General features: G+C 55.7%; 46 protein-coding genes, 1 tRNA gene and 2 pseudogenes (1 of these 49 running past the window's edge). 26 read left to right on the top strand and 23 right to left on the bottom strand.

The genetic code is table 11. The features are described 5' to 3' along the window. Window positions 1–358: the 3' portion of a hypothetical protein gene (locus TRM7615_RS08760; protein ID WP_108786565.1), read on the top strand. The gene continues 170 nt to the left of window position 1, outside the view; the window shows 358 of its 528 coding nt (coding positions 171–528); its start codon lies beyond the left edge, outside the window; the stop codon is at window positions 356–358. Here the strand turns inward: TRM7615_RS08760 and TRM7615_RS08755 are convergent. The 5 genes from TRM7615_RS08755 to ggt form a co-directional block, all read right to left on the bottom strand. Continuing rightward, window positions 355–1521 carry an adenylate/guanylate cyclase domain-containing protein gene (locus tag TRM7615_RS08755; RefSeq protein WP_108786563.1) on the bottom strand — a complete coding sequence of 389 codons (1167 nt, stop codon included), beginning with the start codon at window positions 1519–1521 and terminating at the stop codon, window positions 355–357. The genes TRM7615_RS08760 and TRM7615_RS08755 overlap by 4 nt on opposite strands. Window positions 1522–1627: 106 nt before the next feature. Beyond that, the gene (locus tag TRM7615_RS08750; RefSeq protein WP_108786561.1) at window positions 1628–4138 is read right to left on the bottom strand and encodes a GcvT family protein; all 2511 of its coding nucleotides are present in this window, start codon (window positions 4136–4138) and stop codon (window positions 1628–1630) included. 135 nt (window positions 4139–4273) lie between these two features. Further along, window positions 4274–5551: a hypothetical protein gene (locus tag TRM7615_RS08745; protein WP_108786559.1), complete on the bottom strand. Its 1278-nt coding sequence runs from the start codon at window positions 5549–5551 to the stop codon at window positions 4274–4276. A 94-nt stretch (window positions 5552–5645) separates the two neighbouring features. Continuing rightward, the gene (locus TRM7615_RS08740) at window positions 5646–7049 is read right to left on the bottom strand and encodes an FAD-binding oxidoreductase (protein WP_108786557.1); all 1404 of its coding nucleotides are present in this window, start codon (window positions 7047–7049) and stop codon (window positions 5646–5648) included. Between the two features lie 69 nt (window positions 7050–7118). After that, window positions 7119–8903: a gamma-glutamyltransferase gene (gene ggt, locus TRM7615_RS08735; protein ID WP_370739796.1), complete on the bottom strand. Its 1785-nt coding sequence runs from the start codon at window positions 8901–8903 to the stop codon at window positions 7119–7121. Window positions 8904–9040: 137 nt separating this feature from the next. Between ggt and TRM7615_RS08730 the strand changes: the two genes are divergently transcribed. After that, window positions 9041–9664 carry a M23 family metallopeptidase gene (locus tag TRM7615_RS08730; protein ID WP_108786553.1) on the top strand — a complete coding sequence of 208 codons (624 nt, stop codon included), beginning with the start codon at window positions 9041–9043 and terminating at the stop codon, window positions 9662–9664. Between the two features lie 12 nt (window positions 9665–9676). Here the strand turns inward: TRM7615_RS08730 and TRM7615_RS08725 are convergent, their stop codons facing one another. Continuing rightward, the gene (locus TRM7615_RS08725; protein WP_108786551.1) at window positions 9677–10663 is read right to left on the bottom strand and encodes a 2-hydroxyacid dehydrogenase; all 987 of its coding nucleotides are present in this window, start codon (window positions 10661–10663) and stop codon (window positions 9677–9679) included. 135 nt (window positions 10664–10798) lie between these two features. Between TRM7615_RS08725 and TRM7615_RS08720 the strand changes: the two genes are divergently transcribed. Then, window positions 10799–11320, top strand: a complete 522-nt coding sequence (locus TRM7615_RS08720; RefSeq protein ID WP_108786549.1) for an SH3 domain-containing protein — start codon at window positions 10799–10801, stop codon at window positions 11318–11320. A 22-nt stretch (window positions 11321–11342) separates the two neighbouring features. Here TRM7615_RS08720 and TRM7615_RS08715 read toward each other — a convergent pair whose 3' ends face one another. Next, window positions 11343–12251, bottom strand: a complete 909-nt coding sequence (locus TRM7615_RS08715) for a haloalkane dehalogenase (RefSeq protein WP_108786547.1) — start codon at window positions 12249–12251, stop codon at window positions 11343–11345. Window positions 12252–12342: 91 nt separating this feature from the next. On the opposite strand from TRM7615_RS08715, the gene TRM7615_RS08710 reads away from it, so the two are divergent. Next, window positions 12343–13332, top strand: coding sequence for an NADPH:quinone reductase (locus tag TRM7615_RS08710; RefSeq protein ID WP_108787257.1), 990 nt, complete (start codon window positions 12343–12345; stop codon window positions 13330–13332). A gap of 92 nt (window positions 13333–13424) precedes the next feature. Next, window positions 13425–13499, top strand: a tRNA-Gln gene (locus TRM7615_RS08705). A gap of 685 nt (window positions 13500–14184) precedes the next feature. Here the strand turns inward: TRM7615_RS08705 and TRM7615_RS08695 are convergent. Next, window positions 14185–15456 (bottom strand): arginase family protein, encoded by a 1272-nt coding sequence (locus TRM7615_RS08695; protein WP_108786543.1) that lies wholly within the window; start codon window positions 15454–15456, stop codon window positions 14185–14187. Window positions 15457–15607: 151 nt separating this feature from the next. Here TRM7615_RS08695 and TRM7615_RS08690 point away from each other — a divergent pair, with 151 nt between their 5' ends. The 3 genes from TRM7615_RS08690 (at window position 15608) to TRM7615_RS08675 (ending at window position 18747) form a co-directional block, all read left to right on the top strand. After that, window positions 15608–16537, top strand: coding sequence for a helix-turn-helix domain-containing protein (locus tag TRM7615_RS08690; RefSeq protein ID WP_165821399.1), 930 nt, complete (start codon window positions 15608–15610; stop codon window positions 16535–16537). A gap of 331 nt (window positions 16538–16868) precedes the next feature. Further along, on the top strand, window positions 16869–17741 hold the full coding sequence (locus tag TRM7615_RS08680; RefSeq protein ID WP_108786539.1) for a peptidylprolyl isomerase: 873 nt from the start codon (window positions 16869–16871) through the stop codon (window positions 17739–17741). Continuing rightward, on the top strand, window positions 17734–18747 hold the full coding sequence (locus tag TRM7615_RS08675) for a HupE/UreJ family protein (RefSeq protein WP_207775225.1): 1014 nt from the start codon (window positions 17734–17736) through the stop codon (window positions 18745–18747). The genes TRM7615_RS08680 and TRM7615_RS08675 overlap by 8 nt, the downstream gene beginning before the upstream one ends. Window positions 18748–19035: 288 nt before the next feature. Here TRM7615_RS08675 and TRM7615_RS08670 read toward each other — a convergent pair whose 3' ends face one another. From TRM7615_RS08670 to TRM7615_RS08630, 8 genes are all read right to left on the bottom strand, one after another. Further along, window positions 19036–20556: a hypothetical protein gene (locus TRM7615_RS08670; protein ID WP_108786537.1), complete on the bottom strand. Its 1521-nt coding sequence runs from the start codon at window positions 20554–20556 to the stop codon at window positions 19036–19038. Between the two features lie 783 nt (window positions 20557–21339). Then, entirely contained in the window at window positions 21340–22197 is an 858-nt protein-coding gene (locus TRM7615_RS08665) for a C-terminal helicase domain-containing protein (RefSeq protein ID WP_125133661.1), read from the bottom strand. 18 nt (window positions 22198–22215) lie between these two features. Next, the gene (locus TRM7615_RS08660; protein ID WP_108786533.1) at window positions 22216–22662 is read right to left on the bottom strand and encodes an AAA family ATPase; all 447 of its coding nucleotides are present in this window, start codon (window positions 22660–22662) and stop codon (window positions 22216–22218) included. A gap of 461 nt (window positions 22663–23123) precedes the next feature. Continuing rightward, window positions 23124–23303, bottom strand: a complete 180-nt coding sequence (locus tag TRM7615_RS08655) for a hypothetical protein (RefSeq protein WP_108786531.1) — start codon at window positions 23301–23303, stop codon at window positions 23124–23126. After that, window positions 23300–24607: a DUF6538 domain-containing protein gene (locus TRM7615_RS08650; protein ID WP_108786529.1), complete on the bottom strand. Its 1308-nt coding sequence runs from the start codon at window positions 24605–24607 to the stop codon at window positions 23300–23302. Before TRM7615_RS08650 ends, TRM7615_RS08655 begins: the two co-directional genes overlap by 4 nt. 36 nt (window positions 24608–24643) lie before the next feature. After that, a complete protein-coding gene (locus tag TRM7615_RS08645; RefSeq protein WP_108786526.1) occupies window positions 24644–24841 on the bottom strand; it encodes a hypothetical protein in 198 nt (65 codons plus the stop codon). Window positions 24842–25145: 304 nt separating this feature from the next. Next, on the bottom strand, window positions 25146–26003 hold the full coding sequence (locus TRM7615_RS08635) for a TerB family tellurite resistance protein (protein ID WP_108786524.1): 858 nt from the start codon (window positions 26001–26003) through the stop codon (window positions 25146–25148). 3 nt (window positions 26004–26006) lie between these two features. Next, a complete protein-coding gene (locus TRM7615_RS08630; protein WP_108786523.1) occupies window positions 26007–26471 on the bottom strand; it encodes a hypothetical protein in 465 nt (154 codons plus the stop codon). Between the two features lie 891 nt (window positions 26472–27362). On the opposite strand from TRM7615_RS08630, the gene TRM7615_RS08625 reads away from it, so the two are divergent. The 7 genes and pseudogenes from TRM7615_RS08625 to TRM7615_RS08590 all read left to right on the top strand — a co-directional run bounded on the left by TRM7615_RS08625 (window position 27363) and on the right by TRM7615_RS08590 (window position 33971). Next, window positions 27363–28811, top strand: a complete 1449-nt coding sequence (locus tag TRM7615_RS08625) for a DUF1254 domain-containing protein (RefSeq protein WP_108787251.1) — start codon at window positions 27363–27365, stop codon at window positions 28809–28811. A 26-nt stretch (window positions 28812–28837) separates the two neighbouring features. Further along, window positions 28838–30289 (top strand): annotated as a pseudogene (locus tag TRM7615_RS08620) (DUF1254 domain-containing protein). A gap of 45 nt (window positions 30290–30334) precedes the next feature. Next, window positions 30335–31165, top strand: coding sequence for a neuromedin U (locus tag TRM7615_RS08610; RefSeq protein WP_108786520.1), 831 nt, complete (start codon window positions 30335–30337; stop codon window positions 31163–31165). 562 nt (window positions 31166–31727) lie between these two features. After that, complete coding sequence (locus TRM7615_RS08605) at window positions 31728–32243, top strand: DUF805 domain-containing protein (protein WP_108786519.1); 516 nt, start codon at window positions 31728–31730, stop codon at window positions 32241–32243. 75 nt (window positions 32244–32318) lie between these two features. Further along, window positions 32319–33089 carry a hypothetical protein gene (locus tag TRM7615_RS08600; RefSeq protein WP_108786518.1) on the top strand — a complete coding sequence of 257 codons (771 nt, stop codon included), beginning with the start codon at window positions 32319–32321 and terminating at the stop codon, window positions 33087–33089. Window positions 33090–33117: 28 nt separating this feature from the next. Next, window positions 33118–33639: a hypothetical protein gene (locus TRM7615_RS08595; protein ID WP_181893004.1), complete on the top strand. Its 522-nt coding sequence runs from the start codon at window positions 33118–33120 to the stop codon at window positions 33637–33639. Continuing rightward, window positions 33630–33971 carry a hypothetical protein gene (locus TRM7615_RS08590; RefSeq protein WP_108786517.1) on the top strand — a complete coding sequence of 114 codons (342 nt, stop codon included), beginning with the start codon at window positions 33630–33632 and terminating at the stop codon, window positions 33969–33971. The genes TRM7615_RS08595 and TRM7615_RS08590 overlap by 10 nt, the downstream gene beginning before the upstream one ends. Window positions 33972–34035: 64 nt before the next feature. Here TRM7615_RS08590 and TRM7615_RS08585 read toward each other — a convergent pair whose 3' ends face one another. Beyond that, a complete protein-coding gene (locus TRM7615_RS08585; protein WP_108786516.1) occupies window positions 34036–34497 on the bottom strand; it encodes a hypothetical protein in 462 nt (153 codons plus the stop codon). A gap of 262 nt (window positions 34498–34759) precedes the next feature. Here TRM7615_RS08585 and TRM7615_RS08580 point away from each other — a divergent pair, with 262 nt between their 5' ends. Beyond that, entirely contained in the window at window positions 34760–35392 is a 633-nt protein-coding gene (locus TRM7615_RS08580) for a tyrosine-type recombinase/integrase (protein ID WP_108786515.1), read from the top strand. Window positions 35393–36063: 671 nt separating this feature from the next. Here TRM7615_RS08580 and TRM7615_RS08575 read toward each other — a convergent pair. The 4 genes from TRM7615_RS08575 to TRM7615_RS08560 form a co-directional block, all read right to left on the bottom strand. Next, complete coding sequence (locus tag TRM7615_RS08575; protein WP_108786514.1) at window positions 36064–38295, bottom strand: SulP family inorganic anion transporter; 2232 nt, start codon at window positions 38293–38295, stop codon at window positions 36064–36066. Between the two features lie 122 nt (window positions 38296–38417). Further along, window positions 38418–38999 (bottom strand): MASE1 domain-containing protein, encoded by a 582-nt coding sequence (locus TRM7615_RS08570; protein ID WP_165821397.1) that lies wholly within the window; start codon window positions 38997–38999, stop codon window positions 38418–38420. A 149-nt stretch (window positions 39000–39148) separates the two neighbouring features. Continuing rightward, window positions 39149–40180: a glutamine synthetase beta-grasp domain-containing protein gene (locus tag TRM7615_RS08565; protein WP_108786512.1), complete on the bottom strand. Its 1032-nt coding sequence runs from the start codon at window positions 40178–40180 to the stop codon at window positions 39149–39151. 86 nt (window positions 40181–40266) lie between these two features. Next, window positions 40267–40491, bottom strand: a complete 225-nt coding sequence (locus TRM7615_RS08560; protein WP_093975868.1) for a hypothetical protein — start codon at window positions 40489–40491, stop codon at window positions 40267–40269. A gap of 136 nt (window positions 40492–40627) precedes the next feature. Between TRM7615_RS08560 and TRM7615_RS08555 the strand changes: the two genes are divergently transcribed. The 9 genes from TRM7615_RS08555 (at window position 40628) to TRM7615_RS08515 (ending at window position 54796) form a co-directional block, all read left to right on the top strand. Next, complete coding sequence (locus TRM7615_RS08555) at window positions 40628–42619, top strand: mechanosensitive ion channel domain-containing protein (RefSeq protein ID WP_108786511.1); 1992 nt, start codon at window positions 40628–40630, stop codon at window positions 42617–42619. Continuing rightward, on the top strand, window positions 42612–44348 hold the full coding sequence (locus tag TRM7615_RS08550) for a hypothetical protein (protein ID WP_108786510.1): 1737 nt from the start codon (window positions 42612–42614) through the stop codon (window positions 44346–44348). Before TRM7615_RS08555 ends, TRM7615_RS08550 begins: the two co-directional genes overlap by 8 nt. An 8-nt stretch (window positions 44349–44356) precedes the next feature. Beyond that, the gene (locus TRM7615_RS08545) at window positions 44357–45841 is read left to right on the top strand and encodes a response regulator (protein ID WP_165821396.1); all 1485 of its coding nucleotides are present in this window, start codon (window positions 44357–44359) and stop codon (window positions 45839–45841) included. Between the two features lie 48 nt (window positions 45842–45889). Then, window positions 45890–46255: a response regulator gene (locus TRM7615_RS08540; RefSeq protein WP_108786508.1), complete on the top strand. Its 366-nt coding sequence runs from the start codon at window positions 45890–45892 to the stop codon at window positions 46253–46255. A 43-nt stretch (window positions 46256–46298) separates the two neighbouring features. After that, on the top strand, window positions 46299–47549 hold the full coding sequence (locus tag TRM7615_RS08535) for an ammonium transporter (protein ID WP_108786507.1): 1251 nt from the start codon (window positions 46299–46301) through the stop codon (window positions 47547–47549). Window positions 47550–47625: 76 nt separating this feature from the next. After that, window positions 47626–48873: an ammonium transporter gene (locus TRM7615_RS08530; RefSeq protein WP_108786506.1), complete on the top strand. Its 1248-nt coding sequence runs from the start codon at window positions 47626–47628 to the stop codon at window positions 48871–48873. Next, complete coding sequence (locus TRM7615_RS08525; RefSeq protein WP_108786505.1) at window positions 48870–49811, top strand: type IV pili methyl-accepting chemotaxis transducer N-terminal domain-containing protein; 942 nt, start codon at window positions 48870–48872, stop codon at window positions 49809–49811. The genes TRM7615_RS08530 and TRM7615_RS08525 overlap by 4 nt, the downstream gene beginning before the upstream one ends. Window positions 49812–49824: 13 nt before the next feature. Next, a complete protein-coding gene (locus tag TRM7615_RS08520) occupies window positions 49825–53742 on the top strand; it encodes a response regulator (RefSeq protein ID WP_165821395.1) in 3918 nt (1305 codons plus the stop codon). Between the two features lie 28 nt (window positions 53743–53770). Continuing rightward, the gene (locus TRM7615_RS08515; RefSeq protein ID WP_108786503.1) at window positions 53771–54796 is read left to right on the top strand and encodes a pentapeptide repeat-containing protein; all 1026 of its coding nucleotides are present in this window, start codon (window positions 53771–53773) and stop codon (window positions 54794–54796) included. A 122-nt stretch (window positions 54797–54918) separates the two neighbouring features. On the opposite strand, the gene TRM7615_RS08510 is transcribed toward TRM7615_RS08515, so the two are convergent. After that, a complete protein-coding gene (locus tag TRM7615_RS08510; RefSeq protein WP_108786502.1) occupies window positions 54919–55587 on the bottom strand; it encodes a hypothetical protein in 669 nt (222 codons plus the stop codon). A 652-nt stretch (window positions 55588–56239) separates the two neighbouring features. On the opposite strand from TRM7615_RS08510, the pseudogene TRM7615_RS08505 reads away from it, so the two are divergent. Next, window positions 56240–57365, top strand: a pseudogene (locus tag TRM7615_RS08505) (IS256 family transposase). A 76-nt stretch (window positions 57366–57441) separates the two neighbouring features. Here the strand turns inward: TRM7615_RS08505 and TRM7615_RS25740 are convergent. After that, window positions 57442–57671 (bottom strand): hypothetical protein (locus TRM7615_RS25740; RefSeq protein WP_207775224.1); only part of this gene is annotated, 230 nt, incomplete at its 5' end.

The following is a 57671-nucleotide window of genomic DNA, read 5'->3' as shown; positions in this document are numbered from 1 at the left end:
TGATGACCTGTCGATCTGGCATTGCCGTTTTCAACCTGATGTGATGCTGCCGCCCCACGAACACCTGCTGCCTGTCCTGATCGCCTGTTACAGCGGCGAAGAGCTGAGCCTGCTTTATCAAAGCGGCGAGGCCGGGCTGGATCAGGTCGGTGAGATATCCGCCGCCGAAGGCGAAGTCATCGCGCTGGACCGTGACGCCATCCACGCCGTCACCGCCAAAGGGGACCGTCCCAGCGAAGCGATCCATGTCTACCTGGGGCCGTTGATGAAGTTGAAACGGGATTTTTATGACTGGGATACCGGAAAAGCCGTCGATTTCACGATGGAGGCGTTCGAGGGCATGAAACGGCCGGTCTAAGTCTCTGACAGAGAATAGAGAGGGACTGGTTCACTGATCCCCCGGACGGCGTGAGTTCCGCAGGAATCGAACAGATCAGAGGCGTTTTCGGCCACGTTTGACGTTGCCAGAACACGTGTTCCAACAGACTTGGTTAGCCCCTCTACGCGGCTTGCCAGATTGACTGCGCCGCCAAGTACAGTAAAGTCCAATCGGCCTGGGCTGCCGATGTTGCCATAGCTGACTTTTCCTGCGTTGATACCTATCCCCAGGTCGAGCGGAGCTTGCTGATTTGCCATTCGCGCAAGGTTCAGTTCTGCGAGGCCGACCAGAACACGCCGAGCCGACAAAGCCGCCTTGCGACATATCTTTTCCCTGTCCGCATCGGACCGGATAGGAAAAATCGACAAGATGCCATCACCCATAAATTTCAACACATCGCCGTCGTTTTCCTCAACCGCCTGAACAACAAAATCAAAGTACCCATTCAGAGCATCGAACAATTCGTTCTCGTCCGCCTGTTCGGACAATGCCGTGAACCCCCGAAGGTCCGAGAACATAACCACGGCATCGACAGTCGTACGCTCGCCTCGTTTGATCGTCCCATTCCAGACAGCGTCGGATGCCCCATCACCCAGATAGGTGCGCAGCAAACTCTTCGACGATTTGCGCATCGTGACCGGCTCTAGCGCGCATGACAAAGCAGGAAGTGCAGCTTCGATCATTTCCAGATGCTCAGCCTTAAACCCCAACGGATCTTGCGTCACGAAGGTGCAGCCATGCATAGAACCGTCACCGTAGAACAGCAGTGTTGCGTAGTAATCGGTCCCACCCTGCTCTGCAAACTCCAGATACGAGATGTGATCCGACCCCGGATCCAGACCAAGTAAGCTTTTGTGCAGGGGGCGTCTGTGTTTGAGGATATATTCAAACGAACTGCCAACATAACCGTCCGTCAGCATCCGCTCATGCGTGACGTCATAAACCTCGGTGTCTTCAGGCGTCCAGACCACCCCCCATGCGATCAACAAGGGATTGGCAAACCGCTGCCCGATATTGACCCGCCACAAAGGCACGCCCGCCTCGATCAGTGAACTGCAGAAATGCGAAACAACTTTGACCGGATCGTTGGAGCACCGCCCTTCGGTCATCATCCAGTGAGAGAGCTGATGAAGTGTGTCCATTCTCTCAACCTAGCCTTGTCAGCGCATGGTGCATAGAGCGCTCAGCGGATAGGAAAAGGGCCCCAGCATTTCGCTGAGGCCCTTTTCTGAATTTATGCAGGTTTCCTTAACCGTCCTTTCGGATGGTTTCGTTCTTGGGATCGTAGGGGCTGTCACAGGTCACGACACCATCCCACAGCTTGTCCTGCATCTTGACCTTCACCTTTGTACCCTCGACCGCCAGTTCAGGCGGCAAATAGCCCATGCCGATCGATTTCTCGAACGCGACCGAGTAGCCACCCGAGGTCAGACGGCCAAGACGGGTCACGCCATCCTCGGCATAGATCACTTCGCGGCCCCAAGGATCAGCATCGGCGGGGCCGTCGATCAGCACGGTGCAGCATTTGAAGCGCACACCGGTTTCAACCATCTTGTCCTTGCCGTGGAACTCCTTGGACAGGTCGATGAAGCGCGGCAAGTCAGCCTCGGCCGGGGTCGAGTCGCGGCCCAGTTCGGTGCCGAACGCGCGATAGGATTTCTCCTGACGCAGCCAGTTTTGGGCGCGCGCGCCAACCAGTTTCATACCGTGCTTCTCGCCCGCCTTTTCCAGCAGGTCGAACAGGTAGTTCTGCATTTCCATCGGGTGATGCAGTTCCCAGCCCAGCTCGCCGGTATACGCCACGCGGATCGCATTCACGGGACACATGCCCAGTTCGATCTGACGGGCCGACAGCCACGGGAAGCGCTTGTTCGACAGTGCGGTTTCCGGATCGGCGTCGTTGATGACCTCTTTCAGAACGTCACGCGACTTGGGTCCGGCGATGGCAAAGACGCCCCATTGCGTGGTGACATCTTGAATCTCGATGTAGCCGAACTCTTCCATCTTGTCTTCGGCCGCCTTACGCAGGAAGTCGGCATCATACTCGGTCCAGGCACCGGCAGAAACAAGGTAGTAGTTGTTCTCGCCGTTGCGCACGATGGTGTATTCGGTGCGGGTCGTGCCATGGCTGGTCAGCGCATAGGTCAGGTTGATACGGCCGACCTTGGGCAGTTTGTTGCAGGTGAACCAATCCAGGAACTGGGTTGCACCGGGGCCTTTGACAACGTGCTTGGTGAACGCGGTTGCGTCGATCAGGCCAACGCCTTCGCGGATCGCCTTGGCCTCATCCACAGCATGCTGCCACCAGCCGCCACGGCGGAACGAGCGCGCATCGTGATCGTAGGTCTGCGGTGCATCCAGCGGGCCGAAATAGTTCGGACGCTCCCAGCCGTTGACCCAGCCGAACTGTGCGCCGCGCGCCTTTTGGCGGTCGTAGGCCGGTGCGGTGCGCAGCGGACGGCAAGCGGCGCGCTCTTCATCCGGGTGGTGCAGGATGTAGACGTGCTCATAGCACTCTTCGTTCTTGCGCGCTGCAAACTCGGTGGTCATCCAGTTGCTGCTGTAGCGTTTGGGGTCGAGCGAGGCCATGTCGATCTCGGCCTCACCATCGACCATCATCTGCGCTAGATAATAGCCGGTGCCGCCCGCAGCAGTGATTCCGAACGAGAAACCTTCGGCCAGCCACATGTTGCGCAGACCCGGCGCCGGACCAACCAGCGGGTTGCCGTCAGGGGTGTAGCAGATCGGGCCGTTAAAATCGTCCTTCAAGCCGCTTTCGGCACAGGACGGCACACGCTCGGCCATCGCCATGTACTGATCCGCGATCCGGTCCAGATCCAGCGGGAACAGGTCGGCACGGAAGCTGTCGGGCACACCGTGCTCGAACTGCGCGGGCGCGCCGTGCTCATAGATACCCAGAATCCAGCCGCCGCGCTCTTCGCGCGCATAGCTCTCGTTGTCGGCATCGCGCACAACGGGGTGCTCGGGGTTGCCGGCTTCACGCCATTTGACCAGCTCGGGGTCTTTATCCATGACGATGAACGTGTGCTCGACCGGGATAGCGGGCATCTTGATGCCCAGCATCTTGGCGGTCCGCTGTGCATGGTTGCCAGATGCGGTCACGACGTGCTCGGCGGTGATCACCACCTGCTCGTCACTTGCCACCAGATTGCCGCCCTTTTCCACCATCTTGGTGCAGGTGACTTCCCAATGCGTGCCAGTCCAGTGGAAGGCATCGGCCTGCATCTTGCGGACGATGTCGACGCCGCGCTGACGGGCACCCTTGGCCATCGCCTGGGTCACGTCGGCGGGGTTAATATAGCCATCTTCGGTGTGATAGATCGCACCTTTCAGGTCGCTGGTCTCGATCAGCGGCCAGCGCTCCTTGATCTGCTCAGGTGTCAGCCACTCATAAGCCACATCACAGGTTTCTGCGGTCGAGGCATAGAGCATGTATTCATCCATGCGCTCTTGCGTCTGCGCCATGCGCAAGTTGCCGACCACGGCGAAGCCTGCGTTCAGGCCGGTCTCTTCTTCCAACTGCTTGTAGAAATCGACCGAGTACTTGTGGATGTGCGTGGTGGCATAACTCATGTTGAACAATGGCAGCAGGCCAGCCGCGTGCCAGGTCGAGCCGGACGTCAGTTCGTCCCGCTCGATCAACATGACGTCATCCCAGCCTGCCTTGGCCAGGTGATAGGCAATCGACGTACCGACGGCACCACCGCCGACGACCAGTGCTTTGACTTGGGTTTTCATATCCGGGCGACTCCCCTTGAAATTTGCTGTCTCCATATGAAGGAAAGCGAGCCCCAAGCGCGACAATCATCCGACCTGTGATAAGGGAAAAACGACGCCGCGCCGGGGCTGGCTGTCGGTTTCCCGCTTTCGGCGTCAGTTTTGTACGATTTTGCAGCGCTTGACCGCGCCTTGCATGACGCAGTTCGATCCGCTGAATCCACCCTTGTTGACACGCACTTCGACCGGTTTCCCGGCAGCTTGATCGGCTGCGACCTGTGTCCCACCCAGAGACGGCAGGCTGTCCAACAGACCCGAAAGAAATCCGGGTTCGTCCTCGGTGGGTGCGACAGCTGCGTGTTGGGTGTCGGATGTTTCGGACAAAGGTGCCGCGTCGGCCTTGCGCCGATCCGCTTCAAACAGGCTTGAAACCGCCTGGCCGTAGCCAATTTGCAGAAGATCCTGATTTTCGAACACCGCCCCACCCGTAATGTCGACTACCCCATCCTGGTTGAAGCCGGACACGAAGGTGTTCACCATCAATGCGCCCATGTCCATGTTCTCGATCTTCTCCATCGAGATCTTGGTCTGCATGTTTGACGCTTTGCGATACAGGTCATTCATCTGCTCGGCCCGCTGAGCCTGCTCGTCCGCCGCCAGAACATAGCCAGCCCCAACTGCTGGTACGGGATGTTTAAGCACAGCGTTCAAGGCCGCATAGTCCAGGTTACCCAGGAATCGGCGGATCGTTTCGTCACTGGCGTCTGTACGCAGGCGGATCACCACTTCTTCGTCAAATCCGATGCGCCCGGCCAGATTGCGATACCCCAGCGGTTCGTCCGTCGGGTTCAACATGCTGCGGGACACCTCGACATAGCCCACGCCGTCGAAAACGGCATAGCCTTCGGTCTGCTCCATGCCGTTGGAGAAGGCCATCATGTTGCCCATGGCAAGGCCCGCCACGGTGTTGCGTTGCGCTTTGGGCTTGAAGGTAATGTCGAGCCACAGGGTCTCTGCCCCGTTGCTGTAGACACGCCCCGAGCGATCCAGGATACGCGCTTTTGCGGCATTCCCGCTACGTTCTGCCGCGTAGAGGTCCGTCGTCGAAAGCGTGTTTGCAACCGGCGTGGGCTTGAAGCTCAATGCCTTGATGACTGGAGCCTCGTCGTACTGGGTGAAACTGTAGCTGGCCCACCCCTCGGGTGGGGCGGGCATGAAGCCTTGCCCGCCTGCGGCCCAACGATCCTGTCGATCGGATTCCGCCTTGGCGGTTTGGCGGTCAGCCAGAAAACCTGCGTATCGGTCGTTCAGAGTTTGAAAATACTCGGAGGCCCCAAATGGGCCGTCGGCAGCTTTGGATTGGGTATAGACGTCGACGCCAACGGCCACCGCGCCACAAACGACAACAAATCCAATGGTGTTTGCAATGCTCATCAATGAATACTCGCACAAGGTGATCGGATAAGATCAACCTGCGTTAGAATTCTGGCAGGGCTTTGGCAAAACCGGATGGAAATGTGGCATTTCCCTAGTCGGGCAGGATTTTTCCAGGGTTCATGATGTTGTCAGGGTCCAGAGCCCTTTTGATCGCCGCCATATAGGTGGTCGCTGCCCCCAGTTCCTTGACCAGATAGGGGCGTTTGCCCTGACCGATTCCATGCTCGCCGGTGCAGGTACCATCCATCGAGATGGCCATATCGTTCAGCCAGCTCACGAACTCTTCGGCTTTGACCACCTCGCCTTCGTTTTCCATGTCGATCAGCAGCAAGGTGTGGAAGTTGCCGTCGCCCACATGGCCCACCGTTGGAGCCACCAGACCCAGGTCAGCCGCCTTGTCCTGCGCCGCGGTCACGCATTCCGCCAAACGCGAGATGGGCACGCAAACATCCGTGGAAATCCCGCTGGCACCGGGGCGCAGCTGCAGCGACGCCCAATACATGTCGTGTCGGGCCTGCCACAGCTTGCTGCGTTCTTCGGTCGACGTGGTCGAGGCAAAATCGCTGCCGCCGAACTCTTCGGCAATCTGACCAAAGGTTTCGGCCTGTTCGACAACACCCGCGTCGGACCCGTGAAACTCGAGCAGCAAAAGCGGTGTTTCCGGCAGGGTCAGCTTGGAATAATCATTGGCCGCCTTGACCGACAGCGCATCCAGTAGCTCGATCCGGGCCACGGGGATACCGTACTGGATGGTCATCATCACCGCCTGACAGGCTGCATCGACCGAGGGGAAGGAGCAGCGGGCCGAGCTGATCGCCTCGGGGATGCCTTGCAAGCGCAAGGTAATCTCGGTGATCAAACCGAGCGTGCCCTCGGATCCCACCAACAGACGGGTCAGGTCGTAACCCGCTGACGACTTCTTGGCGCGTTGCGCGGTGCGGATCACCTGTCCGTCGGGCATCACCGCCTCGAGCGCCATGACGTTGTCCTTCATCGTGCCATAGCGCACGGCGTTGGTGCCGGAGGCCCGGGTCGAGGCCATACCGCCAAGCGAGGCATTGGCGCCGGGGTCGATGGGAAAGAACAGACCCTGATCGCGCAAATGGGTGTTCAGGTCTTCGCGGGTCACCCCCGGCTGCACGACACAATCCAGATCGCCTGCATTGACGGCCAGGATCTTGTTCATCTGGCTGACATCGACCGAGATACCGCCTGCAGGCGCGTTCACATGCCCTTCCAAAGAGGTGCCGGTGCCAAAGGGAATAACCGGCACCTTGTGTAGGGCGCAGGTCTTGACGATCTGCGCCACCTCTTCGGCGGTTTGAGGAAAGACCACAGCGTCAGGCGACTGATTCTCGATCCAGGTGGTGGTGTGACCATGCTGCTCGCGAACCGAAGCGCCAGTTTGCAGCCGGTCGCCAAATTGTTGCTTTAAGATACCAACAACCGTTTCGATACCGGTTTCATTCCGCGGCAGTGTTGTAGCTTGGACCATGTGTCACTCCATCCCCTCGTATTGTCGTGACAATACGCATGGTAGTTGTCATGTCAACTAACTTGCAAGTCACTCTCCCAAAGCGATCCCTTCACGCCGTGGATCAGCCCCGCCTTTGAGCGTTTCGCCAATCTCGATGGCATGCAAGCCGGAAGTCAGGTCGCGCAGGTTCACCTTGTAACCCATTTCTTCGAGCGGGGTTTGCAACGCTTCGGCGTCAGTGCCCTGCTCAATGTCATAGGTGCCAAAACGATTGACCAGATGCGGTGCCGACAAAGCCTGTTGCACATCCATTCCCCAATCGGCCCAGCCCACGATCGCCGTTGCGACATAGCCGATGATCCGGCTGCCACCGGGTGAGCCGATGGCCAACACCGGGGCGCCGTCCTGCATGACAATCGTCGGGCTCATGGAGGAGCGCGGGCGCTTGCCCGGCTCCAGCCGGTTGGCAATCGGCACACCATCTCGATGGGTCCGGAACGAGAAATCAGTGAGTTCATTATTGAGCAGGAACCCATTGGTCATCAGGCGCGAGCCAAACGCGTTTTCGATGGTGGTCGTCATCGACAACACGTTTCCATATTGATCCACGATCGAGATATGCGAGGTCGAGGGAAGCTCGATCGCCTCATCATTGGCCCAGTTCAGTGCATGGTCGAATTCTGGATTGCCCGGGGCCACCTCGGGCAAGGCATCATCGCCTGCCAACAACTTTGCCCGCTCGGCCAGATAGTCCTTATCCACCAAACCGGCGGTCGGCATGGGAACATAATCGCTATCAGCCATGTAGCGACCCCGATCTGCAAACGCCAAGCGCGAGGCGTCGCCGATCAACCGCCAGCTTTCGGGGTTTTCAGCCCCCAGAGCCGCCAGATCATAACTGTACAGCATGCCAAGGATCTGCCCCACCGTCAGCGCACCAGACGAGGGTGGGCCCATGCCACAGACATCATACGCACGATAGGCCGCGCAGACCGCGTCGCGTTCCTTGACTTGATACAGTGCCAAATCTGTTTGCGACAACACGCCGGGGTTGCCCTCGGCCCCGCGCACAGTGGCCACGATGTCAGCCGCAATCGATCCAGTATAAAACCCATCGGCTCCCTTGGCCGCTAAAACATTCAACGTCTGCGCATAAGCAGAGTTGGTCAGAACGTCACCGACCTGTAACGGAGCCCCACCGGGCAGGAAATACTCGGCCGTTGTCGGGAACCGCGCCAATCGTTCGGCGTCCCGTTCAACCAGACCCGCAAGGCGAGGCGACACTTCGAACCCCTGCTCTGCCAATTCGATCCCGGCGTCAAACAAGCTGGGCCAGGATGCACGACCCCACCGGCGATGCGCCTCTTCCAACAGCGCAGGCGTCCCGGGCGTACCAACCGAACGGCCGCCAACGACCGCTTCAAAGAATTTCAGCGGCTCGCCCGCCTCGTTCTGGAACAGACGCGGGGTTGCCGCCAAAGGCGCGGTTTCGCGCGCATCCAGCGTCGTCAAGCTCTGGGAAGCGCCATCATACCAGACCAAGAACGCTCCGCCGCCAAGGCCAGAGGATTGCGGTTCGACCAGTCCCAGAACCGTCTGTACGGCCACCATCGCGTCGGCGGCGGTCCCTCCGTTTCGAAGAACCTCGGCGCCTGCTTCGACAGCATGTGGGTTCGCGGCCGCAACCATCCAGTTTTGCGCTTCTACAACTTGGCCATCCCGCTTGGCCGAGACGGCCGCTCGCGCTGCCTCGGACAAAGCTTGGATTTGACCGGAAGTGGCTGCTTCGGGAGCAACGCTATCTGCTGTTTCTTGTGCCCAAACGGCTGATGCCGTCATCATCATAGAGACACAGAGCCCTGACTTAACCATCTTACTCATCCCAAATCCTCCGGTTTCAAATCTCTTGAATGCAACCCTAAGGCATTTTGCGTCGTCGCCAAGAACCCTCTTGCACCAGAATCACACATCGGCTGAAGTTCTCTCAAAACCAGTTTTGCCGAGGTATCATGTACACGTTTTTGAGTGTTGTTGTCGCATCCACAGTCATTGCCTCAAGCACATTTGCCAAATCGCCACCCGTGCAAGTGCCATCCAACGCGCCCCCGATCATATCGGATTACAAAAGCCGGATGGGGGCCAACAATCTCCCTCGCTCAAGTCGACATCAGGGCTTGGACGTGGGTGGGCCAAACGGCATGGCCATTCTGGCCGCGGCCGATGGTGCCGTGAAAGAAGTTGATGTCGGAACGTGCTGGGGACCAACAATTGTCATCGACCACGGGCTCGGACCGGACAGAAAGCCCCTGATTGCAGCCTACGGGCATCTTGGCCCGGTTTCGGTGAAGGCAGGACAACGCGTGAAACGCGGGCAAGTGATCGCGAAACTTGGCAACAACCATAAGGAGTTTCGGTGCATCGTCGGGGTTCGACACCTGCATTTTCAACTGGGACGAAAGTGGCGGTCAGGGGCCAAAGGCACATATTGGGGGCATGTCAGATACCTGGTCGACGGCAAGAAGGGCGTGAACCCGCATCTCTATTGGGCGGACGGGCCAGGCAAGGTGACTTGTTTTCAAAAGGGAAACAGCTACCCGCAAGGCACCCTGACATATCCGGCGCCCTGCAAATAAAGCGCGCTGGGATTACAGCATTGCAGGCACGACCTGATCTGGCGGCCGGTGGCCGTCTTCGAAGGTCTTGATGTTGATGATGACCTTTTCGCCCATCTCGATCCGACCTTCGACGGTGGCCGAGCCCATGTGCGGCAACAGCACCACGTTGGGCAGTTCACGCAAGCGCGGGTTCACATCCGTTCCGTGTTCATAGACATCCAAGCCGGCGCCCGCGATATCGCCGCTGCGGATCATACGGGTCAGTGCGTTTTCGTCGATCACCTCACCGCGCGAGGTGTTCACGATTACCCCGGTCGGCTTTACCAGCTTCAAACGGCGCGCATTCATCAGGTGGAAGGTACTCGGCGTCGATGGGCAATGGATCGACAGAATGTCCATGCGGGCAACCATCTGATCCAGGCTTTCCCAATAGGTCGCCTCCATCTCTCGCTCGGTTTCGGGACGCAGGCGACGGCGGTTGTGATAATGCACTTGCATGCCAAAGGCCGCCGCGCGCCGCGCCACGGCCTGCCCAATCCGACCCATGCCCAGAATGCCCAGACGGCGACCGCCAAGACGCCCGCCCAGAAATGCCGTCGGCGCCCAACCGTTCCAGTCGCCCTTTTGCATCGTGCTCATGCCTTCGGGCAGACGGCGGGTGACCGACAGAATCAGGGCCATCGTCATATCCGCGGTGTCATCGGTCAGAACACCAGGGGTGTTCGACACCAGCACCCCACGCCGTCGCGCGGTTTCCACGTCGATGTGATCCACACCGGCCCCATAATTGGCAATCAGCTTCAACCGTTCACCGGCCTGCCCGATCAGACCGGCATCAATCGTATCGGTCACCGTGGGCACCAGGACGTCGGCGTCTTGCACTGCCTCGACCAGTTCGGACCGGGTCATCGGCGTGTCGTCGTCGCGCAAGCGCACATCGAACAACTCACTGAGTCGGGTTTCGACCGCTTCGGGCAACCGTCGCGTAACAACAACACTCAGACGTTCTCTTGACACTTCCGCTCTCCCAGGCTTTTCAAACAGCTCCGCGCCATGTCATCGTGGCGCAGGAACAGGCGGGGCACAAGAACCCCATGCGCAAATGACGCAGCCTTTTTTGACAGAGCAGTCGAGTATTCGGGCAGGCAGGCAGTGAAACATTCGAGTTCGATCCATCGCCGCGTTTTGGCGGCAATTTCAAGTATTTCAATCGCTCTTGTCGCGACCGTGACCCACGCGCAGGACAAACGTGGCCCGGTGACGAACCTTCCGCTGCCACGCTATGTCTCGATGAAGGCAAACGAGGGCAACGTGCGGCGCGGGCCATCTTTGACCCATCGCATCGACTGGGTGTTCAAACGCCGCGACATGCCACTGCAGATTACCGCCGAGCACGGCCATTGGCGCAAAGTACAGGACCGCGATGGTGCCGGCGGCTGGGTGCACTACGCGCTGTTGTCAGGCGCACGCACGGTTCTTATCGAACGCGACATGATGCCGGTGCATGCCCGCGCGGATGACAACGCACCCGTCACTGCGCATTTCGAGTTGGGCGTCGTGGCCCGTCTGGGCAGCTGCTCGGCCGAATGGTGCCGCATCTCGGCTGGCGGCTATCGCGGTTGGGCCAGCAAGGAAAACCTTTGGGGCGTCGCCCCCGAGGAGGTGCGGGACTGATCCCTCAGCCCCGCGCTCCACATCACGACGTCTGCGCGATGAAGTCATTGGTGAGTCGCGCCAGTTCCGGCCCCACATCCTCTTGCAGGAAATGACCGGCATCCGGCAGGATCGTATGCGGTTGCCCTGCTGCGCCGGGGCACAGTTTCTGGAACACCTTGTCGACCCCGGCCATGATCTTGTCATCGGCACCAAAGGCGGTCAGTATCGGCGTATTCAGCCCCTGCAACACGCCCCAAGCCTCGCGGTTGGCCTGAGACGAGGGGTTGTCGGGACTGTCAGGCACCAGAACCGGGAACTGCCGCGCGCCCTCCTTGTAACTTTCATCCGGGTATGGCGCGTCATAGGCCGCGACCTCTTCGTCTGTCAGCTTGCTGGTTGTCCCACCATAGACGATGCGACCCGCAGGGAATTCCGGCACCTCTTGGCTGAACGTGCGCCAGGCCTTGAACGCCTCGCCCATCGGTTGATCCCCGGTCGGCAGGGCGGTGTTGGCCACGACGACGCGGGCAAAACGCTCGGGCATCTCAGCCCACAGGCGCAGGCCAATCAGCCCACCCCAGTCCTGACAGACCAAGGTGATGTTGTTCAGGTCCAATCGGCGGACAACCGACCCCATCCAGCCCACGTGCCGTTCATAGGTGTAATCAGAGCGTTGGCTCGGCTTGTCCGACCGACCAAACCCAGCCAGATCCGGTGCAATGACCCGATGCCCGGCGCCGGCAAACACCGGAATCATGTGTCGATAGAGATACGACCAACTGGGTTCGCCGTGCATTGTCAGCACCGGGTCGGCGCCTGACGGCCCCTCGTCCAGATAGTGCACCCTCAGGCTGCCGCCTTCGGTGTCATCAACCTCCAGATAGTTTGGCTCAAACGGGTAATCCTTGAGCCCTTCGAACCTTTCGTCCGGCGTGCGCAATGCCTTCATGGTCTGTTCTCCTCCTGTTGCGATTGAGCCTAGCATTCGCCTCGTGTCCCGCTAGGGTGAACGTCGCGACAGTTTTCCAAAGGACATGCAGATGAAAGCGATCACCTACAGCGCGTTTGGTTCGGCCCGCGAGGTTCTGACCCTGGTGGACATGGACTGCCCTGCCCCCGGTCCGGGCGAAGTGACCGTGAACATCACCATGTCCGGCGTGAACCCATCAGATGTCAAATCACGCGCAGGTCGCCCGGGCCTGGATCGCCCTATGTTCGACAAGATCATCCCGCACAGCGACGGCGCCGGTGTCATCTCGGCCGTAGGTGACGGTGTGCCTGCATCGCGCGTCGGGGAACGTGTCTGGCTCTGGAACGGCCAATGGAAACGTGCCCATGGGACCGCTGCCCAGCAGATCAACCTACCCGCGGAACAAGCTGTTCCCCTGCCCGCTACAGTCAGCGACGAAGTCGGGGCCACCCTGGGCATCCCGGGCCTGACCGCGACGCATGCCGTGTTCAATGGCGGCGACATCCGCGACCAGACCGTGCTGATTCATGGCGGCGCGGGCACCGTGGGATATCTTGCCGTGCAACTGGCCAAATGGGGCGGCGCGCGCGTGATCACGACAGCCCGCGGCGCAGGGCTGGATCGCGCCAAGGCCGCGGGTGCGGATGTGGCCCTCGACTACAGCGCACCGGATCTGGCACAGCAAATCCTGGCCGCCAACAATGGCCAGCCGATTCCCAAGATCATTGATGTGGAACTGGGTGTGAACATAAACATAGACGCCGAAGTGATTGCCGAAAACGGTCGCCTCAACGCCTATGGTTCGGCCAAGGACATGACCCCCGCCCTGCCGATCTTTCCGTTGTTGTTCAAAGCGGTGACCCTGGAAATCGTTCTCGTGTACCTGCTGACACCGACCGAACGCCGCTTTGCTGTAGACACTTTGACAGCGGCGCTGACAGCTGGCGCGCTGCACAGCCCCATCGAACAGGTCTTTCCGCTGGAGCAGGCTGCCGCCGCGCATGAGGCCGTTGAAGCAGGCAATCGCACCGGCGCAATCCTGCTTTCTACAGGCGCTTAGGAAGACCGGAAAAAATTTGCAAGCCGAGGCGATTTTTTTGCCTCGGACCTCTTGCGCCCTTCGAACACTCGGCGTAGACAGCCGCTCACCGTTGGGGTGTAGCCAAGTGGTAAGGCAGCGGTTTTTGGTACCGTGTATCGTAGGTTCGAATCCTACCACCCCAGCCATCCTCTTACAGATGATCCGAGCAAGTAGTCGCCGCCCTCGAGGCTGACGAGAATGCCCCCGTTTATGCCCCACTCAGGACCTCCGTATGGAGGGGGATATCTCTCCTATTAATAGGTATAAGTAATGGATAAGAAGAATATAGGGAGAGAGAAGGTCCTGAGTAGGAGCTCCTGGAAGGGATCCCCCGCCAGAGAACCTCTCACAGAGTTCCCCATCAAGAGGCCCTAGCATGACTGACCATAACATTAACCCTTGGCATTCCAGACCCATAGACGTGCATAAGTGGTCAGATCATCCAGAGGTGAAGGGGCTTGTGGACAGGATCTGGGAGGGGTTTCTGGGAGAGGTCATTAGCGAGAAAACTAGAGGGCCGAAGCCTAAGATGGCATTCAGGAAGCAGCTCAGGGTGCTGATCCTGGACTTGTATGTGGCGTGGTTGGATGATCCGGAGTTGTGTATCGGCGTGTCTATGTCAGCAAAGCGCAGGAAACGGACTTTGCAAACTCGCTCCTGCGGATCCCCCGCCAGAGGCCTCGACGGCCAGTCTAGGCCATTCATATACCTTCTCTATGTTGCAGTGCGGTTTGTCGAACCAGTCAAACGCGCACCTTGCAGCATTTCATTAGTCGCAAAATTGGCAATGCAAACTTTGTCATTCTAACTCCAAGAATGAATGGATTCTTTTTAAGGCTTGCCAGAAATTCTTGGATGAACAAAATCGGGTTCCATGCCTGCTTTTTTCATCGCGATCCCGGTCAAAAACTGAAACATCGTACGGCGAACCAGGCGGGCAGTTTGTTGCCCCTTGTTGTCGTAGAACGGATTGAACTCGACAAAATCAACGCCCACGATCGTCTTGGTCGCTGCGAATTCACGCAACATTGGGAACAGATCTTCGGGGTGCGAACCGATCGGCGATGAAGACCCCGTGCCGGGTGCATAGCTCATATCAAAGGTGTCGATGTCGAAAGAGACATAGACAAGATCGATGTCTTTGAGGTCTTCGTAGATCTTGTCGAAGGTTTCCTCGACGCCATCGCGGCGAATTTCGTGGATGTGATAGACTTTCCCGCCCTCGGCCAGGACTTGATCCCAGTCCCCTTCGCCAAAGACAGGGGTGGACATGCCGTATTGGATCACATTGCTGCCATCGACCAGGCCCTCTTCGACGGCCATCGTCATGAAGCTTCCCGAGTGGTAGTAGGCCCCGAACTTGCCTTGTCCCCGATCCAGGTGGACATCGAAATGGACAAAGGCCACGTTGTTGCGCCCATAGACATCGACGATCCCACGATAGGTTCCGTTCGGAACCGAATGATCACCGCCCACGATGAATGGAATTGCGCCGACCGCCGCGATCTCGCGTGTCATTCTGCGAATTTCTTCGAGCGTGTGAGACTGGTTGTAGGCATTCATCCCGGCATCACCGTAATCAACAGCGTTGAGGACAGTGAACGGCGCCAGCAGAGTTTCATACTCGACCCAGCTCAGGGGGAACTTGGGATCGCCGTATCCGCCATAGTCCCGTGTGGTGCGGATCTCGGCCGGGGCCCACATGTTGCCTGCCGAATGCGGCAGTGCGCCGGTGGGGGCGCCGAAAATGGCGACATCAACCTCTCCGGCGACAAGATCTTCGGGACGCAAAGCCACAGGCAGCTTGAAGAAGGTTTGGATGCCAACGGGTTCCATCTGCAGCTGGTAACGCTGGATATCAATCGGCCCGGCTTCGCCTCGGCTGCCCGTACCTTCGCGCAGGTCACGCCAGATGTTGGTGGATTTGTCCTGCTTGATGTTCATCTTGCTCGGATCATCCTGGTTGATGTGCGGCATCGGTGCAGGGTCTTCTTTCGGCGCGGCGTCAACGATGTCTTTGAGCATTTGCGCTGAACCCTGGGATGAAAACGCACCAAGCGACGCTATCAGCGTCGTGACACCAAGGAGTGCTGAAACCTTCATCTTCTACCCTTCCCATGAAAAATCACATCTAAAGTCAGTGCCATGGTGCAAGGAGTCGCTATCCCCTCGCTACGTAATTTGTGCAATCCGGCCTCAGAAGCTTGGAAAAATGCGGTTGTCAGCTGCCGTATCGGCAAACCAAAGTATCCGCATGATACGTCAGCGAATTTTTTTGAATACATCGGACGAGATCAGCGAATTCCTGTTTGACGCGACAGGTATGATTCCCGGCTACACGCAGTACTCGGCCGGAGCCGCAGATCTGGAGTATGACATGGTCGATCTGGACGGGATTACGTTGCTTTGGGCACGTGGCACATCTCATTGTCGATGGCTGGATCAGATGTCCGACGACGGGCGTGTTCATTTCGGGTTCATTGTCAGCGCCGGAAGGGGGGCGGTGTCTTTGGGGCACGAGCTGACCCCTGAAGACGCCATGCTGTTCCTGCCAGGGCAAGAGATGGACTATGTCTTTCTGGGGCCGGTCGTGACATTGGAGATCGGCGTCTCGCGCGAGATTGCCGATCAGTTGGGCTGGCAAATGTTTGGCGCACCGTTGAGCAAGCGCCCATTGCCATTGCTGCAACAGCTTGAACGCGTCTGTCGGCATGCGACCAGGACCGCCAGCAGCCACCCCCTATCTGATGCCCAGCTTGCTGAGTTGAAAGCTGCCGTTCTCGATGCGCTTGAAGTGGCACTGACGCCTTGGTTGGAGGAGGATCCAACCATAGCGCAATTCGTCGACAGCGGCAGTCCCGCTTATCGCGTTTTGCAGGATTTGGATGACTTGCTTATGCATCCCGACGCCGTTGATGTCGACGTCGGCGATATGGCCCACAGATTGGGTGTGTCCCGCCGAACCCTTTTTTATGCTTTGCGCAAGTCCGCTGGGCTGACACCGCGGCGCTACCAGGAACTGCTGCTCCTCAGGCGGTTGCGACAGAATTTGCGGGACGCCAATGTTGGGAACAACACCGTCACGCAACTTGCCTCTGAGTTGGGGTTCGGGGATTTGGGGCGGCTGTCGGGCAAATACCACAAGCAATTCGGTGAATACCCGCACGAAACTCTGCGAAACTAAACCTCGCTCAGATAGGCACGCCGTAAGGTTTCGCTTGGCAACTCACCAAACGTTCGGCGATAGGTACCGGCAAGCCGCCCCAACTCTGAAAACCCATGTTCGTTGGCAAGTACTGTCACAGAGGCCGACTCGGGTGTCTCTTTCAGCAGGTGGGAGCGCAGGGCGTTCAACGAGGCGTCTCGCAGAATTCGCGCGGCCCAACCTCAATTGCGTGTACCCAGCCAAGTTGCCGGAAAACAGCAATCAACGAATCCGAACATTCGAATAATACTTGCGAAACTGGCAAAAGACACCTTCAATCGAGACGTCTTTTGTTACCAGGGGCGATGAAATGAGCGCAACCGAACCCAAACCAGAAAACACTTCTGCGTCGCGCGGGTTCCTTTCGTATTTTGTTCGCGAGCCTTTGGTCCACTTTCTGGCCCTGGCAGGACTGTTGTTTCTGATGCAAGGCTTGTTTGCCACGGACAAGCGCGACCTCATTGTAGTCGATGCCCAGACACAGAAGTTCTTGTTTGAACAAGAAGAAGAGCTTCAACTGCGGTCCCTGTCGGAAGAAGAGAAGGCCGACATCATATCAAACTTCATCGAAGAGGAGATCCTGGTTCGTGAGGCCGTGAAACGCGGCTTTTCGGACAGTTCGCGCATTCGGGCGCTGCTTTTGCAAAATATGCGGTTCTTTATCGCCGGCGACATTTCTGAACCAAACGAAGCAGAGCTGCAGGCCTATTTTGAAGCTAATCTGGACCTCTTCGAAAGCCCCCCAAGCCTGGACTTCGATCATGTCATGTACGAGGCGGGCAAGCCAGTTCCTGCGGATGTACTGGAGCAGCTCAGGTCAGGCGTGGACCCAGACACGCTAGGGGATGCGGATCTGGCCTTTGGCCGCTCTATCCGCTTCATGACACAAACGCGGATAGCACAAGTCTTTGGCCGTGATGCGGCCTTGGAGGTGATTGCCGCGAGCGCCGACAGCGACGCGTGGCATGGCCCCTTTGTGACGCCTTCGGGCTCGACGCACTTCCTGCGCGTTATCCAACGACACCCCAAACGATTACCTGATTTCGAAACGGCCCGAGACTGGATTTCGACACGGTGGCTCGCGGATCAATCCCGCGCGATGCTTGATCAGGAAATCAAAGCCGTGGCGCCAGGCTACAAGATCGAGATCGAACCCGTTCAGGAGGGAGAGCCCGGTGCTTAAGTGTTTTTGGGTTGCCCTGCTGGCATTCGTTCTCAACGTGTTGCTACCCACCCCACCATCCGTGGCGCATTCTTTGGGTGTTGACCGGGCTGAACTGATCGAAACGCGACCGGGCGAATACCGCCTGACCGCAAAAGTCCCGCGCCGGATCGCGCCCGCGATTGTCACTCCAGCTTTGCCGGAACACTGCGCCCTAACCGGTTCTCCCAACGGTGAGAGAGGCGGCTATGCGGTCGTGTTCACCTTTCAATGTGCGCCAGCCCTGACTGCTGATGATACGTTGGTTCTGCCCTGGAAACGCGAGGGCGCATTGCTGACCGTTCGTTGGCTGGGCCAAGAGCCAGTATCCCGTTTGGCAAAGCGCGAAGGAAACGTGATCGAGGTCGCCCTTGCTGAATGGCTGGCTGGTTCAGGCACGCCGCTCAAGGCAGCAAAGCGTTATACGATCTTGGGTATCGAACACATCTTGATTGGTATCGACCATTTGCTCTTTGTGCTCGCCTTGCTGTTCGTCGTCGGCGGCGGGTGGATGCTGGTCAAGACCATCACCGCCTTCACGGTTGCTCATTCCATTACTCTGGGCCTTGCCACTTTAGGGTATGTGTCCCTGCCATCTGCACCGGTCGAGGCTGCAATTGCTCTATCCATTGTCTTTTTGGCGTCAGAAATCATTGGGCACGCCCGCGGACGCCAATCTCTGACCTTTAAGGCACCCTGGTTGGTCGCATTTGCCTTTGGGTTGCTGCATGGACTGGGCTTTGCCGGAGCCTTGTCGGAAATTGGCCTGCCCCCAAGCGAAATTCCCGTCGCACTCTTGTTCTTTAACGTCGGCGTCGAAATCGGGCAGCTTTTGTTTGTTGGCGTTGTCCTGACACTGACATGGCTTCTCTCGCAGCTTGCGCTTTCAAGTTGGTGGACAAAAGTTGTGCAGGGCGTTGTTGTTTACGCCATTGGCACGGTTGCAGCATACTGGCTCATAGAGCGAACTCTATCGATGTTTGCTTGACGAAGTAACTTTGACCCAATGCCATCGAGAGCGCTCTGGTCCACCAATTTTGCAAAACCCCGTAGCGGAGCACTGGTTGACATCAATGTGGGTCTCAGCTCAGCAACAATTCACCTCGCACTTCAATGGCTGCTTTCAAAGGTTCTCGGAAAGAAGCGAGCCAGGGCAGCCAACGGTTATTCCGCGTCGACGATCAGGAACGATCGACAACGCAGGTTGTGTCCGCTTTGGGCTGTGAGCTGACGTTTCCAGTCCTAGCTCCTTAGCAAGCCTCATAGTTGAGTATCGTTAGAGCGAGTTGCCCTCGTAGGGGCTGATGATCCTCCCAGTCCGTTCCTGGAATTTCAGCAACCGCTGGACATAGCCTGCACAGGCATTCTGCTCACTCTCGTAAACTGCCCAGCGCAAGTCGTGGACGTGCTTCTGCAATGCGCCTTCATTCACATCCTCGAACTCCTCGCGCCCAGGAAAGTTGTAGGACATCCGAAGGGGCCTCCCAGTCACTTCTTCCGATGCATACAGCATGACTTGCCTGAGTTCTCCAACATGCCGACAATCTACGATGTAGCTGTCATGAACAGACAAGACCGGGACGCCCTTCTGGGTGAAGTGGTTGTGGATCAGGGAGGTGATCTCGCTGTCCTTCCGCATCAGCTGGATACCCTGATCCGAGAACAGGTGGGCCTCCAGACACGGGTTCCTGGAGAGAACAGCACCTAAGAGAACCTCCAACTCGTCGTTGCTCATCTCTTTTCCGGCATTCCCACTAGGGAAGCTCTGCCTGAAAGCCTTATAAGCAGACGACTTTTCCTTCGCGTTGATCGCAGTAAGCACTAAACGCTTGGCTAACATCCTCAAGGCTTTTGGCGGTAATCCCTTGATATTAATTCCCTCAACAAGGTATGGATCTTGATCCAGGGCTAGCCCTTCTTGAGCGTAGATCATCGCTACATGTAGGCCCTCATAGTCCGCTTCGATCGTCGGTTCATTGTTGATCGTGATTTTGGACCGCCAGCCACTGTCGATCTGCTGCCACCAGCCACCGTAAAACCGGCCATGCATGTCCCAGACACTGCGACTGAAGATGCGCCTGGTGCGCTTGTTGTGATCTCCGATCCGAATGCGTCGCATGTCATCACCGTCACCACTAGGTGCAACGGGAAGATCGGCCCTGATTTCCAGCACCGGTTCTTCCAGAGAAGGGATGTCGATGAACGAATTGGCTATCAGCTCATTGTATGCTGCGAGTTCCTCACGCCAGCGGTATGTGTCAGGGGTGTCCGTATATTCGATTTGCTTCTTGTTGTCGTTCTTGAGGATGATGATTTCTTCACCCTCAGCTCTCCCGATATCGTCACGCTCGAACTTGGCTTGGGCGAACCATGCCTGTAGCTTAGCGGACGCCCTAATGCGAGTTGTCCGATTGGCTCTTGCGCCAGCGCCACCGTAACTCCCTCGTGCGAGATCAAGCAGACCTGCCTCGTGGAGGGCCTTGATGATCGGAACGATCTTCTTGGATATATGCAGTGCATTGTATCTGGAGTTAGTGTCCCACGAGTTCACCGACATAGACACGCCGATACACAACTCCGGATCATCCAACCACGCCACATACAAGTCCAGGATCAGCACCCTGAGCTGCTTCCTGAATGCCATCTTAGGCTTCGGCCCTCTAGTTTTCTCGCTAATGACCTCTCCCAGAAACCCCTCCCAGATCCTGTCCACAAGCCCCTTCACCTCTGGATGATCTGACCACTTATGCACGTCTATGGGTCTGGAATGCCAAGGGTTAATGTTATGGTCAGTCATACTAGGGCCTCTTGATGGGGAACTCTGTGAGAGGTTCTCTGGCGGGGGATCCCTTCCAGGAGCTCCTACTCAGGACCTTCTCTCTCCCTATATTCTTCTTATCCATTACTTATACCTATTAATAGGAGAGATATCCCCCTCCATACGGAGGTCCTGAGTGGGGCATAAACGGGGGCATTCTCGTCAGCCTCGAGGGCGGCGACTACTTGCTCGGATCATCTGTAAGAGGATGGCTGGGGTGGTAGGAATTCCAGCCCGATGATCCCTTTCTTCACCTTACCCTGCCAGAGAGCCAAAGTGGGGCATTCCTGGGGGCCTTTCTATGGTGGAACACCCTTGGGACAGGTCCTGTGAAAGGGGTGCTGTAGAGGCCACAGAGAGGGCCTCTGGGTGGGTGATCAGTGGAAACGGTTCACTCGGTGCTGAACACGGGTGCAGGCCTGAACAGTGCAAACGATCGACCGAACCATTGCTGTTGGAAAAGAATGATTGCTGAACATCGAAACCTCCTAACGTTGACCTTACGTTAACCTGATTCGAGATTGGGCTCTGTAAGCAGGGTCACACAAGGTCACAGGAATAGCTTGGTCATGGTGGTATTTCTGGTCCGAGGGACCCTGTCGGGGAATAGGTACTAGTAGTGATAGCAGGGAACCAGAGTGAGCGGGGGAGGAACCCCGGTGGTGGAGGTCTGTCAGGCATGGTCAGACAAAAAAAGGGAGGAAACCCCGCCTGGATAGCCTCGTGGGGAGGATCCAGACGGGGGGTAGGTGGTTGGGTGGCTTATGCAGCGATCAGGTCGTCAGGTGCCGTTACTTCGCAATAGGTCGGCATCTGGTAGAAAACCGCATTCTTTCTGGGACGGGTTACCGCTGTGTAAAGCAGGCGCTTATGATTCACCGGCGACAACCAGTGAGGCTTTCGGAGTACCGTCCCGGTATCGATGTAGATCGTATCCACGGAACGCCCCTGGCTCTTATGCACAGTCGCAAGTGCGGCCAACTCGAAGCGATTGATCTCATCTATCCAGACGAGAATCCGATGTGCATCGTCATAGCTAAGCTTGCCCTTCCGATGAAGGCTCATCATCCGCGAACTCAGTTTACCAGCATCCTTCTCCTTATCGAGAATGAAGGCAGTCTTGTCCGTCTCAGCGAAATGTAGTGTGTCACCAACGACCGTGAGACTGCGAGTTCGACTGACGCAACCCGGTACATCCGGCAGAACGCGGGTGTGACGCTCAACGTGACGAACCGTCAACTGTTCTCCATTGCGGAACTTGTCATCAGTCTGCTTGCTCATGACAACGTCTCCCGGGCATAGTTTGTCATGATCAACTTGACGGACCTTCTTCCTCAGCCTGCGAAGTGCTGTGTTGTCGGAGGTCACCGCAAGAAGATCGTTTCCGTTCGCGTAACCTTTAGTCAGATCGCGCATCCACACGTTGCCCGCGACAACCTGCACTCCGCTACCACCGAACAGACAGGGCAGTTCTTCATCTGGACGGTTCTCGGTAGAATCACGAAGCATCTCGCCAAACTGGAAAATGTCGCTGTCTTCGGAGAACCTCATGCTATGGTTAAGCGTGATGGTGCCGAAGCCCTGCTCGGTGATAACTTCGCGGCCTTGAACCGGCGGCAACTGGAAGCGATCACCGCTTTAAACGACGGGCAAATTGAACTCCGTGGCATAGTCTTCGATTGCGTCGAAGAGGAATTTATTCACCATCGAGAACTCATCTACAATGATGATGTCCACGTCACCAAATGAACCTGATTTCACCTCACCCGAAGCCATTCTCGAAAGGGCGACATGGGCAGGTACGTAGCCTTCGATGTCCTCAAGGTTCTGATCCTTGAATTTGTACCATCCGATGGCGCTGTGAATTGTCGTGACCTTGTGGGAGGTGCCGATAAGCTCTCGCTCCAAAACGGCTTTGGCCGGGTGGGTCGGGGTAAGAAAGAGCGCCTTTCTGCCTGTTACGGCCTTGGTGACAGCATAGGTCTTCCCAGATCCGGCGCGCCCTGACACCACAAGTCGATCACCGCCTTGCATACCTGCAATTGCCCGCGCCACATTTAGCTGTTCATTGTTAAGTTTATTCATGGTTTATGTCCTTGCAATACTGCTGCAATTGCTCCGAAAATCGGGCGCAACAGTCCAAAATTCATCGATAGAGATCGAGTTGCGTTTCCTAGTCCAAGGAAAGGCAGATGGAATAAGCGAAGAGTGCAAACTCTTCCTTGTAAGGATCTATTTATTCATAAGTGAGATTCCTTCTCACGTACCCGCAACGTAGTTTGCCTCGGTAATCGGGGCTTGAACCACTGGCGATAGCACAAAACGGCTTGAGAGGCGGGCTGGTCTCTCACCCTCGGAACTCAAAGGAAATCTCCTTACTTCCTCCATGCTTCGGGGCGACTGTCACATAGGCATTCTCAGATTGGATGCAAGTAATTGGTGAAAAAATGCTGAAACTATTTTGTTACCGCGCCCGAGGCCTCGGAAGACCTCGGACGAAGTACTGTCTATACCCCCGGCGACCGACTGGCCGCCGAGGGAAAGTGTTAGTTCGGCATTCGTCGGTCCACCACATAATCCGCCAGCCACTGCCAGTAGGCATCGGCACCAGCGAAGCCTTGAGCCCTTGCAGCCAAGTTCTCCGCCTCAGAACGAGAAAGGCCGCCATCGTACTCTGCGATAGCGGCCCTTTCCTCGAAGGCATCAATGTCGGGTATCCGGCTCATGGCGAACACCCCGCTGGCAATCTGATCTGATCGACGATCGACCGCTTCTGTTCGTCCGAGATACCGGCAGAGTATATGCTGTAGGTGATCCCGTTCTCAGACCGGGCTGACTTGTGGCCAACGATGCTGGCGGTGAAGTGCTCCGGAACGCCTGTCCGCTCACACTGGGTGATGAACCACTTGCGGGTGGAGTGGAACACCAAACCTTGCCTGTCGATGCCCAGCGACTGCCTGAGCTTGGCGAAACGCTTGGTGATATCATTCACCTTCAGGTCAGGGAACAGGGGTCCAGCGCTGGGCAGCTTTGCCATAACCGGGTCAAGGGCTGGATGAACAGGAACCTGACGTTCTGCTGCGTCGGTCTTGAGTAAGCGAAGCTGGTTCGGGCGAACAAGGAAGAAGCCACCGAGGTTGCCCTTGATCACCAGATCCTCCCTGAGCAGGCCCGCAGCCTCCCCGGCTCTCATGCCTGACAAGAGGCAGATCGACAGGACATTGCCAATGACAGCATCAGCCAGCTCCCAAAGGTGCTTTACCTCCTTGTCAGAAGGCACAGCGTAGGGCTGGTGCCGAACCTTGGCCTCGAACCGCACGGAGGAGAACGGGTTAGCCTCAAGGTCGCCCTGGTAGACACACCAGTCCAGCCAGTGACAGACCTGAGACCAGATACGCCGCTGGGTCCGACCCGTGATCCTGGCCTTGCTCTGAGATGACCAAACCACCGAAGCATCCAGAGACATGCCCTGTGTCTTCTGTGACTTGCCGATGGTGGGGCTGAGCTGGGCAATCAGGGACAGGAACTCCCGCCCATCCTCCCGCGTCAGGTCCACCAGCTTCCTGTTCCCGTACTTGGACCAGAACAGTTCGATGGAGTAGCGGACCGACTTGAACCCACCGGGCCGAAGCTCCGACTGGCGCTGGATGAGGTAGCGTCTGGCCGCCTCCTGGACCGTCACCTTGGGCTGGATCACCTGATCGTACCGAACAGGCTCAGAGTGCTCCAGAGTGGCCCGGAGACGAGCAAGGGCGAGTTCCGATGGGGTGGCCCATTCCGAGGAGGAAGCGTCCGAGACCGCGTCTCTCTGTGGCAGAGACAGAGCCCCTGAGAGCACTTGATCCACGGTCTCCTCGTAGCGGACATTCACCTCAGCAGCCCTCTGTCGGGCGACCTTGGCATCACTGGTCTTCAGTGACTGCTTCAGGGCCTGTTGTCCGAGGAGTGCAGCGACCTCCTTGGGGTAGTTCCGCCTGTAGAGCCAAGTCTGACCCTTTAGATAGGCATAGCGAATTCGGGCAGACGACATGGTCTGTTCCTTTCATGTTGGATTGTTGGGGGTGAGTCAGTTAGCGGCCCTAGAATGGACGCGCAGGATCAGATCGAAATCTGGCTCTCCGTATTCGTTCTTGAGGGGGCCTGTGATCGAGTATCCGGTGACAAGGTCTTCGTAGACCTCATCAACGCGGAACAGGTGCTCGGGCCAGTCTTCCCCGGCACGAATGACGACAATGTCGCCTTCCCTGAGATCGAGATAAGCCATACTTAGACCCTCCTCATCAGGAGGTCAGGCAGGACAGCCCCGAGCGTGAAGCTGAAGGGCAAGGGGAACGGGATTGGTTGGAGCCAGTCAGGCAGTCCAGCCAGCACCAGAAGGACCACAGCAAGGACCTCTTGTATGGTCAGCCGAAGGTCGTAGCGCCTCCGCAGACCCCAGGCCAAGGCCAGCCGGAAGCCGACCCCAGTCGCCATAAGCAGCGTGTAGGTTGCAAACATCTATACATCTCCATGAGAGTTTCTTTTGTATAGATGCCTGGGATTGCTCGATTTTTCAGATGCGCGACGGGTTAGTTGTTTCCTCCGCCCAATTTCCCTCGCACCCATACCGTCGCTGAAGTGATACTAGCTATGGGTACATTCGCAGCTCGCTTGATTGCACTGTAGGTCGAATTCTCTTGGTCCAGAGCGGCAACTATGCGTTCGATTGCCATCTCTTCCCGTTCGTCTAGCTTACCGTCCGCTTCCGCGATTTCCGTCAGCAGCGCACTTAGCCCCTTCTGGATTTTGGAAAAGTCACAGTCCGGGTTCGTTCTAGCGAATTCAGCGAGCGTCGCAGCCATATCAATGATCCGCTGTTCTTCGGTCGTCTCTTCCAGCAGGTCTAGGGCGATGCTTGTGTAGATGGGGTCGAAGCCCCACTCTTCGACAAAGTAATCAGCAATGACTAGACGCTCGCGTTCGTGGATGTGCCCATCAATGGACGCCACTTTCACGGCCAAACTGCCGACCAGGTCCATGAATGAAGCCCCGAGAACATCAATTGGAGTGTTCAGGAAGCGCGGTATCTCGTCGACGCGACTTCCGTAGTAAGTGCGGAAAAGACGGTTCACTCCATAGAAGAGACCGCCAGCAGCTGCGCCTGCTCCTACTACCCAACCTATGGGCGTTGCTGCCGCTCCCAAGCCAAAGAAGGTGGCTAAACCTGAAGCGGGAAAAAAAGTGGTTGCCACAACACCTGAACCCGCGATGGCAGCCCCATCTCTGGCGGCACTACCGACATTCCACAGCTCGCCTAGTAGGTCGGCTACCTTAAGAGAGCTGAATGCGCCTGCGCCTGCGCCGATACGCGCCTTGAACTTCTCTGAGTTGGCGACGACACATTCGACATCGTCGAAGTTTTCAATCTGACTTTCAATAAAAGACACTGTTCATTCCTGTATCGTTGGTCCCAGAACCCCGAATTCCACGGCAACGCGGTCCATTGCTTCCTTCATCGCGTTTTGGCGAATATCCTCGACAACTCCCGCTCCAATACCCAGGAGATACATGAGTTTTTGAAATGCAACCACAATCCCAAGAACTGTGGGTCCTGCACCCGCTGTGATTACAGACAGTATAGTCGAGAGGATTGTCGCAACAATTAGGCCTAGGGTTGAGTGCGGAAACTTATGAACAAGGGTCATAGCGATTTGCAGAACTCTTCTTCCTACCGCAACAATGACCTCACCTACCTTCACAGTAATCTTCGCTACATCGTAAAGGAGGGCTTTAAGGTCAGCTGACAAGTCTGTCTGATCAAGAAATGCTTTGACCTTTCGCAACGGGGGTGCTGTTTGGATTCTTTCTAATGCCTCTTCCAATGTGAGATTCTTCTTATCAATTCGCTCATCCATGCTCGCCTCAGGTTTTCTGTGCCAAATAATTCAGAGAATAGGCCCACGTGTTCAGCCCTGTATTGACTTGGATCACATTGATCGGAGAGCAGGAGACAGAGTACTCAACCACCGGGGTTCCTCCCCCCCCCCTCTCACTCTGATCCCTGCTATCATTACTAGTACCTATTCCCCGATAGGGTCCCTCTGACCAGAACTACCTCCCCAGAGACTCCACCAAGAGGCCCTCTCTGTGGCCCCTACAGCACCCCTTCCGGAAGGCCTAGCCCAAGGGTGTCCCACCATAGAAAGGCCCCCAGGAATGCCCCACTTTGGCTCTCTGGTATGGGAAGTCGAAGAAAGGGATCATCGTGCTGGAATTCCTACCACCCCAGCCAAACCTCCTTTTTAATATGTTGATTTTATTACATAAAAATACAATCTAAGTATACTATTCCCACCATTTTTCCTACCTACACATCAAAATAGAAATTGTGTTATCGGGTTTCATTGAAACTGTGAGGGGGCGGGTCGAACAATAGGCCATTTAGGAGTTAGACCGCATGGATAGGCAAAATTCCGTGTGGTACAAATTAAAGGTTTTCAAAACTCGAAGTCCGCTTTCCCCTTCTATGCAGTCACCTGACCAAAAGACTCGGATGATTGCCTTGAGCCCAAAGCAGCCGGATCGAAATCCCAACCTTCGATCATGCAGCAAGTTGAACGCCTCGGCTAGGCGCTGCAAAGCAGCGAGAAAAGCGGCCATTCGTTGTGAGCGCAGCGAAATCGGGAGGGTCTATGACCGAGTTGCGGGACGAAGCCGCCAGTCGTTTGACGCTTGATCTGCGTCAAAACTGGACTCGGTTCTTCATGTTACACATCGTCAGGATCATCTCGAAGGAGCAACTTTTTATGAGAACGCTAATCATCGCAGCTCTAGCACTGTTGCCTGCCGCATCGCTTGCTGAGCCCGAACACTGGACCCAACTCCGCAGCATGCCATTCCCCGAGAAATACCCGACGGAAGAGTCAGTCGAGGTGCTCTACGACGAGATGCAGTTTCACCGCGCGACGCAGGTTGTGCTCTGGTCGCTCCCGGCGATGACGCTTTTGGCAATGAAGAAAGGCTCCGAGGCCGAGTTCGGTGAAGGCTCCAACGTCTTTCCGATCTGGAAGGACCGTTTGTCCGCCGAAACCCGCGTCAGCACGCCAAATTCTGACCTAGTTTACGGAATGGGTTATCTGGACCTGCAAAAGGACGGCCCAACCGTTATAGAAGTGCCGCCTAAACTGCAGGGTATTCTGGATGATTTCTGGCATCGTCCGCTGACGGACGTTGGCTTTGTTGGTCCCGACCAGGGTGAGGGCGGGAACTACCTTATCCTGCCGCCAGACTATGAAGGTGAAGTGCCCGAAGGCTATTACACCTTCACCTCGGATACCTACAATGTCTTCGTCTTCTGGCGGGCCTTCCTTGGTGAGAACCGCAGCACGGACGAAGCAGTTGCGCTGATGGAGAAGACCAGGATTTATCCATTGAGCAAGAAAGACAATCCGCCGAAAATGGAGTTCCCGAACGGGTCGGGACGACCGGCTGACATGCTCTACACGAAGGACTACAGCTATTTCGAGGGGCTTGCAGAGTTCGTGGAGAATGAATTCGTCGGGCCTGAGGACATGGCTATGCGCGGGCTCATGGCCTCGCTTGGCATCGTCAAGGGTGAGCCCTTTGCGCCCGATGAACGGATGCAGAAGATCCTCAGCGCCGGCGCCGAGGTGGGTATGAAGATGGCCCACGCGTTGCGCTTTGGCGACAAGCTGCCGAACACGAAATACTATGAGGACCGGAACTGGCACAATGTTCTGAACGTCGAAGACGTCAGTTTCAATGAAACCACGTTCCGCAATGTCGATGCGCAGGTCGGTATGTTCATCATAGGCTATTCGATCAGCGAAGCGATGGTGCTGAACATGGTTGGAAAGGGTTCCAAGTATCCCTTCGCCTACAAGGATGCCGACGGAAACTACCTTTCCGGCGGTGCGTCCTACCGCCTACATCTGCCAGCAGACGTACCCGCCGAGAATTTCTGGTCTATCACACTGTATGACGCGGAAACCGCCTCGGGCCTGCAGAACGGGCAGCCCTATCCCTCGATCGGCTCAAATGACGACCTTAAGTACAACGACGACGGATCGGTCGATCTATATTTTGGTCCTGAACTGCCCGACGGCGCACCTGAAGTGAACTTCCTGCGAACGGTTCCAGAGAAAGGCTGGTTCACGCTTATGCGGCTTTACAGTCCCGGCGAGGCCTTCTTCGACCAGAGCTGGCGGCCCGGCGATTTCGAGAAACTGAACTGATTGGTGGAGATAAAGTGATTAAGACGATGAGAATCCTCTTTGGTGCGGCAGCTGCGGTTTCTCTCCTGGCGGCGTTGCCGTTTTCGGCAACCGCACAGGAAACCATCGAGACGCGGATCGGAGAACTGGGCTTCACCCATTCCTTCGAAGATGGCTACCCGACCGACCAGACGCGGCAACTCCTGTTCGACGAGATGGATTTCCAACGGGCGACGCAGGCCTATATCTGGTCGATCCCGATGGTCAGCATGGCGCGGTGGCGCCTGTCCCACGAGGAGGAACTGGGCGCCGAGAACGGCCAGATCGTGTTCCTGGAGACTTATGCCGACAAGATCGGCGGGCTGACCTACAACGCGACAACGCCCTACGTCCTGCCCTTTATCGACCTCGCCGAAGGTCCCTGGGTTCTGGAGATGCCGGGACCCGATGGGGCCGTGCGCGGGGCGGCCCACGACATGTGGCAGATCGGGATCACCCGTATCGCCGAGCCCGGAAAGTACCTCTTCGTCGGTCCGGGCCAGGAGCCGCCCGAGGCCAAGGGATACGACGTCCACGTCTCGCCCACCAACGGCATGCTGCTCGGCATCCGCCTGATGCCGGAGGATCGCGACGCGCGCATGGCGCTTCTGGATCAGATCGAGGTCTATCCCTGGTCCGAGCGCGACACTCCCAAAACGCTCGATGTGATCACCCCCGACGGCCGGCCATGGATGGCCGCGGCGCCGCTGGGAATGGAGTACTGGGAGCTCCTCAACGACACCATCCAGCGCGAACCGGTGCATGAGCGCGACCGCTTCATCATGGCCATGCTCAAGCCGCTGGGCATCGAGAAAGGCAAGCCGTTCAAGCCTGACTGGCGCCAGCAGCGCCTCCTTTTGGAAGCGGCGATCGTAGGCGAAGCGATGGCTAAGGCCAACGACTTCTTCAATCCAAGGATCGAAGACGCCCATTATCGCGACGGGTCCAACTGGGAGTTTGCCACCGTCTCGCCCCCGGATCAGCGGCGGGAGTTCTACGACGAGCTGGACGGTCGGGCCGCCTGGTTCTACGAGGCGGTCACCAATGATCCCGCGATGCACGGCCAGAAGACCGGAAAAGGCCAGGTTTATCTCGCTGCCTACAAGGACGCAGATGGTGACTGGCTGGATGGTGGTACCGACTATGTCCTGCGGGTGCCCGCGGACGCCCCGGCCGAGGCCTTCTGGTCGATAACGCTCTACGAGGTTAGCACGCGGACGTTGATCCAGAACGCACATGAGATTGCCGATCGGTCCTCGCGAATGGATCTGGCTTACTACGACGACGGCTCGGTCGACATCTAAATGGGGCCGACTGAGCCGCAGGGTGATGCGCGGCAGAACTGGATCCCGACCGAACCCGGGCGTGCATGGTTCCCCTATTTCCGCCTGTATTCGCCGGAGCAGGCCTTCCTCGATCAGACTTGGGTGCTGCCGGACATCGAGAAAGCAGGAAACTGAACCGTGACCGGCCACGAACCGCCTAGATTCGCAAAGGACAAACAAATGAAATACGCAATCAGAATGACGATTTGCTCGCTTGCAATCACGCTAGGTTGGGCCAGTTCGTCTAATGCTCAATCCGAACTGGGTTCTGCTGTTCAGAACCCGATCAGTTCTTTGATCAGCGTTCCTTTTAAATTCTCGTTCGATAACGGCGCATCCAACGGCGACGCCAACGTGCTGAGCATCAACCCGGTTTTCCCGGTAACGGTTGGGGATTGGAACTTGGTGTCCCGTTTTATCGTTCCTCTTTATGACGCGCCTGGCGGTGTTGCCGGGTTACCCGGAAATCCAGGCATCGGAGATCCTTCTCAGACGGGCAGAGCAACCGGGTTAGGAGACATAAATTACACGCTTTTCTTCAGCCCTGTGAAACCCGTGAACGGATGGATCTGGGGGCTTGGCCCGTCGATCACTGCCGACACGGCCACGGATGAAAGACTGGGCAGCGGTAAGTGGAGTGGTGGATTATCCGCTGTGGCTCTGAACCAGCCTGGTTGGGGTACATATGGTGGGTTAGTCCGACACCTATGGTCGTTCGCGGGCGATAGTTCTCGCCAGGACGTCAACCAGACGCTCGTGGAACCGTTTATCAACTACAATCTGGACAATGGCTGGTATTTAATTAGCGACATGGTCATTACCTATAATTGGGAAGCCCCATCAGGTGATCGGTTGCTGCTGCCGGTAGGTGGTGGGGTTGGAAAGATAACGAAATGGGGCAGCCAACCTGTCAACCTGCGCGCCGAGGCTTACTATAATGTCGAGCGCCCATCCTCTGCACCGGAATGGCAGGTCGGGTTCACTGTTCAACTGTTGTTTCCCAAGGGATGAGCATCAAGTCAGTAAGTGACAGTCTAAAGGGATTCCACTCGAGGCGTCTGGGTTTGCACAACGCGACCCCAAAACCGAAATTACGGATTAGTACACCTTTCATAGAGGCGGGAGGTTCATCTTCCGCTCTGGGCTCAGAGCGGACTTGCGGCGGCGCAGCGGGGTAAGCTTGGACTGCGCTCCGTAAGCAGCCATTCCTGAAACACAGAAAATTCAACGCTTTCAGCGGCGTGTCCCGATGCCCGGACATTCGGTTGTTTAAAGCGGTCGTTGGACTACCGGGCCCGCTACGACCGCTCAGAGCCCTACTTGTAAATTCGTATTTTGTGCTGCGTGCGCTCGCAGCGCGAAAAATGCCGCATAAGCGTAAAATCCGATGCCGCCACGCAGCGGGAAAACCGGTCGTTCATGCAAGCCGCAGCGAAGATCAACGGTCGAATTCACACACTGCGGGACGAAGCAGCCTGTTGCAGGTGCAGCGACTGAGTAGGTTGACTAAGGCTTGAAAGATGTCGCGTTGTGTCAGAAAGTACTCGTCAACGTATTCGGGTAGAACAAAAAGATGGGTTTCGTTGACGCGATAAAGACATGCCTTGCAAAATACTTCGTTTTTTCGGGGCGCGCGTTGCGGTCCGAGTACTGGTGGTTTGTGTTGTTTGTCGTCATCGTCAGCATTGCCTTGGCAATTGTCGACGCCTCTCTGTTCGGCATGAACCCTGAAACTGGAGAGAGTAACCAAGTCATCACACCAATTTTCCAACTTGCAGTTGTCATACCCATGCTGGCCGCCGGATGGCGTCGTTTGCACGATACTGGAAGACCAGGCTGGTACCTGCTTTTGCCCGCAGCGCTCAGCATTGCAACCATGTTTATGGTTTTCAGCGGCGTCGCCGTGTTCTCAGTTCTCGAGCAAGGTGCGGACGACCCTGATGCGTTAAGAGGCCCAGCGGCCCTTCTCGGCACCACCGGCTTGATGGTTGTTGGGGTTGTTCAACTCATACTCTCAGTACTGATGATCTGGTGGCTAAGCCGACCGTCAGAGGAAGGTGCGAATGACTACGGCCCACCTGCGGTCTAAAACGACATTGTGACTTCGTCAGGATTTTTTTCAGCGGCCTAACGAAACGCTACTAAACGAATAAGAAGGTTACCTATGAAAAAACATCTGATCGCCGGCACGGTCCTCTCAATATTGATGTCATCCCCTGCTTCGGCTGAATGGAATTTTAGCGGGCCGTCCAATGCCAACGCCTTCATCCAGACGGACAATATGACGCTGGAGTTGCAATGCGACCGGGTCCGTTTCGCGCCAGCGGGTTATGAAGACGCACAGGACATCGTTGCCAAGCAAGGCCTGTCATTCCGCTTCATGAAGGATGGCTCGACCGAGGTTGGCGCATTCCAGGCGGGGTCGGCGAATGCGGATATCTCGATTGTCGACAACTATCCGGTCGAAGTCCGTTTCTTCGAGCAAGACGACTATGATTTCGTTTTGGATCAGATCGCGCAAAACGCAGTTCTGAACCTTTCGATGGTCGAGCAGGATATCACGTACGGTATCTTCACACTCAAAGGATCATCCGCGGCTATCAAATCGCTGCGAGCGGCCTGCAATTCTGGCGCGTCTGTCTCTCAAACCATGGAGGCACCCGAAGGTATTGTCTATTGTGGAGGTGGTGCCGTTCAGAGGGTCATCGAATACGCGATGGTTGGTCAACCAGGTGACCAGTGGGATGCCATCGTGACCGTCAATGGCGAGACCGTACGCGCGATGACCTCATACAGTTTCTTCGGAAACTCCCAACCACCAGCGGGCTTCGAGGTCGCGCTATTGGGCGAAGACCGGTCAGAGTTCCTTGTCTTCAGCGATGAGGGGCGGAACTGGATCGAATTCGGCGATTACACCTACGAACAATGTAATTGAAACACATCTGAAGGCTGGAGAGACGGAGATGGGACACCAGCTAGCCGGAACGGGCAAACGGGTTGCTGCTCGACGATGGACGGTCGCTCTTTATGCCGTGTTTGCGGCTCTATGCACTGCTTCGGCAAACGCGCAAGATTTGTCCGAACTGCCTTTTCAGTTGCTGGAAAAAGTCGAGGTCGCACGGCAGGCATGTTCGGATTTCGAGAACGGACAGTTCGCCCTTGAATTTGGAGCCATGCGCCGGGTCGATCTTGACGGCGACATCCATCGTGACTGGGTTCTGAACGAGTCCGGGTTCGCCTGCTCCACCGCTGTGTCGCTCTATTGCGGCACAGGAGGTTGCATGTCTCACTTCCTGATCGAGGATCGTGTGTTCTCGCTTCTCAATCAGGGATGGGACACGGCGAACATCGGCCCGTTCCGCGTGCTTTTGGCGGATGTGCATGGCTCGCAATGTGACGGTATCAACCCAACGCCCTGCGTCGTGGCCAGTGTTTGGGATGCAGAAGAAAAAGTCTGGCGCAGCACGGGTGCAGTGTGGGAGTAGAGTTTATCGAGCGCTTCGTCGAAAAGGTTATGCCTTGCATCGGCGCCTGCGCTTTGGTGCTGGCCGTGACGGGATGCGTCGAAACCACCTCGGAAGTCGCGATCAGCGAACCTGACCCGGAACTGAACTTCGTCCGCGGTTACAGAAGCGATGTAGACGAATGCCAACTTGTGGGCGAAACGGCGTTTACGGTCGAATTTCTCGACGATGCGGCAGATCTTGTGGCCTGTCCGACGGGAAGTGCAGCAATGACAAGCCTAATGGCGGAAACGGGAGCGCTTGTAATCACCCAGACCAACAGCTTCTCATTGTTCAGCATTCACTACCGCTGAACCACATGCTTGCACTAGGCGATGAATGGCCCGCCCGGTCGAATATGCTGGGGCAACTTCTGAACTAGTCCCCAACATTCATCGAGAAGAAATAGGTCGCGCACATCGTCTGGTCGGCAATGCTTGTAGGCGCGCCTATCCCTGTGAACATTGCGATGCCTAGATAGTTGAAACCGGAGCCTTCCTCGTCCCAGGCTGCCATATAGGTTATTGGCTGGTCGCCACAAAGCGTGTTTCCCCGCCGCAAGGTTCCGACATCCCCTGAAACACGGAATACCTGAGCAACAGGCACATCACCTGACGCGCCCCAACTGCCGGCAGCGCGAGGGTCATGAACTTCGAGATCAAGAAATCTGCCGGTTTCGAAAACCATTCGATTGGTGGACAAGATCACTGGGCCGGTAATTGCCATCGCCGTCTCGCTGTAGGGATTGAAGGCCTCGGACTCTTCCAAAAGCGGTTGGGACGACGCGGGGCCGCCTAATATCCCCATTGCCATTAGCAGCGTTAGGATTGATCGACGCATTTGATTCTCCATTGTGCGAAATGGTCTGACAACCTTAAACATCCTTTTTCTTCGTCGTCGAATCCAGCCGAGAGTCCTAGCCAAACGTTTTGAATGCTGCGCACGCAATCAAGGTCTGAGAAGGGCTCTTCGCTGCCTAATGCGTATGCAGAAACGCCGCTTGCCAGCGACTTCGGACAACGGCCATTCACCTGGATGCTATGCACTCTTTGTCAGCGCGGTGCTGATGTCTGGGTTAGGAGGGAGGATTGGAGGGCATATTATGCCAAGAGTCCAACTTCCCGCAGTCACCCTAAAACGCAAAGCATGGAACAAAGGACGGATCATCGGTCAGAAACGACCTCTGCTTCCGAAACAGGTTTGGGCCATTCGTGCCCGGCTCGAACTTGCAGGCTATCTACGCGATCTTGCACTGTTCAACGTTGCAATCGATAGCAAGCTGCGCGGGTGTGATCTGGTCAAACTCGCCGTGGCGGATCTGGTCAAAGATGACCGCGTTCGCGAGCGGGTTTCAATAATTCAGAGCAAAACCAAGAAACCCGTTCAGTTCGAACTGACTGAAAACACGAGGGAAACAGTCATTGCGTGGGTAAGATCACCTGGAATGATCGGGTGCCGGTTTATGTTCCCAAGCCGTTTCCATGACCGCCCGCATATCTCAACACGTCAATACGGTCGACTTGTTCGTGACTGGGTGACAGCAATTGGCCTGGAACCCAGCGGATACGGGACCCACTCGATGCGTCGAACCAAAGCTGCGGAGATTTACCGCAAGACGGGCAACCTTCGCGCCGTGCAACTTTTGTTGGGCCACACCAAGGTCGATAGCACAGTGCGTTATCTGGGCGTTGAGTTGGAAGATGCGCTAAGCATCGCTGAACGAATAGACATCTGAACGACGTTGGCGGGCGGCTATTGCCGTTCGCCAATCCAGACCAGGCCTTCGTACATCCTGCAGTAGGCGGCAGGACTGAGCCCTTTTTACCGAATGCTGCGAAGAGCACCAAAGTCTGGACTCAAATGTTAACCTGCCGTCCAGCCATGCTGTAGAATCCATGCTGTGATGATTTGTGGAAAAATGGGTTATACTTCAGTGACTTGCAAGATTCATTTTGCAACTCATGTTTACCTTTCGAGGTCGTGATCTCGCGCTTCGTCACGTAAGGCCTTGTCACGGTCGGGTCCGCGCAATGGATGAGGAGGGTGTGGACTAGGGCCACAAGCGAGCGGGCCTTGACGAGGAGACCGTGGTTGAGATGACCCTTGGCGGTTCTACGGTCTTTCGCTTGGTGCTCCTGATCAGCTTGTCAGCGACATCATTCGGTATTCCGAGTTCCTTTCATCTTCGCTCCAAAGGAGCTTCGATGAACCAGAAATCCCCCGTTGTTCCAACCCCTAAATCTATACTGAATGCGATGACGTTACGCATTATCGCCGCTCGTTTTCCGCGAGATGAACCACGCTGCAAGCCGGAAATCAATGGCGCCTCTGAGCCTAAACACAGCAAAATAATTGCTTATCCACGAGTCGGTCAAATTAGGCAGAGTAAAATTCCCGGCTGCTATATTATTCTTCGAGGCGAAGGACCAAAGCAAGCGTTCGCAAGTTGCTTGCCAACCGATCTGAAACGTATTCGAGCGCGTACGTCTGGAACTTCAGGGCCACTTCCGGATCTTCGGACTTCATGCGTTCGAATGCGACATCTGTCAAAACATGAGCGGTTCCTTTGCTGTCCGCTATGCCTACCGCAAGCGTCCCCACGTTTCCTTGCCTAAAAAAGCTGGCGACGCCGACCATCGAACCAGGGCCCGCGCTTCTTATTCTATGCTTTTCGCCATCCAATTCATCGAGATAGATGGAAACGGTCCCTTGCTCGATGAAGTGCAGCAAACGCTGCTTAATGCCGGGTTGTGAAACTACGTCGCCCTGAGAGAATTCAGTCGTTTCCAAGTAACTTCGGAACTTTTGAACAACAGCCTTGGCCTTAAAAACCTCAATCAACCTATCATCAATCGGCAAAGCTTTTGGGCTTGGATCAACGCCAGCCGTTCTGAGAAGGAAATCTTCGCACCATTCCAGGGCGCAGTCTGCATCCTTAAAGATTGGCTCGATAACAGCGTCACCATCAAGGAACTCTTCCTCATGCAATTGTTGATCGATTTCTGCGGGGACGTGAGCCAAGGCGAGTTGCGTTCCGACCTCCAGCGCCTTTTTCTTGATTTTGACCAAACCGTGAACAGCAGAAGTGTCCAAACCAGACACTAGCTGAAAATCAAGGATGACAAACTCAGGCGGGCCAGATTCTCTTGTCAGGGCTTCTACCACTTCCTCGTAAAGTTTGATTGAGGATGCAAAGAAGATGAAACCATGGAGTTTGAGATATAGAATCTTCTGTCCCTCGGAGGACAAGGCCTTTCGGTGGTCATCCGGGCGATCGACGTTGCTCGAGAAATCATTTCCATCCATCACCAAGCGAACAACGTTTATCTTGCTGTAGCTGACTACGAACAACACAACAGCCGCGGCCACACCGGTCGCAACACCCTCCAGAAACCCGATAAACTCGACAACAAAGAGGATCGCAAAGATTATCGCAACGTCACCGCGCCCGAGACTGGACCAGCTTTTGACCACCCAATCATAAAGGAAGCCCAGTCCGATGAACATTACCAAGCCGCCAAGCACAAATTTTGGGAATACTGACAGAGCACCAGCTCCGACTGTCATCGTAAGAAGGCAGAACACTGCGACTACGACCCCAACGAGCCGACTACCTCCTCGCATCCGACGCCCAAGAGTAGAGAGGCTAACATAATGATATCCCACAAGGCTTCCGCCGGGCGCAGCAAGAAGGTTTGCAATACCAGCCAAGCGCATCTCGCGATGGACATCTATGTCACGGTTAAAGGCTGACTCGAGCGCTGTGAGGTTCAGAAGTACCGAGATGAGCGCGATCGAAAGAATAGTGGCCAGCCCGGTGAATTCTGCCACAAACAATGTCCAATCGGCTGCAAGGAAGGTGGAAAGAGGTACTGGCTGCCACAATGCGCCCTCTCCAAATGGTTGCAGCAACCAGCCATGGGCAATGGCTTCCTGGCTTGAAGCGCCACTTAGAAACAGAGTTATATGAAAGAGTGCCACCGCGCTTAAGATGAGCCCAGGCATGATGAAAACATTGGAGTATTTGAGGGACACGAACAATGTAATGAGAGCGAATACGGCTCCGGGCAGCCAGAGATGCATCACTTCGCCGAGCGCAGTGAGTTGGGTGAAATCAAACGCTTGATCCGCCATTACGCTGAAGGAGCCCTTGAAAAGCAACCACCCCGTTGCCGCTAAAAAACCAGCGATAACTGGATATGGTATCAGCTGAACAAATGCCGCTAGCCGCCACCGGCCGACGAGGTAGAAGATCACGCCTGAAAGAGCAGTCGACACCACCATTATTACGACTGCCTGGGCAAACAGTATCTCAGGTGAGAGAGCGCTCCCGGGAAGTTGGGATAGAGTTGCAATCATGACAGCGATGATTGCCGTTGGGTTGTCTTGCGGCAAAGCCACAACGCCGCGAAGTTCGCTGAAGAGCCCGAGGACGAGCGCAATGACAACACCGCCAAACAGAAGTTGCCCTGTCGCTCGTGGAACGTAACCGGAGAGCTCGCCGGTAAATATCACGGCCGAGTAGGAAAACATGAAGGTGACAGTCAGAACACCCGCAACCAGTCCGGCGGTGATACTTGGGACAACAACGGCGCCACGCAAGTTTTCCTTCAACTCCTGTTTCCAGCCTGTCTGCATAAATCCTACTTCCTACTCAGCTTTATCGTTGACCTATTACAGGAGCGCTGTTTCTTAGGCTTGTGGCTTGCAATCGAAATAGCGTGTCAATCTTTTCGAGAAGCCAGGTGAATAGCGTTGCGTCACGGCTCAGCGTCGTTGCTTTCATGCCCCCATAGCATGCAATAAATCAGGACAAACGAGCTAAACAAGAAGATCCCGACTGAATCTCCCAGTACCCACCGACCCCAATTTATTGCGAATTCTGAAATCGGCATAAATCCAGCGAGATAAAGAGATGCGACACCAATTGTGGCGCTAATGGCTGCGCTGATTGCTGCTCCGAAGGTGCCCAGCTTAAGGGCTTTGTAAAAGATTGAGAACTCCCCCCAAGGGCCGAGAGTTCGCAGGGCCAATGCAGCTATGATCGCGCCCAAAGTGCTCCCGACTCCAATTCCAACGGCGGCTTGGATGCCTGATCCGTAATACAGGTTAGAAGCCAATACTGCCAAAGCAATGCTTGGCCAAAGCCGCATATCTATAAAGACCAGCGCAACAAGAGCAGAACCGGCAGGCAACCAGATGATCGCAACACCGTCGTAATTAGCCGCCAGTGTCAGGCTGAGTATGCCCAGAGCCCAACTAACAAAGAAGTACAAAACGAAAATACCAAAAAACTTTGGGCCTATTGGCAAGCCTTTCTTCTGAGTTTCGTTAGTGGGCAAATGCCGATCCCTCTTTCTCAGGTTACCGGTGAGCGTTCCCATTCCCGGAGCTAGGAAGCTGCACGTTCAGGAACGTGCCGCTTCCTCCCGCCTGCGAAGATCGTCTTCTAAATCTCGATCCTCGCCATCCTACAGACCGCTCCCTCGAGCTAGACTGCTTTTAGCGCTGCCTCATGAGCCACTTTGACCGTACGCATAATGCGGTCTACGACGAGATATGGGTCAGCATCAGACGCCGGACGCCGGTCCTCAAGATACCCTTTCCAGTCATGTGTCGTAGTGTAAAGCGGGATGCGGATTGATGCACCTCGGTTCGATGCCCCAAAACTGAACTGATCGATAGAGGCCGTTTCATGAGATCCAGTCAATCTTCGTTCGTTTCCGGCACCATAAACATCGATGTGATCCTGGTGGAACGGCCGGAAGCCTTCACAGAGCGCTTCGATATAGTCTTGTCCGCCAACATCGCGCAGGTAGTCATACGAAAAGTTCGAGTGCATGCCCGAGCCGTTCCAATCCCCGGAGATCGGTTTCGGATCGAGGGTCGCAATCAGATCGTACTTCTCGGTGATGAGTTGAAGGAGGAATCTTGCTACAATCAGGTCGTCGGCCGCGCGAAGGGCGCCCTTGCCAAAACACTGAAATTCCCACTGACCCAGCATGACCTCGGCGTTGATCCCGGTCACCCCGAGGTCGGCGGCAAGGCAAGCGTCCCAGTGTTCATCGACCAATTCCCTTGCTTCGACGCGGTGCGCTCCGACGGCGCAATAATAGGGGCCCTGGGGCTCAGGAAAACCGCCGTCCGGAAAGCCGACAGGACGGCCATTCGAGGTCATCAGTATGTATTCCTGCTCAAATCCAAACCAGAATTCGGCTTCGGAGTCCCGATCGATCAGATTTCGCGTGTTGGTCTCGTGGGGGCGTCCATCCCTATGAAAAACTTCGCACAAAACGAGATAGGCGTTTTGTCTGAAGGGGTTTGGATAGACGCGAACCGGCTGCAGGATGCAGTCGGAATCATGGCCCTCGGCCTGCTGCGTCGAACTGCCATCGAAGCCCCATTTCGGGGTGTCTTCGACAGACCCGTTATACGAGCTATCCGGGTGGATTTGTGCCTTTGTCCGGATGTTTGCAATATCGTAGCCGTCCAGCCAGATGTAGTCGAGACGAGCGTTTCCCATGATTTTCTCCTTCTTCTTGTTGTGCGTTTGTGCGCCGGGCCATCCGGACAGTGGCGCACCATGTCCAGCCCTCAGGCCACGGTTCCCTAGTTTGGGGGATGCATCGGCCCACGGATCATCCGCATCGCGACTGCCATCGCATGACGGCGGATGTGCTTATGTTCGTCAATGCCGCTCAGCGACACATCAAGCCACTCCTCGACAGCCTTCTCCGTGACCGGCATCTTTTGAGCGGCCAGGCCAAGCACCGCTTCGATTGCTGCGGTATAGCCGGCCTTGGTTTCGGCCTCGTCATCCCAGTTGAAAACCAAACCCTTCTCCTTTTCTGTGTTGTGTTCAGTCGACCTGCCCGCTCTCCGCGAAAGCCTTCGGCAGTTTGACTCTGTTCACGAAACCGTTACATACTAATATTCAATAATCAATATATTTGGGAGGGGGGGCTTAAAAATGGAAGCTTTACAGCAGGTTATACCAGCCTTGGGCCTGTTCGGCCTTCTGGCATGCGCGGCCCTGTTGTTGGTCCGCATCGCGACTGTCTATGTGTCCGGGCGGGTTCACCGCATCCGGGCGTCGGCAGAACTCATTGGCCTTCTGGTGGTCCTCGATTTCACGATCGGTCCCGGGCTTCGCTTCCTCGGAGCAGACTCTCTTGTCGCGCCTATGGAGAGAGCCGTTCTTGCTGCGACGGCCATCGGTGTTGCCTTTCTGTTGAACAGTGTAGTTCGCGTCGTCCTTTGGGATGGACTGCTCTCTGATCATGGCGAGCGGAAGGTCCCGGTCATTGTCACGGGAAGCGTTGGGGTTGCCATCTACCTTGCAGCCATCTTGCTGGTGATGCACTTTGTGTACGACGAGCCAATCGGAGGTTTGCTGGCAACCTCGGGCGTAGCGGCTCTGGTGCTGGGCTTTGCCGCGCAATCGACACTGAAGGAGGTCTTTTCCGGCGTTGCTCTCAACGCCACCCAGGCCTTGCGTATCGGTGACTATGTCGAGATCGACGGAGTGTATGGTCAAGTCCATGAGATCAACTGGCGTTCGATTTCGGTCAAAAACCCGCATACCAACTCGCTCTACATCTTTCCCAACAGTGGCGTCGCTGACCGAACCATTCTGAACTTCAGCGAACCCACCAGTCGGTTTCGGTACTTCCTGACTTTCACTTTGGAACTGTCATCTCCTCCGGAACTGGCCATCCGCGCAATCGCAAGGGAGCTTGAGAATTCAAGGTTCGTTCGCCGCGACCCGAAACCCGACTTCAATATGCTCGGGTATACTAGTGAGGGGATTGAAGTGAGGGTTCGGTGGCACTTCGATGACGACGACCATTGGTGGGATGCACAGAACGAGATGGTCATGGCCATCTGGAGTGCGATGAGGAAGCATCGGCTGCGCATCGCGATCAACAGACATTGGCTGGGTACTGGCGACGAGTGGGAGAAACTCGACCAGACCGGTGCAGCTGATTTCGGGAAGGACAAGGTCGCCGAACAGCTTGCGAAATCGGGACTCTTTGCGGAGTGCACTGAGAAAGATCTCTCCCAGCTGGCCAATTCCACCAGGGTCCTGTCGCTCAATCCACCGGCTTGCTTCTATGAGCCGGGAGAGCCGTCAGATGGGCTCTATTTCGTCCTTAGCGGGAATGTGGCGCTTTATCAGCCCATAGACGAAGAAGATTTGCACGAAATCAAAGTCGAAAACTGTCAGGAAGGCCAGATCTTTGGCTTGCAAAGTTTCCTGGAGTCGGTGCCCAGAAACTACCTCGCACAGGCTGAACAATACTCAGTGGTTGCTCATATTCCTGACGAGGCCGTCCGAAAGTTGATATCCGATCATCCTGAAATCCACGGCAAACTCCAGGATGATCTCGCTGCTCGCGCTCAGCAACGCGAAAAAGATGCAAAAGTCGCCCACAAAGAGCTTCTGGCAGCTCTGCATGCTGAAGAACGCCGCAAGCTTTCTGAAGAGCTAAGACAGAACGTGGGAGAATTGCTGGAACGTCCGGGATTGCATCACTTCATGAGCCTTCTGTCATCTAAGGTGCGCCATGAAGATATTCTGAAATCGACAATGGCAGGCGCTGCCATCATCGCTGCTTGCCGGGGCGATGTTGATGAGGATGAGGAACAATTTCTTCGACGTGCCATGGCGGAGGCTGACTTACTCAGACACGTGAGCATTGACCATGGGCTTGATTTGTTTCGCGAATATGCAGCCCGTGATGACGTATTGGCACGGGAAGGTCAGGCTTTCGCCATGCTAGACCGGGCAAGCGAGATGAAGGGCGGACCACAAATCGCTCACGCGATTGCCGTTGGCATGACGGGCGTTCACGGAACGCCGATCCAGGCAGAACGCGAGGCTATAGTAGATATCTCGAAACAGCTCGGGCGGGATGTGCCCCAATGGGCGCAGGAAATCGAGGGAGAGCAGAATGAGTGACGGAGTGGCAAAATCAGGGTTTGTCTTCACCATTGGTCTTACAGGGCACCGTGACATTCATCCTGGAGCTGTTGCCGACATACGCGCGGCGCTAAAAAATGAGCTGGAGGCTATGCGGGATCGGTTTGAAGCCCTTCCGGTTGAGCTTGTCACTGGATTGGCTCAGGGCGCCGATACGCTCGCCACCGAGGTCGCACTTGAGATCGGATTGCCCGTGCGCGCGGTTCTGCCGATGCCCCGCGCGCTCTACGAGGCTGACTTTGAGGGTGAAGCCCATTCCGACCTAATCAGACTTTTGGATGACGCACGCGTCAAAGTGCAGGAGTTACCACTCCCTCACGGGACCGGGGAGGGCGACTGCAAAGAGGGCCCGGCTCGTGATGCCCTTTACGCGCGGCTGATGGACTACCTTGTTAGGCGTTCAAACGTCCTTGTCGCGCTTTGGGATGGAGAGGTGACGGGGCTTACTGGTGGATCGTCCGACGTTGTCGTTCGCTACCTCTCTGGTTCTGAGCCGCAGGCACGGCAGGCCCGCAAACTCGAAGCGGTCGGTGACGCTGAGTTGGCCGATGATCGATCCGATCTCGCGATTTGGATCAAAGCACCTAGGCAGGCGAGCGAAGTTGGGCAGGGCGACGTGCAGACAAGCTATCTGGTACAGGCGGGTGCTACCGGCCTTATCTGTCGCCTGCCGCAAATCCCTGATTTCGTATTGGATCGCTGGAGCGAGTTTGACCAGTATGCCATCGAAAGGGACACAGAAATCGGCGCCAATCTGACCGCCTATCCGATCTCTGCACCTGATGATGTCAAGATATCAGAGGTCGCCTCGTCGATCGACGTGGATTTCGTACGTGCGGATCAACTTGCCCTCGCAAATCAGCGTCAATCGGATCGTCTCTTTAAGCTCTTTGGGCTTATGGCAGCCCTGATGGGTCTGACATTTCTGCTCTATGCGAAGATTGCCGCACTGAAGCTATTTCTCATCGCTTATTTGGCTCTCTTCGCAGGAGGTTTCTTAATTTTCGCCATCGGCTCAAGGCGCGGGTGGTTTGGACGTCACCTCGCTTTCCGCGCGTTGGCCGAGGCACTCCGCATCCGCTTCTTCCTTGTCTTGTCCGGAGGTGGTGCAACAGGCCAGACACGGCGCCTCTTGCAACTGACTGGTATCGAGCGTTTCAAGGGCTTCGGATGGATTGGCGATGCAATCCGGTGCACAGAACCATTGACATACGAGAGCACCGTGAATGCAAAGGACAGAATTGCTGTAGTTTCCGAAAGATGGGTCAAAGATCAAGCGGCTTATTTTTCCCGAAAGCATCACCAATTGCATGCTGAGCACGAGCGTCTTGAAACAGTAAAGAAGTATCTGTTTCTTGCGGCTTTTCTCGGTGCCCTCTCGCTGCTTTTCTTCAAGAAGTCACTCTACGGTTTCCATATTGGCGACCTCGATGGCAAGACCCTTGTGGTTTTTCTCATGGGCCTCTTGCCGCTTTGGCTTGCCGTTTGGGAAATCTACCAAACGAAAATGGCAATACGTGAGTTGCTTTGGCAGTACGCAAACCAGGGAGAGTTGTTCGAAATCGCTGAACGGCGTCTCGAGGCGATTTCTGATCCTATCCACGCTCAGGATGTGATCACTGATTTGGCCGAACGTTCGCTCATGGACGTGGTCCAGTGGAGCACACACCGGTACCACCGTGAACACGAACCGCCGTCTGCCGGATGACTGAGGAAGTGGCAGATATCAATGATTTCAAAGCGCAGCTTTCAAAGTTGCGCCACGATCTTCGCACGCCCGTTGGCCATATTCTCGGCTATGCCGAAATGATCGAGGAAGATCTGCCACCTGACCTTCTGAAGACTTTCTCGGGAGACCTGCAAGCGATCCAGAATGCGGGCCACAAAATGCTTGCCCTCATAGAAGATTTCCTGGGCGCTTCGACGGCCTCGCCTGAAGAGGTCAATGTTGGTGACGCTCAGTTTCAGTTTCGAATGCAACTCAACCACATAAACGGCTATTCGGAAATGATCTTCGAGGAGGCGACAGACCTCGACGAAGCTGAGTTCATATCTGACCTGGAAAATATCGCCGAAGCGGGGCGAGCGGCGCTAAGTCTCGTAGATGCCATCCCGCAACGTTTGCTCGAGAAAAACACCAACAAAAAAACAGCTCCGAAGAAAGAAGGCAAACGCTCTCCGCAACAAGACATTTCGATAATCAACAGTCAAATCGGTCAAGGAGGCGAGCTTTTGCTGGTAGACGACGACCCGTCAAACCGCGAGCTGTTGAGACGGCGGGTCAAACGCATGGGATACTCGGCGCGGACGGTGTCCAGCGGAGAGGAGGCCCTTGCCATCCTCGAAACCGATCGATTTGACCTTGTCCTGCTTGACTACATGATGCCCGGCCTGTCTGGCCTTGAGACCCTGCAGCGAATGAAGGCGTCTTCTCGCCTGCGCACGATCCCGGTGATCATGCTATCTGCGTCAGACGACATTGAAATGATGGTCGACTGTATCCTTCAGGGTGCCGAAGACTACATTTTCAAGCCGTTCAATCCGATCTTGCTTCAAGCGCGGATCAGTGCATGTCTTGAAAAGGTTCGTCTGCGTCAGAACATCTCAAAGCAATTTCGGATTTTTATCTCTTCACCCGGCGACGTCATTCCCGAACGACGCGTCGCCAAATCCGTTATCGGGCGTCTCAACGAGGAGTTCTTCGGGCGTGCCTATCTGATCCCAATCCTCTGGGAAGAGGAGCCCATGCTGGCTTCTGAAACTTTCCAGGCTCAAATCCACCCACCGCATGAAACGGAGATCTACGTTGGTATTCTTTGGTCTCGCATCGGCTCGCCTCTACCCGATACGATCCTCAGACCCGACGGGACGCGATACGAGTCTGGTACGGCGTTCGAATTCGAGGACGCCTTAGGCGGTTTCAAGCAGCAGGGCTCTCCAGAGATGCTTCTCTACCGAAAGCAGGGGGCACCGACCTTGTCGCTCGAGGATCGTGAGGTTGTTCTCGATAGGCTCGATCAGATCGACAAGCTCAGCCAGTATCTCGATCGCTGGCTGATTGGCGATGACGGTTCTTATATCGGCGCATTTCACATGTTTCAAACCGAGGAACAGCTCGACACGATGCTCGAGATGCATCTGCGAAAACTCGTTGAAGCTCGACTGGCACAGGATGCATCGGTGCAAACAGACGCAGCCTGAGTCTGCGTACCGAGGATCCGGTAAGGAAGAAAAGGAAGGGAAGACAAAATGGCAAAAATTCTTCTGGTTGAAGACAATGAGATGAACCGAGACATGCTGTCTCGCAGGCTCAAGAAGAAGGGCTACGACGTCGTGATGGCGTTTGACGGCCAGCGCGGTGTCGAAATGGCCGCAGAGGAAAGCCCCGACATAATTTTGCTCGATATGAGCCTTCCGGTGATGGACGGCTGGGACGCGGCCCGGCACCTCAAAGACAGCGACCAGACAAAGAGCATACCGATTATCGCGCTGACGGCACATGCGATGGCGGGTGATCGCGACAAGGCCCTGGGCGCTGGCTGCGATGACTATGACACCAAGCCAGTCGACATAAAGCGACTTCTTGAAAAGATTGAAGGGTGGCTGAACGCCTGATGATGCTCGGTACTCATATCCGCAAGCTCTGGGAGTTCGTTTGATGGCGAACATTGATCTGCTCTGGGTCATTTTTGCCAGTGCGCTGGTCTTCCTGATGCAGGGTGGTTTCCTGTGCCTAGAGAGCGGGATGACCCGCTCAAAAAATAGCATCAACGTCGCGATCAAGAACCTCGCAGATTTCTGTCTGTCCACGCTGGTGTTCTGGGCTCTGGGCTTCGGGCTGATGTTCGGGCTGAGTTATCAGGGATGGATCGGATCCGACCTGTTCGCTATCGACTTTGCGAAGGCGTCCCCGTCTCTTGCTGTTTTCTTCCTGTTCCAAGTGATGTTTTGCGGGGCCGCGGTCACGATCCTCTCTGGGATCGTCGCAGAGCGCATGAAGTTCGGGGCCTATCTCTTTGTCGCGGTGATCGTATCGGGGCTTCTCTATCCCATTGCGGGCCATTGGAGTTGGGCCGGCCTTGACGGCGCTGGCGGATCAGGTTGGCTTGCGGATTTGGGGTTTGTGGATTTTGCCGGGTCGACGGTGGTCCACAGCGTTGGCGGCTGGGCCGGTCTAGCGCTTGTCTTGATTATCGGCCCGCGCTTGGGGCGCTTTGATGACGGCTCGGGCGCACAGACCATCACCCCGTCGAACATGCCGACCGCCACGCTTGGCGCTCTTCTTCTCTTCATCGGCTGGCTCGGCTTCAACGGTGGCAGCACCTTGGTGCTGGATGACACTGTGCCTTCGATCCTGATCAACACAGTCGTCGGGGGGTGCGTCGGTGCCATTTCGGCCGGAGGTCTGCGCTATGCGGTAAACCAGCGGCTCGACGTCGATCAGTTCATCAATGGCGCACTGGGCGGGCTTGTCGCCGTTACCGCGAATTGTTTCGCCGTCTCGACAGGGTCCGCTGCCTTGATCGGCCTGGTTGGTGGTATGATTGTTGTCTTTGTCAGCCAGATGCTTGAGGCGTTGAAGATCGATGACGCCGTCGGAGCAATCCCCGTGCACCTGGGGGCCGGGATTTGGGGCACAATGGCGACTGGCTTCTACGGGGATCTTGAGACCCTCGGCACGGGGCTGAGTCGCCTAGAACAGGTTGGGGTTCAGGGGCTCGGTGTCCTTGTCTACGGCATCTGGACCTTCGGTATTGCCTTTCTGATCTTCTCGGCTGGCAACGCAGTCTTCCGGTTCAGGGTGAGTGAAGAGGAAGAGATCGCCGGGCTCAATATCTCGGAACATGGGATGCAGCACGAAAGTGAGATGACGACTGCAGAAGGACATTCATTGGAGAGTGCCGTATGAAACTTCTGCACGCTCGATATGTCGCGACTGAAGGGCAACTGCAAAGCCACCGCTTCTTCCGGCGGAGGGTCGGTTGATGCAGAACATTGATCTTTTTTGGGTGATCATCGCCAGTTCCCTATTGTTCTTGATGCAAGCGGGCTTTCTTTGCCTTGAGAGCGGGATGACCCGTTCGAAGAACAATATCAACGTCGCGATCAAAAACTTCTGCGATTTCTGTGTCTCGGCCCTGGCATTCTGGCTCGTGGGCTTCGGACTGATGTATGGCCTGAGTTATCAGGGATGGATCGGGTTGGATCTGTTCGCACTCGACTTTGCCAAAGCAACCCCGTCACTCGCTGTCTTCTTCCTGTTTCAGGTGATGTTGTGTGTGACATCGGTCACGATTCTCTCTGGGATCGTCGCCGAGCGTATGAGGTTCGGGGCCTATCTCTTCGTCGCCGTTTTCGTGTCAGGGCTGCTCTACCCCATTGCAGGGCACTGGAGTTGGGCCAACCGTTCGCTCGAGACGTCAGGCTGGCTTGCGGATTTGGGGTTTGTGGATTTTGCCGGGTCGACGGTGGTTCACAGCGTTGGCGGCTGGGCCGGTCTAGCGCTTGTCTTGATTATCGGCCCGCGCTTGGGGCGCTTTGATGACGGCTCGGGCGCACAGACCATCACCCCGTCGAACATGCCGACCGCCACGCTTGGCGCTCTTCTTCTCTTCATCGGCTGGCTCGGCTTCAACGGTGGCAGCACCTTGGTGCTGGATGACACTGTGCCTTCGATCCTGATCAACACAGTCGTCGGGGGGTGCGTCGGTGCCATTTCGGCCGGAGGTCTGCGCTATGCGGTAAACCAGCGGCTCGACGTCGATCAGTTCATCAATGGCGCACTGGGCGGGCTTGTCGCCGTTACCGCGAATTGTTTCGCCGTCTCGACAGGGTCCGCTGCCCTGATTGGCTTGGTTGGTGGCATGATTGTCGTCTTTGTCAGCCAGATCCTCGAGGCCCTCAGGATCGACGATGCGGTCGGGGCAATCCCTGTGCACCTGGGGGCCGGGATATGGGGCACACTGGCAACCGGCCTTTACGGCGATCTCGAAACCCTTGGCACAGGCCTGAGCCGCCTCGAACAGATCGGTGTTCAGGGTCTGGGCGTGCTTGTCTACGGCATCTGGACCTTCGGTATGGCCTTTCTGGTCTTTTCGGCTGGCAACGCGGTCTTCCGGTTCAGGGTGAGTGAAGAGGATGAATTCGCCGGACTCAATATCTCAGAGCTTGGGATTCATCAGGAGAGTGAACTGCAAGCTTCAATATCAACGCCCGTTGGAACACGGCCATGAACAAGAACTTTGTCAACAAAACGGGATACGGTGGAATGGAGGCTTTCCCGAAGCTCTTCAAACGCCGGGCGCTGCTCAAGGGCGGGGGGGCCTTTGCCTCGATGCTTTTGGTACATCCGACGGATCTGCTCGCGCAAGCAGAGCATTCTGATGGGCCTCGCAGAATCAACTTGTCAGGCCGCCAGCGGATGCTGATCCAGCGAGCTGGAAAGTTTGTTTGTCTTGCCTATCAAAACCCCGATCCAGCCCCACTTCTTGCGGCCGCTGCAGAGACACTGGCGCTGCATCAGACAACCGAAGCTGGGTTGAAGGACGGAGACGACGAGCTCGGACTTGAGCCGGAAACTAATGCCTCGGTTTTGAGTGCGCTGACACGAGCGAACAATGCCTTCGCCCCGTATGGCCAGACGATCCGTGATGCGATCGAGGGCCGACGCGTCGAGCAAGAGCATCTTCAGGCGATTTCGGACCTCAACGGTCCTGCGCTTGCGGAAATGGATGCCGCAGTCAACCTGATCGAGAGGGTCTACAAAAGCGCAGAGCTATCCGAACAGATGGAGATGCTCATTAATATCTCCGGTCGACAACGAATGTTTACTCAAAGACTGGTTTTGCTGCTGTGCCTGTCTCGCAGCGTGTCGGCCTCTTGGGACACCCGCGAAGAACTCTTCAGAACCATGAACAGGTTCAACATATCGTTAAACATTCTGAACCGCGTGACACCAGGCGCGCTCCGGGACTCAAAATCACGGCCTATCATCGAACGTCTCAACTCACTTCAAGGTGACTGGGCGGCGCTTAGGGAGCGTATCTCGACGACCCTGCGGATCACAGAAGATGGGTCCGTAGAAGATATCCTGCATGTCAACGAAAGAGCAGAAGAACTTCTCACGAGAATGAACGAAGTCGTCCTGCTCTATGAAGAGGCCGCCGAATGAAGGGAACCCAGATATGACGACTGAAAGGCAAACCCCAAAACTGGGATTGACGATCGGAACCAAGCTGGCGGCAATTAGCATCGTCATATCGATGGCTGCTGTCTGTATCGCGGCCGTCTTGGCTGGATACTCGTCAAACGAAGCCCTGAAGCGTGCGGCGTTCGAAAGACTGACAGCCGTTCGCGAACTTAAGGCACAGCAAATTGAAAGCTATTTCTCACAAGTCGAGAATGAGCTCAAGTTTGTTGCGGAAAGCGCACCGTTGAAAGAAAATCTTCAACAACTTCGGCGAGGGATCGTTTATCTGCAAGCCTCCGAAGATCTTGTGACGCCAGAGTATCAGGATGCTCTAGATCAATTCTATCTTGAGGACTTTCGTGCACGGTATGAGGCGGAAACAGGAACCCGCGCCGACGACGCCATCATTGAAGGCTTGTTGCCACAGGATCCCCTGACGATCTTTCTTCAAAATCGATACATTTTTGATCCTCAACTAGTGAATCAAGTTCAGTTCGAGACACAATATGGGGCAGCCGTTTCAGAGCTGGAACAGTCACTGAGGGAATTTCAAGATCGCTTCGGTTTTTATGATGTATTTCTAATCGAACCTAACGATGGACGCATCGTTTACTCCGTTGAGCGGGAAATTGATTTCGGAACCAGCGTATTCGATGGCCCGCATTCAAACACAAACCTCGCCCGGGCAGTCACGACTGCCTTGGCTGCAAATCCAGATCAGGTCATTTTCGCCGACTTCGAACCCTATATCCCTTCATTCAACGCACCAGCCGCATTTGCCGCCTTGCCCGTGTATGATGGACCAAATCCGATTGGGGTCCTTGCCGTGCAACTTCCTCTGAGCGGGATCAACGCGATCATGACCTCCAACCAATCATGGAGCGACGTTGGGTTGGGTGATTCCGGCGAAGCCTATATCGTCGGCCGCGACAAGCTGTTGCGCAATCAGTCCCGCTTCCTGATCGAAGATCGTGAAGAGTATCTGAAATTGGTCGGTGAAGTTGGCCTCCCAAGCTCCATCATAGACCAGATCGAACGGACGAACAGTTCCGTTGGCTTGCAAGAGGTCGACACCATTGGAACGCAGGCAGCTCTCTCAGGACGCACAGGAACAGAGATCTTCCCCGACTACAGAAATGTCGAAGTCTTGTCCTCATATCGCCCGCTTGAGCTGTCGGGGCTAGACTGGGTCATCATGAGCGAGATCGACCGCGAAGAAGCCCTGCGCGATGCAGATCAACTGATCGACCGACTGATCTTGGTCGCCTCCATAGTTCTTGCGATCGCAATTTACGCGTCATACCTCTTTTCAATTTCGCTTACGCGACCTCTTAGACTGCTGTCTGGCAGCGCAGCGAAACTAACTGCTGGTGAATTGGATGAGCCGATCAAGGTGCAGACAAGCGACGAGATTGGCGAGCTTGCGCAGAATTTCGAAGCCTTACGCCTATCGATCGTTCATTCGCTTGAGGAAGTTGAAAACCAAAAGTCGATGTTGGAAACAACCGTGGCTGCACGGACGACCGAACTAAACGAGGCATCGGCTCAGCTTCAGCTTGCGTTGTCGAAGATGTCGAACGGCATCTACATGCTCGATGCCGACATGAATTACGTCCTGGTAAATGAGCGCTACACCGAGATGCTTGCTCTGCCACCACGGCTGGTCGAACCGGGGCAGCCAGAAGAAGAGGTCATCCGTTGGCACGCAGAAAACGGTGACTATGGGCTTGGCGATACTGAACAGCTAATCCGGGCTCGTTTGGAAGCTCTCACTGAGGGCCACTCATCAAACACTGTCCTCAATACAACGGCCGGCCGGACGATTGAGATTAGAACAACGCCAATCAGCGGAGGAGGACTCGTCGGGGTCGTTACCGATATCACAACGATCAAGCGGAACGAAGCTGAGCTCGTTGCACAGAACGAAAACCTAAAGAAGATTCAAGGCGATCTCGCGTTTAGTGAGCAGAGAATATCGAAGATTATTGAAGCGAGTCCCATTGGTATCCTTTCGATTGACAGAAAGGGAACAATTGAGACATTCAGCTCAGCTGCTGAGCAAATTTTTGGTTACTACGCGTCAGACGTTCTTGGAAAGAACATCAAGATCTTGATGGAAACACACGTCGCCGTTGAGCACGACCTTTATCTTGAACGCCGTATTCAAGGTGCGTCGTCAACGGTCGTTGGTCAAAGTCGGATCGTCAACGCCGTTCGAAAAGATGGATCGGTATTCAAACTGGAGGCGCGGGTTGAGGAAGTTCAAGTCGGAGATGAAATCTTCTATATCGGGCTCGTCGAGGACATAACGGAACGCTTGGAACTGGAACGACAAGCCGAGCAGGCGCGCGAGCAGGCTGAACGGGCGAATGAAGCAAAGAGCGCATTCCTTGCAAATATGAGCCATGAACTTCGCACACCGATGAACGCGATCATTGGATACTCAGAGATGTTGGCGGAGGATGCTGAAGATGACGGGCTGGAAGACATGCTCGGGGATCTGAACAAGATTACCAATGCTGGTAAGCATCTTCTGTCCCTAATTAACGACGTGCTGGACCTCTCGAAGGTCGAAGCTGGAAAAATGGATCTGTTCCTTGAAGACTTCGCCGTCGAGGACATTGCAGAAGAAGTTGCTAGCACAGCACTTAGCCTAATCGAAAAGAACGCTAATGAGCTCGTTCTGGATGTCGATCACCAACTAGGCTCCATGCACAGCGATGTAACGAAAGTCCGCCAGATTCTTTTCAATTTAATCTCCAACGCGGCGAAGTTCACCAAGGAAGGAAAGATTACTCTTTCTGCCAATGCGGCCTCCATATCAAATGAACCCGCAATTCAGTTTGCTGTCACCGATACCGGGATCGGCATCCCTGAAGACAAGATTGAGCATGTATTCGCCGAATTCTCTCAAGCGGATGAATCTACCACACGCGATTATGGTGGAACCGGCCTAGGGCTCGCCCTCGTTAAGAGATTCTGCGAAATGATGGGTGGAAGCATCCACCTCGAAAGTACTGTTGGGCAGGGTTCAAGTTTTATCGTCACATTGCCAAAGAAAGCTCACAAGAAGCATGAAGGGCTTGAAGAGGAAGCGCGCATTTCGGGCTCCACGTCGGAGCCCTCTTTATCGGACGAGGATGCGACACCCACGTCAGCTGCGCCAATCAAGGATACCTCTACTCAAAAATCGGTCCTCGTCATTGATGATGAGGCTTCGGCCCGGGAGCTTCTGAAGAAGCGTCTGGAAGCGGAGGGCTGTTCGGTGATATTGGCCAAATCCGGAGTTGAAGGTCTGGCACTCGCCACGGAACATTTGCCTGCCCTCATAACACTGGATGTGATGATGCCCGGAATGGACGGCTGGACAGTCCTCCGCCGACTAAAGGCTGACAATAAACTGAAAGATATTCCCGTTGTCATGATTTCTATGGTTGGAGACAAGGCCATGAGCTATTCGCTTGGCGCCGTCGAATCTCTTCAAAAACCGGTTGACCGAGGCAAGCTATCGGGCCTTGTCAAAAAGTATGCGTCAGGCGGTCAAAAGACGGCACTTGTCGTTGAAGATGATCCGGCTGCGCGCGAAACCATGGTGCGCACGCTTCAAGGCGACGGCTGGGAGGTCGATGAAGCGGAGAACGGAAAGATTGCGCTTGGGAAAACAGAACAGCATGAATTCGAACTAATCCTTCTTGATCTCATGATGCCAGTGATGGACGGTTTTGCGTTTCTGGAAAGGCTCAGATCGAGCGACCATCCATCAGCCAACACTCCAATAATTATTGTTACAGCGATGGAACTGAACACCGAAGACCGCAAGCGCCTTCAGACCAGTGTTAGCGATGTCGTGCAAAAGTCTGGCGGAGATGTGGAGGGCGTTTTGGAAGAAATACGCTCGCTGGTTCATCGGTAGAGCGTGAGGGATTCTTGATTTGAAAGAAATGGCTGGTAAACAGGCTCCGGGGCTTGATGAGGCATTACAGGCACTTAACGGTGAAGTGACGGACTGGGAGCTTTTCCTCTCAAGTTACCCTGATACTTCGGCGGTCTTCGCCGAGGCCGACCTTTCCGAGGCGGACCTATCGGAACGCAACCTTTCAGGATTTGATCTCACCGGCACCGACCTTTTCGAAGCCCAGCTGTCATCTGCAAACTTGAAGCACGCCAAGATGGATCGCGCGGAGCTTTCAGGGGCGGACCTGTCTCATGCTGGACTATACAAGGCTAGTCTGACCGGTACTACACTCACTACGGCAAACCTTCAGAACGCCGACTTGACAGAGGCTGATCTTTCTGGCGCGGATCTGCGCGGAGCAAATTTTGCCGGGGCAGATCTGACTGGCGCTGACCTCCGTGAAGCAAACCTAACAAACGCCGACCTTCGTGATACCTGCCTGGTGAACGCCAATATCTCGCGGGCATCACTCTGCACAGCAAGGGTTGAAGGGGCCAATGTGACCGGTGTCGTCTACGGCAATTTAAAAGATATGAGCGGCCGCTACCTTGGAATTCGCGGCATAGACTCTGTTTACGGCAACGCGCTTTTTGTACGAGATGCTAGGGATCAGGACTACATAGACACCTTGGAAGCATCTATTTCAAATATGCCTGCCAGTTTTGCGAAGTCGGCTGAGCAAATTTTGTTCAAGGCTTGGGGACTATTTGATCACGGCCGCAGCCTTCTAAAAGTGGGAGCTTACGCGCTATTTCTCGCAACGCTGTACGGGATCATTTATTCGTTTGATATGTGGCTAGGGTGGGGAATGATGGATTATTCCAACTCGGCGCAAAGCTGGTTTACACCCTTCTACGTCTCGTTGGTTACATATACGACGCTGGGATATGGCGATGTAACAGCTGAAAACGTCTATGGAGAAATTCTCGTCATTAGTGAGGTTGTACTAGGCTATTTTACTCTCGGTCTGCTTCTTTCCATTATCGCAAATACTATTGCCCGGCGAAGCTAGACTAAGAAATTGGTAGCCCTTTGGGGGCTCTGGTAATCCACTGCTGAAATAGATAAGCGGATACTCTTTGAATTTTTTCTTTTGAGCTCAGCGAAATTACCAGCGTTACCTAACTTCCGTCCCTAGTGTTGGATCCCGGAGATGTCAAATTTCCATTTTTGGACCAATTTTTCTGGGATCTCGACTGTGGATCGCATCTTCAAGCTCCCAGGAACTCGCGTGATGTACTCGAAATATACGTTGCCGTCTGCGTCCGGTGTCCATTGCTGTGGTACATTTAACTCAATGCATAACTTATCAGTAGGTTGACAAGCTGCTTCAAATCCAAAGAGAGTTTTCTTAGTGCGATCAAATCTTTGCGATTGAGAAGTGTCGGTTTCATCGAATCCAATTATAATTATATCGGAAATCTCTATAACTTCGGTCTCCTCTATTCGATTTTCTATTGTCAGTGTGCTCACCTGTTTTTTGAGAATGGAGTGAATTTTTTTGGAAATTTCGGCGTCTTTTTCCTTGGTGTGCTCCAGTGCCTTGAGGGGTTGAAGTTCAAGCTTCATTCCCTCTTCAATTGCGGAGATACAGGCTGCTTCACTGAACTTGTCATCTATCGAGCTGATGAGTGTTAAGTTTTTCTCTCCAAGAAGCGAGCACAGCTTCCTGAACTGCTCTCGGAATATGGCCTCAATCATGGGCTCAAGTAGTTTCGGGAGCGCTGGCTGCGGTATGATGCCAATTCTAATAGCACTTCTCATATGCTCGTGAACCTCCTTGAACTGCTCGAAAAGCGTCATGTGGACTCAGCCTTATCGCATGGCGGGTCTGGGAGCCAGTGTTCCGCACTGGGAAAGCGGTTCCCACCCGCGGACCGAAATCCAAGTTTCGGCAGACAAAGGGCGTTGACACCAGCCTGGATCTGTACCCTGGCGAGCGAGTTGCGCTTCGGGCTTCGTTCACTGACTGATATACCCTGCTTGAGTTCGCCTGGCGGGCCGTGCTGGTGTTGCGACGGCAGACGGTCATGAGACCTAGGAAGTCATGCTGCGAGCGAAGACCTTGAAGCCTACTGTTTGGCGCTGGCAGAAGCGCTAGCTTGGCGCGGTCGTGGCGGACCTAAAGCGCGCCAAAACCCGTCCTTCGCGCATGCCGCCGTTTTCCTTGCGGAAGCCTGAGAGTGATCTCCAAGTCTCATGCGCCTAGCGTAGGGTGTGGGAGATCAATTTGTATCGAAGAGGTCGAACAGTTGCTGCTCGGACGCGAAAATTGAATTCCTGCGGATGAAGCGGTCGTTGGACCAAACGGCTGTGTTCCCTGAAGTGGTGTAAGAGGCCGCGCGCGGAGCCCCCGGCGTAGCGCAGCGCGCGGCCGGTGGTGACGCTGGCGGCCACCGTCGATCTTCGGCAAAGGTTCGGGTTGCAACACTCGAAACCAACGACGGAGATGACGATGACCGATGAGAGAATGGCACTGCTTGAGCTGGTTGAACAGCAGGCTGATGGCGATCTTGTGCGCGAGATGCTGGCATTTGCGGGAGGTTCAGCGAAACGGATATCGTACGCGGGACTGGGACACCCGGGCGGGGCGGATCCCGCTGGAGATCCCGAAGTTGCGCAAGGGCAGCTATTTCCCCAGCTTTCTCGAACCCCGGCGGACGGCCGAAAAAGCGCTGATGGCCGTGATCCAGGAGGCCTATGTTCAGGGCATCTCGACACGTTCGGTGGATGATCTGGTCAAGGTCATGGGAGCGGGCGGCATGTCCAAAAGCCAGGTCAGTCGGCTCCGCGCCGAGATCGACGAGCGCGTGAATGCGTTCCTGTCGCGGCCGTTGGAGGGCGCGTGGCCCTATCTCTGGCTCGATGCGACCTACGTGAAGGTGCGCGATGGTGGCCGGATTGTGAGCCGTGCCGTGATAGTGGCTGTTGCAGTCAACGAGGATGGCAAGCGCGAGGTTCTGGGCATCGCCACCGGTCCGTCCGAGGCTGAGACGTTCTGGACCGACTTCCTGCGGTCTCTGGCCGATCGCGGTCTGCGTGGCGTGCAGCTCGTCGTCGCCGATGATCACAAAGGGCTGCGCGCGGCCGCACGCCGGGTCTTCAACGCGACCCACCAGCGCTGTCGGGTTCACTGGATGCGCAACGCCCTCGCGCATGCTCCGGCCAAGCAGCGCACGGCAGTGGCGGCGATGCTCAAGACGATCTTCGCCCAGGAGAGCAAGGCCGAGGCCGAAGCCCAGTGGGATACCGTCGCCGATGCGCTGCGCGAAAAACAGGACAAGCTCGGAACCTTCATGGACACCTCGCGCGACGACGTCCTTGCCTACATGGACTTCCCGCGCGAGCATTGGACCCAGATCGCCTCGACGAACCCGCTGGAACGCGTGAACCGGGAGATCAAGCGGCGCACCGACGTCGTCGGCATCTTCCCCAACGATGACGCCATCATCCGGCTCGTCGGGGCGATCATGCTGGAGACTAACGACGAATGGACGGTCGCGCGCCGATACATGAGCCTTGAAACCCTCGCGCGCGTGAACGACAATCCCAACGTCAGGTTGCCAGCAGTAGCGTCCTGATCAGATCCGGGCCTTACCGAAGGTCGGCGTTCATACACCACGTCGTGGGACACTATCGACCAAACGCAGCGAAGGCTCACTTTGTCCGCAACTGAGACATCCAAGGTGTGCGCAGCGAACGGCTGGTTCTCCGCATTGCGGTCATTGATGCATTGCGCGGCGAATGACCGTTGAGAGCCGATTTTGTTGAAAAACTGATACTTGATCGAGGCATGATCTGCTGATTCAATTCTCTTATTGATTGGGAGGATTGGCGATGATGGGACCCAAGCAGGAAGCGCAGGCGGCACTGTTTTACGAGTTCTC

It is taken from the genome of Falsiruegeria mediterranea M17 (assembly GCF_900302455.1).
Lineage (GTDB): Bacteria > Pseudomonadota > Alphaproteobacteria > Rhodobacterales > Rhodobacteraceae > Falsiruegeria > Falsiruegeria mediterranea.
Note: the sequence above shows the minus strand (reverse complement) of the source record. Positions and strands in the feature narration are given on the sequence as shown.

Bases quoted from the DNA above. Each gene is read 5' to 3' on its own strand.
- TRM7615_RS08755 (WP_108786563.1), bottom strand. From the start codon at position 1,521: ATGGACACACTTCATCAGCTCTCTCACTGGATGATGACCGAAGGGCGG.
- TRM7615_RS08750 (WP_108786561.1), bottom strand. From the start codon at position 4,138: ATGAAAACCCAAGTCAAAGCACTGGTCGTCGGCGGTGGTGCCGTCGGT.
- TRM7615_RS08745 (WP_108786559.1), bottom strand. From the start codon at position 5,551: ATGAGCATTGCAAACACCATTGGATTTGTTGTCGTTTGTGGCGCGGTG.
- TRM7615_RS08740 (WP_108786557.1), bottom strand. From the start codon at position 7,049: ATGGTCCAAGCTACAACACTGCCGCGGAATGAAACCGGTATCGAAACG.
- ggt (WP_370739796.1), bottom strand. From the start codon at position 8,903: ATGGTTAAGTCAGGGCTCTGTGTCTCTATGATGATGACGGCATCAGCC.
- TRM7615_RS08730 (WP_108786553.1), top strand. From the start codon at position 9,041: ATGTACACGTTTTTGAGTGTTGTTGTCGCATCCACAGTCATTGCCTCA.
- TRM7615_RS08715 (WP_108786547.1), bottom strand. From the start codon at position 12,251: ATGAAGGCATTGCGCACGCCGGACGAAAGGTTCGAAGGGCTCAAGGAT.
- TRM7615_RS08710 (WP_108787257.1), top strand. From the start codon at position 12,343: ATGAAAGCGATCACCTACAGCGCGTTTGGTTCGGCCCGCGAGGTTCTG.
- TRM7615_RS08695 (WP_108786543.1), bottom strand. From the start codon at position 15,456: ATGAAGGTTTCAGCACTCCTTGGTGTCACGACGCTGATAGCGTCGCTT.
- TRM7615_RS08690 (WP_165821399.1), top strand. From the start codon at position 15,608: ATGATACGTCAGCGAATTTTTTTGAATACATCGGACGAGATCAGCGAA.
- TRM7615_RS08680 (WP_108786539.1), top strand. From the start codon at position 16,869: ATGAGCGCAACCGAACCCAAACCAGAAAACACTTCTGCGTCGCGCGGG.
- TRM7615_RS08670 (WP_108786537.1), bottom strand. From the start codon at position 20,556: ATGACTGACCATAACATTAACCCTTGGCATTCCAGACCCATAGACGTG.
- TRM7615_RS08660 (WP_108786533.1), bottom strand. From the start codon at position 22,662: ATGAATAAACTTAACAATGAACAGCTAAATGTGGCGCGGGCAATTGCA.
- TRM7615_RS08655 (WP_108786531.1), bottom strand. From the start codon at position 23,303: ATGAGCCGGATACCCGACATTGATGCCTTCGAGGAAAGGGCCGCTATC.
- TRM7615_RS08650 (WP_108786529.1), bottom strand. From the start codon at position 24,607: ATGTCGTCTGCCCGAATTCGCTATGCCTATCTAAAGGGTCAGACTTGG.
- TRM7615_RS08645 (WP_108786526.1), bottom strand. From the start codon at position 24,841: ATGGCTTATCTCGATCTCAGGGAAGGCGACATTGTCGTCATTCGTGCC.
- TRM7615_RS08630 (WP_108786523.1), bottom strand. From the start codon at position 26,471: ATGGATGAGCGAATTGATAAGAAGAATCTCACATTGGAAGAGGCATTA.
- TRM7615_RS08625 (WP_108787251.1), top strand. From the start codon at position 27,363: ATGAGAACGCTAATCATCGCAGCTCTAGCACTGTTGCCTGCCGCATCG.
- TRM7615_RS08610 (WP_108786520.1), top strand. From the start codon at position 30,335: ATGAAATACGCAATCAGAATGACGATTTGCTCGCTTGCAATCACGCTA.
- TRM7615_RS08605 (WP_108786519.1), top strand. From the start codon at position 31,728: ATGGGTTTCGTTGACGCGATAAAGACATGCCTTGCAAAATACTTCGTT.
- TRM7615_RS08600 (WP_108786518.1), top strand. From the start codon at position 32,319: ATGAAAAAACATCTGATCGCCGGCACGGTCCTCTCAATATTGATGTCA.
- TRM7615_RS08595 (WP_181893004.1), top strand. From the start codon at position 33,118: ATGGGACACCAGCTAGCCGGAACGGGCAAACGGGTTGCTGCTCGACGA.
- TRM7615_RS08585 (WP_108786516.1), bottom strand. From the start codon at position 34,497: ATGCGTCGATCAATCCTAACGCTGCTAATGGCAATGGGGATATTAGGC.
- TRM7615_RS08580 (WP_108786515.1), top strand. From the start codon at position 34,760: ATGCCAAGAGTCCAACTTCCCGCAGTCACCCTAAAACGCAAAGCATGG.
- TRM7615_RS08575 (WP_108786514.1), bottom strand. From the start codon at position 38,295: ATGCAGACAGGCTGGAAACAGGAGTTGAAGGAAAACTTGCGTGGCGCC.
- TRM7615_RS08565 (WP_108786512.1), bottom strand. From the start codon at position 40,180: ATGGGAAACGCTCGTCTCGACTACATCTGGCTGGACGGCTACGATATT.
- TRM7615_RS08555 (WP_108786511.1), top strand. From the start codon at position 40,628: ATGGAAGCTTTACAGCAGGTTATACCAGCCTTGGGCCTGTTCGGCCTT.
- TRM7615_RS08550 (WP_108786510.1), top strand. From the start codon at position 42,612: ATGAGTGACGGAGTGGCAAAATCAGGGTTTGTCTTCACCATTGGTCTT.
- TRM7615_RS08540 (WP_108786508.1), top strand. From the start codon at position 45,890: ATGGCAAAAATTCTTCTGGTTGAAGACAATGAGATGAACCGAGACATG.
- TRM7615_RS08535 (WP_108786507.1), top strand. From the start codon at position 46,299: ATGGCGAACATTGATCTGCTCTGGGTCATTTTTGCCAGTGCGCTGGTC.
- TRM7615_RS08530 (WP_108786506.1), top strand. From the start codon at position 47,626: ATGCAGAACATTGATCTTTTTTGGGTGATCATCGCCAGTTCCCTATTG.
- TRM7615_RS08525 (WP_108786505.1), top strand. From the start codon at position 48,870: ATGAACAAGAACTTTGTCAACAAAACGGGATACGGTGGAATGGAGGCT.
- TRM7615_RS08520 (WP_165821395.1), top strand. From the start codon at position 49,825: ATGACGACTGAAAGGCAAACCCCAAAACTGGGATTGACGATCGGAACC.
- TRM7615_RS08515 (WP_108786503.1), top strand. From the start codon at position 53,771: ATGGCTGGTAAACAGGCTCCGGGGCTTGATGAGGCATTACAGGCACTT.
- TRM7615_RS08510 (WP_108786502.1), bottom strand. From the start codon at position 55,587: ATGACGCTTTTCGAGCAGTTCAAGGAGGTTCACGAGCATATGAGAAGT.